We start from the raw sequence: 57,671 nt of genomic DNA on the forward strand, positions 1-57,671 counted from the left end.
TGTGGCGCTCTTGGGTGTGTTCACCCAAGCCGCCCATCGAAACGACACTACTACCGATCATCTGCGGTGTGCGCGAGGTCGACCCCCGGTGCCACCCGGGGTGGCGCGCCGGAGGTGCAAGTGCCCGCCTCTGTGCCATCCTGTTTCGGTGACCTACGACCCGGGGCGTCGCGGGCCCGGTCGTGCCCCGGCGCTGCGCAACGAATGGCGGGAGCCACTGCGCGCACAGCGTGATCCGCTGGCGGTCGACTCGGGGCGGGTCCGTTCCAACCGCGACGAACACCGGCGCTGGCGCAAGCAGACCTGGCTCGGCCGGTTCGTCTCCACCTACGGCTGGCGCGCCTACGCGCTACCGGTGCTGATGGTGCTCACCGCCGTGGTGATCTACCAGACCGTCACCGGCACCAGCGCTCCGCAGGCCGCCGACGACGAGCAGGGGCCGGTGCAGGGGCCGCCGACGCTCGGCGTGTCGAGCACGGCGATCGTCGGCGCACCGCCGAAGGGGCTGACGCAGTTCGACGCCAGCCTGCCCACCGGGATCCTGCCCCAGGGCGGTCCGTTCACCGAGGCCGGTGCGAGGACGTGGCACATCGTCCCCGGGACCGCGCCGCAGGCGGGTCAGGGCACCACCAAGGTGTTCACCTACACCGTCGAGGTCGAGGACGGGGTGGACACGACGACCATCGGCGGTGACGAGGGGTTCGCCCGCATGGTCAGCGAGACGCTGGCCAACCCCAAGAGCTGGACGCACAACCCGCAGTTCGCCTTCACCCGCGTCGACGCCACGTCGGGCGTCGAACCCGACTTCCGGGTGTCGCTGACCTCGCCGATGACGGTGCGCGAGGGCTGCGGCTACGACATCCAGCTCGAGGCGTCCTGCTACAACCCGGCCTACGCCGACGGACAGCCGCGGGTGTTCCTCAACGAGGCCCGCTGGGTGCGCGGCGCCGTGCCGTTCCAGGGCGACATCGGCTCCTACCGGCAGTACCTCATCAATCACGAGGTCGGCCACGCCATCGGCTATCAGCGGCACGAGCAGTGTGCGGAGAACGGCGCGCTCGCGCCGATAATGATGCAGCAGACGTTCTCGACCAACAACGACGACGCCGCCAAGTTCGACCCCGAGACCGTGCGGGCCGACGGCAGGACCTGCCGGTTCAATCCCTGGCCGTACCCCATCGCCTGATCCCCGCTCACCGCCCGAACGGGAAGCAATGCGGGGCGTTCGCGGTTGTGGAAAGTGCCTATTGTGATGGGGTACGCCCACGTCTGCAGCCCGCAGGAACTGAGGAGATATCGGTGTCGTCACCGTTGCCGCCGCTGGTCGAGCCAGCGGCCGAACTGACCCGCGAAGAGGTCGCGCGCTACAGCCGCCACCTGATCATCCCCGACCTGGGTGTCGACGGTCAGAAGCGCCTGAAGAACGCCAGGGTGCTGGTGATCGGCGCCGGCGGACTCGGCTCGCCCACGCTGCTCTACCTCGCCGCGGCCGGTGTCGGCACGATCGGCATCGTCGAGTTCGACGTCGTCGACGAGTCGAACCTGCAGCGCCAGATCATCCACGGCCAGTCCGACATCGGGCGGTCCAAGGCGCAGAGCGCCCGCGACTCCATCAAGGAGATCAACCCGCTGGTCGACGTCCGCCTGCACGAGGTGCGGCTGGAACCCGAGAACGCCGTCGAACTGTTCGAGCAGTACGACCTGATCCTCGACGGCACCGACAACTTCGCGACCCGCTACCTGGTCAACGACGCGGCCGTGCTGGCGGGCAAGCCATACGTGTGGGGCTCGATCTACCGCTTCGAAGGCCAGGTGTCGGTGTTCTGGGAGGACGCCCCGAACGGGTTGGGCCTCAACTACCGCGACCTCTACCCGGAGCCGCCGCCGCCCGGAATGGTGCCGTCCTGCGCCGAAGGCGGCGTGCTCGGCATCCTCTGCGCGTCCATCGCGTCGGTGATGGGTACCGAGGCGATCAAGCTGATCACCGGCATCGGCGACCCGCTGCTGGGCCGGTTGATGGTCTACGACGCCCTGGACATGACCTACCGGACGATCAAGATCCGTAAGGACCCGGAGACGCCGAAGATCACCGAGCTGATCGACTACGAGGCGTTCTGCGGCGTGGTGTCCGACGCGGCCGCCGAGGCCGCCGCCGACTCCACGATCACCCCGCGTGAGCTGCGCGAACTGCTCGACTCGGGCAAGCCGCTGGCGCTGATCGACGTGCGCGAACAGGTCGAGTGGGACATCAACCGCATCGAGGGCGCCGAGCTGATCCCCAAGGGCGCGTTCGAGTCGGGAGAGGCGCTGTCGAAGCTGCAGGTGGACCGCACGCCGGTGTTCTACTGCAAGACGGGCGTGCGTTCAGCCGAGGTGCTGGCCATCGCGAAGAAGGCCGGGTTCTCCGACGCGATGCACGTCCAGGGCGGCATCGTCGCCTGGGGCAGGCAGCTCGAACCCGACATGGTGATGTACTGACGCGACGGGTCACGGTCGCGACACGACGCTGACACAAGGCTGCACGGCGCACCGACCTGCGACTTGTCGCCGGTAGCCTGTGCCCTGTGACTGACCCTCGGCCGCCGGAGCACGTGCTGGCGGCGTTCGGGCTGACCGGCCAGCGGCCGGTGCCGCTCGGATCGACGTGGGAGGGTGGCTGGCGCTGCGGCGAGGTGGTGCTCTCGCTGATCGCCGACCACGCTCGAGCGGCGTGGTCGGCCAAGGTTCGCGAGACGCTGTTCGTCGACGGTGTCCGGCTGGCCCGGCCGGTCCGGTCGACCGACGGCCGCTACGTGGTGGCCGGGTGGCGCGCCGACACCTTCGTCGCCGGCACGCCGGAGCCCCGCCACGACGAGGTCGTCTCGGCCGCGGTGCGGCTGCACGAGGCCACCGCGAAACTCGAACGACCCCGCTTCCTGACCCAGCCGCCCGTCGCGCCATGGGCCGACGTGGACGTCTTCATCGCCGCCGACCGCGCGGCCTGGGAGGAACGGCCGCTGCAGAAGTTGCCGCCCGGCGCGCGGGTGTCGCCCGGATCGGCCGACGGGCAGCGCTCGGTCGAGCTCATCGGTCAGCTGGCCGGGCTGCGCAAGCCCACCAAGAGTCCCAGCCAGCTGGTGCACGGCGACCTCTACGGCACCGTGCTGTTCGCCGGGGCCGCCGCGCCGGGCATCACCGACATCACCCCGTACTGGCGGCCGGCGTCGTGGGCGGCCGGTGTGGTGGTCGTGGACGCCCTGGCCTGGGGGGAGTCCGACGACGGCCTCATCGAGCGGTGGGCGTCGCTGCCGGAGTGGCCGCAGATGTTGTTGCGGGCGTTGATGTTCCGGCTCGCCGTGCACGCGCTGCATCCGCGCTCGACCGCCGCGGCCTTTCCAGGGCTGGCCCGTACCGCCGCGCTGGTCCGGCTGGTCCTCTAGGCCGCGTCAGAACGAGTGCCGCACCTCGGTCAACCGGATGCGGCCGTCGTCGGCGAGCACGCCCTCGGCGCGCAGCAGTTCGAGTTGGCGGGTGGCCAGGTGGGCGGCCGGCCGGCCGGATGCGGTGATGACGCGGTGCCAGGGCAGATCCGACGAATCGGTGCGCATGATCCAGCCGACGATGCGCGGGCTGGAAAGCCCTGCGGCGTCGGCGATGTCACCGTAGGTCGACACCCGCCCCGCCGGGATCCTGGCGACCAGCGCACGGACGGCTTCCACCTGTTCGTCGGTGATGGGCGCCATGTCAGTGACGTTCGAGATGGGCTCGGATCAGAGCCGCCGTCTCGGCCGGACGGGCATGGGGCACCATGTGATCGCAATCCCACTGCAGCACCTCGAGATCCGTGCCGAGCGCCGCATCCAGGCCGGCGATCAGCTCGTCGGAGGCGTAGGGCGGCTGCGTGCGGGCGGCCCGCACCAGCGTGGTGGGGGTGCCGTCGCGGGGCAGCGCGACGGGCCGCGCCAGCTCGCTCCAGTAGGACATCATCGCCGGGATGCTGATCCGCCATCCGCTGCGCCCGTTCGGCAGGTCGACCAGATGCTCGTCGAGGTCGCGGTCCAGCTCGGCCGGATCGACCTCACCCCATGACCCGTTCGCCTTCTCGGCGCGCGCCTCGGCCCGGTCGGTGTAGTCGGGCGAGGCGAACATGTCGTCGGCGATCTCGCGCATCCATTCGCCGTCCAGGCCGACCGCGGGATCGAGCAGCACCAGGCCCGAGACCAGATCGGGGCGAGCGGCAGCGAGATCGAGGGCCACCGCGCCGCCGAACGAATGCCCCACCACCACGACGGGACCGCCGCCATCGTCGTCGAGCAGTGCCGCCAGCGCGGTGCCGTTCTCCGACAGCGTCCACGGCGCCGCCCACGACGACCGTCCGTGCCCGATCAGATCGGGTGCGGCCACCGCATATCCGGGCAGATGCCGGGTGGCCAGCGTCTGCCAGCGCTGACCGTGCCCGGTCAGACCGTGGACGGCGAGGATCTGCGCGGGCCGCGCGGGCCCGTACCGGTACACGTGCAGTCGCGAGGTCACGCGTCGATGGTAGGGCTCCATTCCGGCGGGCGGTCCGACGGACGGTCCCGGAGGGCGACGCGGACCCGACGTGTCGGACCCCCGTGGTGTCATGCCCTCATGACCGCGTCACGTATCGAGTCGGCACCGGCAGCGCTCACCGGACCCGGCCGCAGCGGCGTCGTGCGCGTCCTCGGCGGGCCGGGAACGGGCAAGACGGCCCTGCTGGTCGAGACCGCCGCTGCGCACATCGCCGCCGGAACCGATCCGGAATCCGTTCTGCTGCTGACGGGTTCGGCGCGGCTCGGTGCGCAGGCCCGCGCGGTGATCACCCGCCGTATGCTGCGTGACGGCAGCCGTACCGTGGTGCGTGAACCGCTGGTGCGCACCGTGCACTCGTATGCGTTCGCCGTCCTGCGGATGGCCGCGCAGCGCAACGGCGACCCGCCGCCGCGGCTGATCACCGGCGCCGAACAGGACGGCATCATCCGGGAGATGCTCGCCGGTGACCTCGAGGACGGGGACCGCTCGCCGACCGGCTGGCCCGCCGCCCTGCGCCCCGCCCTGACCACCGCCGGTTTCGCGGGCGAGATCCGCGACCTGATGGCGCGCTGCGCCGAGCGGGGTGTGGATCCGGTTGCGCTGCAACGCCTCGGCCGGTTGTCGGGCCGGCCCGAGTGGCTGGCGGCCGGTCGTTTCGCGCAGGCCTACGAGCAGATCATGCTGCTGCGCGCGGCGGTCGGTACCGCGGCGCCGCAGGCCACCGTCCCGGCGCTGGGCGCGGCCGAACTCGTCGGCGCCGCGCTGGAGGCCCTCGGCAGCGACCCCGATCTGCTGGCCGCCGAACGGGCCCGGCTGCGTGTGCTGCTCGTCGACGACGCCCAGCAGCTCGATCCGCAGGCCGCCCGGTTGGTGCGCGTGCTGGCCGCGGGCGCCGAATTGACGGTCATCGCGGGCGATCCCGACCAGGCGGTGTTCGGCTACCGCGGTGCGGATCCGCAACTGCTGCGCGGCGACGGCGACGGCGAGGTCGTGACGCTCACCGTCTCGCACCGCTGTGCGTCCGCCGTCACTGACGCCATCACCGGGCTCACCCGCCGGCTGCCTGCCGCGTCGGCGGTGCGTCACCTCACCGGCGATGCCACCCGCACCGGAACGGTCGGGGTGCGGGTGGCGGCGTCACCGCACGCCGAGGCCGCCGTCATCGCCGACGCGCTGCGCCGCGCCCATCTGGTCGACGGCGTGCCGTGGTCGCAGATGGCGGTCCTCGTCCGGTCGATGCCGCGCACGGGATCTGCTCTGGCGCGGGCGTTGTCGGCCGCCGGTGTACCGGTCGACGTGCCGCGGGCCGCCGCTCCGCTCGCCGATCTTCCTGCGGTGCGTGCGCTGTTGACCGTGCTCGACGCCACCGCCGACGGCCTCGACGGCGCGCAGGCGGCCGAGCTGCTCACCGGGCCGGTCGGCCGGGTCGACCCGGTGTCGCTGCGTCAGTTGCGCCGGGCGCTACGCCGGGCCGACGGCAGCCGCCCGCCGCGCGACTTCACCGACCTGCTCGTCGCGGCGATCGAGGACGTCCCGTCGGGTCTGTCCCCGGAACAGCAGCGCCCGCTGCGTCGCATCCACACCGTGCTGACGGCGGCGCGCCGCAGCGCTGCCGCCGGGCAGGACCCGCGGGACACGCTGTGGCAGGCGTGGCACCGCTCGGGTCTGCAGCGGCGCTGGTTGTCGGCGAGCGAACGCGGTGGCCCGGCCGGCGCGCAGGCCGACCGTGACCTCGATGCGGTCACCGCGCTGTTCGACGTCGCCGAGCAGTACGTGGGCCGCACGGCCGGAGCCTCCATACGCGGCCTGATCGACCATGTCGTCGCGCTCGGGCCGCCGCCACCGCCGCGCGACCAGCGCCCGGCCCCCGACGCGGTCGCGGTACTCAGCGCACACGCCGCACTCGATCGGGAGTGGGAGTTCGTGGTGATCGCGAGCCTGCAGGAAGGGTTGTGGCCCAACACGGTTCCGCGCGGTGGTGTGCTCGGCACCCAGCATCTCGTCGATGTACTGGACGGCGTGGCCGCCGCGACCGACCGTGAGCTGTCGAGCCGCGCGCCCCTGCTGGCCGAGGAACGCCGCCTCCTGATCGCCGCACTCGGCCGGGCGCGCACCAGGGTGCTGGTGACCGCCGTGGACAGTGAAGACGGCGACGAGGCCGCGCTGCCGTCGCCGTTCTGTCACGAACTGGCTGCACTGGCCACCGATCCCCGGCCGGAGCCGGACCTCCCCGCCCGGGCCCCGCGGGTGCTGGCGCCCGCCGTGCTGGTCGGCCGGTTGCGGGCGGTGGCCTGCGCCCCGGCCGACGGCCCCGAGGGCATCGCCCGGGAATGCGCGGCAACGCAATTGGCCAGGATGGCCGCGGCGGGTATCCCGGGCGCCGACCCCGCGCAGTGGTACGGCATGACGCCGGTGTCGAGCGACGAACCGCTGTGGTCGGGTGGCGACCACACCGTCACGCTGTCGCCGTCGACGCTGCAGACGCTGACCGACTGCCCGCTGCGCTGGCTGCTGGAGCGCCATGGCGGCAGCGACGCCCGCGACGTGCGCTCGGCCGTCGGGTCGCTGGTGCACGCCCTGCTCGCCGACCCGGGCCGCACGGAGAGCCAGTTGGTCAACGAGCTCCAGACCCTCTGGCAGCAGCTGCCTTTCGAAGCCGCGTGGCACGCCGACAACGAGCTCACGCGGCATCGCGCCATGCTCTCGGGGTTCGCGCAGTGGCGCGAGCAGACCCGCCGCGAACTCAACGAGGTGGGCACCGAGGTCGACGTCGACGGGCTGATCGGCGAGCCCGACGACGACGGTGCGCCGGGGGTGCGCGTCCGCGGACGGCTCGACCGGCTCGAACGCGACGACGCCGGCCGGCTGGTCGTGGTGGACCTGAAGACCGGCAAGAGCCCGGTCACCAAGGACGACGCGCAGCGGCACGCCCAGCTGGCCATGTACCAGCTGGCCGTGGCGGCCGGCCTGCTCCCGGACGGTGACCAGCCCGGCGGCGGTCGGCTGGTGTACCTGGGCAAGCCCACCGCAGGCGGCCCCGCCGAGCGCGCGCAGGACGCGCTCACCCCCGAAGCGCAGCAGCAGTGGCAACAACAGGTGAGCCGGGCCGCCGCGGCGACCCAGGGTCCCCGGTTCGTCGCCCGGATCAACGACAACTGCACGCACTGCCCGGTCCGCGGCAGCTGCCCCGCCCAGGCCGGAGAGGAGAGGGCATGACACCGCGCTACAGCCCCGCCGAACTCGCCTCGGCGCTCGGCGTTTTCGCACCCACCGACGAACAGGCCGCCGTCATCGCCGCACCGCCGGGACCGCTCGTGGTGATCGCCGGCGCGGGGGCAGGCAAGACCGAGACCATGGCCGCGCGGGTGGTGTGGCTGGTGGCCAACGGCTACGCCGCACCCGGCGAGGTGCTCGGCCTGACGTTCACCCGCAAGGCCGCCGGGCAGCTCCTGCGCCGGGTCCGCAGCCGGCTGGCCCGGCTGGCCGGGGTGGGCCTGCTACCCGGTGGCGACGACGCCGATCCGGCGACGGTCAGCACCTACCATGCGTTCGCGGGCGCGCTGTTGCGCGATCACGGCCTGCTGCTGCCCATCGAGCCGGACACCCGGCTGATCAGCGAGACCGAGTTGTGGCAGCTGGCCTTCCGGGTGGTGTGCGAGCACCCGGGCGAGCTGCACGTCGACAAGACCCCGGCCGCGGTGACGGCGATGGTGCTGCGGCTGGCCGGTCAGCTGGCCGAGCACCTGGTCGGCACCGATCAGCTGCGCGACACCCACAGCGAGCTGGAGCGGCTGGTGCACACCCTGCCCGCAGGCCCGTATCAGCGCGACCGCGGCCCCAGCCAGTGGCTGTTGCGGCTGCTGGCGACGCAGAACGAGCGGACCGAACTCGTGCCGCTGATCGACGCGCTGCACCGGCGGATGCGGGCCGACAAGGTGACGGACTTCGGCACGCAGATGGCCTCCGCCGCCCGGCTGGCCGCCGAGTTCCCGCAGGTCGGCGTACAGGTACGGCAGCGCTACCGGGTGGTGCTGCTCGACGAGTACCAGGACACCGGCCACGCGCAGCGGATCGCGCTGTCGTCGCTGTTCGGCGGCGGGGTGGACGACGGTCTCGCGCTCACCGCGGTCGGCGACCCGATCCAGTCGATCTACGGCTGGCGCGGCGCCTCGGCCACCAACCTGCCCCGGTTCGCCACCGACTTCCCGCGCGCGGACGGCAGCCCGGCGCCCACGCTGGAACTGCGCACCAGCTGGCGGAATCCGCCGCGGGCGCTGCGGCTGGCCAACGAGGTGTCGGCCGAGGCGCGCCGCCGGTCGGTGGCCGTGCGCGAGCTGCTTCCCCGCCCCGGGGCCGAGCCCGGGACGATCCGCTGCGCCCTGCTGAACGACCTGGCCGCCGAACGGGACTGGGTCGCCGACCAGATCGCCGCGCTCTACCACGGCGCAGGCGACGACGTCCCCACTGCCGCGGTGCTGCTGCGCCGCAACGCCGATGCCGCTCCGATGGCGGACGCACTCACCGCGCGCGGCGTCCCGGTGGAGGTGGTCGGCCTGGCCGGATTGCTCTCCATCCCCGAGGTGGCCGATGTGGTGGCGATGCTGCGGTTGCTCGCCGATCCCACCGCCGGCGCGGCCGCGATGCGGGTGCTGACCGGGCCGAGGTGGCGGCTCGGCGCCAAGGACATCGCCGCGTTGTGGCGGCGCGCCGTCGAACTAGACGACACCGCCGCGCCCGCCGGGTCGGCGTCCACCGAGGAGATCGTGGCCCGTACCGCACCCGACGCCGATGCCGCCTGCCTGGCCGACGCGATCTGCGATCCTGGTGCAGCGCAGAGGTATTCGGCCGAGGGCTACCGCCGGATCGTCGCGCTGGGCCGCGAGCTGACCGCCCTGCGCGCGCATCTGGGATTTCCGCTGCCCGAACTGGTGGCCGACGTGCGGCGGGTGCTGGGCATCGACGCCGAGGCCCGCGCGGCGCAACCCGTGGGGGCCGGCTGGGCCGGCGCCGAGCACTTGGACACGTTCGCCGATGTGGTCGCGGACTTCGCGGCCCGGCCGGGCGCCACGGTGAGCGGCCTGCTGGGCTACCTGGACGCCGCCATGGTGGTGGAGAACGGTCTCGCGCCGGCCGAGGTGTCGGTTTCGGCCAACCGGGTGCAGATCCTCACCGTGCACGCCGCCAAGGGGCTGGAGTGGCAGGTGGTCGCCGTGCCGCACCTGAGCGCGCGGGTCTTCCCGTCGACCGCGCAGCCGCGGACGTGGCTCACCGACCCCGCCGACCTCCCGCCGCTGCTGCGCGGCGACCGCGCGACGGCGGCCGACCACGGGGTTCCGGTGCTGGACACCTCGGACGTCAACAACCGCAAGATGCTGTCCGACCGGATCCACGACCACAAGAGCCGCCTCGAACAGCGCCGCGTCGACGAGGAGCGCCGGCTGCTGTACGTCGCGCTGACCCGTGCCGAGGACACGCTGTTGCTGTCGGGCCATCACTGGGGCGCCGCGGAGTCCAAGCCGCGTGGGCCGTCGGACTTCCTCTGCGAGCTCAAGGACATCATCGACCGGTCGGTGGCCGACGGCGATCCGTGCGGCGTCGTCGAACAGTGGGCGCCCGCGCCGGCCGACGGCGAGCCGAACCCGTTGCGCGAGAACGTTGTCGAAGCCGTGTGGCCGCCAGACTCGGCCGGTGGCCGGCGGGCCGACCTCGATCGCGGCGCCGCCCTGGTGACGCGGGCGATGGCCGGTGAACTCCGCCAGGACGCCGATGTCGACGGCTGGCGGGCCGACGTCGACGCGCTGCTGGCCGAGCGTGAACGCGCCGGGCGGGCTGCGCCGGTGGAATTGCCCGCACAGGTGTCGGTCAGCACACTCGTCGACCTCGGCCGGGATCCGGCGGCCGCCACGCAGCGGCTGGCCCGAAGGCTGCCGATGCGGCCGAACCCGGATGCGTTGCTGGGCACAGCGTTTCACGAGTGGGTGCAGCGCTTCTACGGCGCCGAGCGGCTCTTCGACCTCGACGACCTGCCCGGCGCGGTGGACAGCGAACTGCGTCGCAGCGAGGCCGAGGCGCTGGCCGAACTGCAGGCCGCGTTCATGGTGTCACCATGGGCGGCGCGCACCCCGGTCGACGTCGAGGTGCCGTTCGACATGGTGATCGGCGACACCGTGGTGCGCGGGCGGATCGACGCGGTGTTCGCCGACGACGACGGCGGCGTCACGGTGGTGGACTGGAAGACCGGCGGGCCGCCCGACACCGACCGGGCACGCACCCAGGCCGCCGTGCAGCTGGCGGTGTACCGCCTGGCCTGGGCCGCGCTGCACGACCGGCCCGCGTCGTCGGTGCGCGCAGCGTTCCACTACGTGCGCACCGGTGAGACCGTGCGACCGGCCGTGCTGCCCGGCATCGACGAACTGGCTGCACTGTTGACGCCCGAGGCGGCGTGACCGCTGGGGCGCCCTAGGCCTCGCGGTAGATCTTGAGTGCCTGGGTGATCATCGGGATCTGCAAGGGAAGGCGGGCGATCGCCGCGATCCGCATCGGCAACGGCTTGTCCCACCACAGCCGAACCATGTTGACGTTGCCGGGGAACACGGCCAGGAACAGCGCCACCGCCGCCAGCGCGCCCACCTTGCGGGTCTGCGGCGCGATCAGCAACCCGCCTGCGGCGAGTTCGGCGACCCCGGAGGCGTAGGTGTAAAACCGCGCGGTGCCCGGCAGTTCGACGGGAACGATGGTGTCGAACGGCTTGGGCGCCACGAAATGCAGCACCCCCATGCCGACCAGCAGCGTCCCCATGCGGGACGCGCGTGACGAGCCGACGATCTGCTGCAGTTCTGGTGGGGGAGAGGTCATGATTACATTGTGACGTGCGCATCGCTGGGCGATCGATGAACGGCCCTCGTGGCCAAAGGTAGATTGCGACGTCGGCTCGCTGCGATCGACCAGAATCTGACCAACCGGCCGGACGCCGACCTGGTCGATGTCCTCTCGATTCCGGAGCCGTTCGTCAGCCCGGCCCGGCGGATCGCCATGCGGGTGATCTACGCGTTGTCCGCGCTGTTTGCCGCGGTGCTGATCGTCTACCTCGACCGGCACGGCTACCGCGACATCGAGAGCAGTCCGGATGCCAGCGATCCGCTGTCGCTCTTGGACTGCCTGTACTACGCGACGGTCTCGCTCTCGACGACCGGCTACGGCGACATCACGCCGGTGACCGATTCGGCCCGCCTGATCAACGTCCTGGTGATCACCCCGCTGCGCGTTGCGTTCCTGATCGTGCTGATCGGCACGACGGTCGAAACCCTCACCACGCAGTCGCGCCAGGCGTTGAAGATCCAGCGATGGAGGAACAAAGTGCGCAACCACACCGTCGTCATCGGTTACGGCACGAAGGGCCGCACCGCCGTGGCGGCGATGATCGGCGACGACGTCGCCCCGGCCGACATCGTGGTCGTCGACGAGAATCCCGCCGTCCTCGAGCGGGCCAAGAGTGCGGGCCTGGTCACGGTGCGCGGCAGCGCGACCGATTCGGATGTGCTTCGGCTGGCCAGCGCCCAGCACGCGAAGTCGATCATCGTCGCCACCAACCGCGACGACACCGCCGTGCTGGTCACGCTGACCGCCCGCGAGCTGGCGCCCAATGCCAAGATCATCGCCGCGGTCCGCGAGGCCGAGAATCAGCACCTGCTGCAGCAATCCGGGGCCGACTCCACGGTGGTCACCTCGGAGACCGCAGGCCGGCTGCTCGGCATCGCGGTGCAGACCCCGAGCGTGGTGGAGATGATGGAGGACCTGCTGACCCCGGACGCCGGTTTCGCCATCGCGGAGCGGGAGGTCACGCCCAAGGAAGTCGCAGGCTCACCCCGGCATCTCTCCGACATCGTGCTGGGCGTCGTGCGCGGCGGGAAACTACTGCGCGTCGACGACCCGCAGGTCGACGCGCTCGAACCCGGGGACCGGCTGCTGCACATCCGCAGCGCGGACGCGGAGCGATGAGCCCCGGCGGGCAGGAGCGAAGCGACCAGGGGTTGACCTCCGGCGGGCCGGGGGGACGGGCGATCAACTTCAGACTGCGCAACATCCCGCTGCTGTCGCGGGTCGGCGCCGACCGCGCCGACACGCTGCGCACCGACGTCGACGCCGCCGTAGCGGGCTGGGCCGACGCCCTGCTGCTGCGGGTGGACCGGCGCAACCAGGTGCTGATCGGCGGCGGTCGGGTGGTGCTCGGCGCGGCCGCGGCGCTGGCCGACGCGCCGCCCGTCGACGCGGTCTTCCTGGGCCGCCTCCACGACGGCAGGCACGTCTGGGCGGTGCGCGGCGAGTTGGAGCCGCCCGAGGGCGACGAACCGGTGGAGGTGCTCGACCTACGTCGCGCGGGGCACATCTTCGACGACGTCAGCGCCCAGCTCGTCTCGACCGCCACGGCGCTGCTCAACTGGCACGACAGCGCCCGCTTCAGTCCGGTGGACGGCGCCCCGACGCAGCCCATCAAGGCCGGCTGGGGCCGGTCGAACCCGCTGACAGGCCACGAGGAGTTCCCGCGCATCGACCCGGCGGTGATCTGTCTGGTGCACGACGGCCACGACCGCGCGGTGCTGGCCCGCCAGACGGTGTGGCCGGAACGGTTGTTCTCGATCCTCGCGGGCTTCGTCGAGGCGGGCGAGTCGTTCGAGGCGTGCGTGGTCCGCGAAATCGCCGAGGAGGTCGGGCTGACGGTCACCGACGTCGAGTACCTGGGCAGCCAGCCGTGGCCGTTCCCGCGCTCGCTGATGGTCGGCTTCCACGCGATCGGCGACCCCGAGCAGGAGTTCTCCTACAACGACGGGGAGATCGCCGAGGCCGGCTGGTTCACCCGGGCCGAGATCCGCGACGCACTCGAGCACGGGGACTGGAACAGCCGCTCCCCGTCACGGCTGCTGCTGCCCGGCTCGATCTCGATCGCCAGGGAGATCATCGAGTCCTGGGCGGCCCAGGACTGACGTCCGCGAGCAGACGCACATTGCGCGTGTCGCCCCGCGTGTCGGGCGATTTTGCGTCTGCTCGCCGCCGGTTATCCGGCCAGTTTGGCCTTGACGTCCTTGATGCTCGGGTTCGTCAGCGTCGAACCGTCCGGGAACTTGACCGTCGGCACGACGTGGTTCCCGCCGTTCACCGACCCGACGAACTCCGCGGCGGCCGGATCGGCCTCGATGTCGACCTCGCTCCAGGAGATCCCCTCGGACCTCAGGGCGGTCTTGAGCCGCGAGCAGTACCCACACCACGTGGTGGTGTACATGGTCAACGTGGCGGTTTCGGAAGCAGTCATAACGGATTCAACCTAACCGATGCGCCGAACATGCCCGGCACTGCGCCGGGCTTTTGTCACACCGCCCTGTCAAGATGGACCGCATGTCGGTAGAGGCCCGCTCGTCGCTCGAGCCGCTGCTCACCGACCTCGACGACGAGCAGCGCGAAGCCGTGCTCGCTCCCCGCGGCCCGGTGTGCGTACTGGCGGGCGCCGGCACCGGGAAGACCAGGACCATCACCCGGCGCATCGCCTACCTGGTGGCCGCCGGCCACGTGGCGCCGGGCCAGGTGCTGGCCGTGACGTTCACCTCACGGGCGGCCGGGGAGATGCGCGCCCGGTTGCGCGCGCTGGATCAGGACTCCGACGCCAGCACCGCCCCGGTGCAGGCGATGACGTTCCACGCCGCGGCGCGCCGCCAGCTGCAGTACTTCTGGCCCCGGGTGGTCGGCGACACCGGCTGGCGGCTGCTGGACAGCAAGTTCTCGGTGGTGGCGCAGTCGGCGAACCGGGCCGGGATGCAATCCTCCACCGACGACGTGCGCGACCTCGCCGGTGAGATCGAATGGGCGAAGGCGTCCCTGATCAGCCCGGAGGGCTACGCCGCCGCCGTCGCCGAGATCGGCCGCGACATCCCGTTCGACGCCGCCCGCATCGCCGCGGTGTACGCCGGCTACGAGGCGCTCAAGGCACGCAACGACGACGCCGCGCTGCTCGACTTCGACGACCTGCTGCTGCACACCGCCGCCGCGATCGAGAACGACGCGGCCGTCGCCCAGGAGTTCCGGGACCGCTACCGCTGTTTCGTGGTCGACGAGTACCAGGACGTCACGCCGCTGCAGCAGCGGGTGCTCGACGCCTGGCTCGGTTCCCGCGACGACGTCACCGTGGTCGGTGACGCCAACCAGACCATCTACTCCTTCACCGGCGCCACCCCCCGCTACCTGCTCGACTTCTCCCGGCGGCACCCCGAGGCCGCGGTCGTGCGCCTCGAACGCGACTACCGGTCAACCCCGCAGGTGGTGTCGCTGGCCAACCGGGTGATCGCCGGTGCGCGCGGGCGCATCGCGGGCAGCAAGCTGCACCTGGTCGGGCAGCGGCCACCGGGTCCGGAGCCGACGTTCTCCGAGCATCCCGACGAGGTCGCCGAGGCGACGGCCGTCGCCAAGGCCATCGCCCGGCTCATCGACTCCGGCACCTCCCCGGCCGAGATCGCGGTGCTGTACCGCATCAACGCCCAGTCGGAGGTCTACGAGGAGGCGCTCACCGAGGCTGGTGTGGCCTTCCAGGTGCGCGGCGGTGAGGGCTTCTTCAGCCGCCAGGAGATTCGTCAGGCCCTGCTGGCACTGCAGCGCGCCGCGGAGCGGGCCGAGGACGACGGGGCCGGCGCCGGGCTCGGTGAGGTGGTGCGCGGCCTGCTCGAACCGCTCGGGCTGACGGCCGAGGCGCCCCTGGGCGTCCGGGCGCGCGAACGCTGGGAGGCGCTCGCCGCGCTGGCCGAACTGGTCGACGAAGAGGTGGCGCTGCGGCCGCATCTGGACCTGCGCGCCCTGGTCGTCGAGCTGCGTCAGCGCGCCGACTCCCGGCATCCGCCGGTGGTGCAGGGCGTCACGCTGGCGTCGCTGCACGCCGCCAAGGGGCTGGAGTGGGACGCGGTCTTCCTGGTCGGGCTCGCCGACGGCACGCTGCCGATCTCGCACGCCCTCACCCACGGCCCCGACAGTGAACCCGTCGAGGAGGAACGCCGCCTGCTCTACGTGGGCATCACCAGGGCGCGCGTGCACCTCGCCCTGAGCTGGGCGCTGGCCCGCGCACCGGGCGGCAGGCAGGGCAGGCGGCCGTCGCGGTTCCTCAACGGCCTCGCACCGCAGGCCTCGTCGGACACCGCCCTCGGTCGGCCCCGGCGCCAGAAGGGCGCAACGCCGCGATGCCGGGTCTGCAACGGCGCGCTGACCACTCCACCGGCGATCATGTTGCGCCGCTGCGAATCCTGCCCGTCCGACCTCGACGAGGAACTGCTCGGACGGCTCAAGGAGTGGCGGCTGCAGACGTCCAAGGAGCTGAAAGTCCCCGCCTACGTGGTCTTCACCGACAACACGTTGATCGCCATCGCCGAGACGCTGCCCACCGATGACGCCGCGCTGGTGGCGATTCCGGGCATCGGTGCACGCAAGTTGGAGCAGTACGGGCCCGACGTGCTGGCCCTGGTGCGCGAGAGGGGCTGAAGGCGGCCAGGAATCGCAAAGATTCCGCCAAAAGTGCAGGTAGAAAATAGGTTGTGCGGTTGCGCTGTTAGGCTTAGCCTCGAATCACACGTTGGGCGACGAGTCGGAAGGAGGGTGCCCGGATCATGATCAGCAACACGAACGCGTTTGTCGGTGTAGGCGTTGCCGGCATGTCGCGGACCCTCCATGTCGTCGCCGGCACCTGCGCCGGGGCGGCGTATCACCCGTCCGCGGCAGCCGCCGCCGCTATTGCGGCGTGGCCTGCCGCCGCCATTCCGGCGCCGCGCAAGCGCCGCGCCGCCACCGCGACTCGTCCGTCCGTGAATCGGGGCACCACTTAGGTACGCCTTCGACACGCCACATGGCCACGGACCCGCAGTCACCGGATCCGTGGCCAGAGTTTTATCGGAGATGATCCGAGCACCTGGTCCCAGATCCATCAGAAATCAGATGGCCGAGGAAACAACGACCAGGAAGCAGGAATCAACTGATGTCGCAGGGTATGTGCCTCGAGCGGAAGCTGCCGGCAGTGCCATGTCATCTCAACGACCCCGACATGTGGTTCGCCGAGAGTCCGGCCGACCTCGAACGGGCCAAGGCGCTGTGCGCCGACTGCCCGATCCGGCGTGAGTGCCTGAACGCCGCGCTGGAACGGCAGGAGCCGTGGGGCGTGTGGGGCGGGGAGATCCTCGACCGTGGCACCGTCGTCGCGCGCAAGCGGCCGCGTGGACGTCCGCGAAAGAACGCCGAGAGAAATCCGGCGGCGGCCTAGTGCCGCCGCCGGGTACCCCGAACCGTCATGCTGCGTCGGCGAATCCCGGAACCAGTTCCGTCGCAATGGCTTTGACGGGCACGTGGGCGTCGAGCTGACACGAGATCGCCACCGATGAGGCGATCACCCGCATCGGGATGGCGAGCTTGGCGGGGATGTCCATCTGCCTGGCCGTCTTGATCTGGGCGACCGACTTGTCCAGCTGCACGGCGGTCATCTTCTGCAGCCACCTGCGGGTGAAGTGGAAGGTCCCGGCCTGCAGCGGTTCCACGTACTGGCGCAGCATGTCGTCGATGTCCTGGACCGACACCTTCTCGCCGGGCTGGATGAAACCGATCTTCTCCATGGTGGCGATCAGGTTGTCGTAGTCGTCGTCCAACGCGAAACGCATGATCTGGCCCAATTCGACGGGCAGGCCGCCGGGCAGGGGAGCGACGGCGCCGAAGTCGATGACACCCATCCGTCCGTTCGGCAGCAGCATGAAGTTCCCGGGGTGGGCGTCGCCGTGCATCATGTCCAGCCGCTGCGGCGCGTCGTAGGTGAGCTCCGCCAGCCGGGTGCCCATCAGGTCGCGCTCTTCGGTGCTGCCCTCGCGGATGATCTGCGACATCGGGACGCCGTCGATCCATTCGGCGATCAGCACCTTCGGCGCGCTGGCGACGATCCGGGGGATGACGAACTTCGGGTCGTCTTCGTAGGCCTTGGCGAAGGCGCGCTGGTTGTCGGCTTCGAGCCGGTAGTCCAGTTCCATCTCGGTGCGCTCGATGAGCTCGTCGACCACACCGTCGACGTCGGCGCCGGGAGCGAGCTGCTTGAGCACGCCGGTCATCCGCTGCATTGTCTTCAGGTCGGCGCGCAGCGCCTCGTCGGCGCCGGGGTACTGGATCTTGACGGCCACCTGGCGGCCGTCGGCCCAGACGGCCTTGTGCACCTGGCCGATGCTGGCCGAGGCGACGGGCTGGTCGTCGAACGAGGTGAACCGCTGGCGCCACTTGGTGCCGAGCTGGCCGTCGAGCACCCGGTGCACCTTGGCCGCAGGCAGCGGAGGGGCCTCCCGTTGCAGCTTGGTCAGGGCCTCGCGGTAGGGCTTGCCGTACTGCTCGGGGATGGCGGCCTCCATCACCGACAGCGCCTGGCCGACCTTCATCGCTCCACCCTTGAGGTCACCGAGCACGGTGAACAGCTGCTGGGCGGCCTTGTCCATCAGTTCGGCGTTGACCTCATCGCGCGACTTGCCGGTCAGCCGCTTGCCGAAACCGAGTGCGGCCCGGCCCGCCATGCCGACGGGCAGGCTCGCGAGCTTCGCGTTACGGGCGGCGCGCCCGCGTTTGATGTCAGCCACCAGTCCATCATCCACGACTCAGCTGAACGGCCCGTCACCAACTGGCAACAATCGTTTTCAGCAGCTGCAGTGCGGATGACGCGACCACCGCCGGGCCACGATGGAGTGCCGCCGGACGTCGAATTCGATGGTGGTGTCGAGGGTCGGGGGCGGACCGGCGGGCCGCCGCGCGTCCCCGGATTCGCGGACCGCCCGGATCACCCGGTCCACCTGATCGAGGGCGAGTGCCGCGGTGGCCAGCAGCGTCGCCCGGTCCGCGCAGCCGACGGTGCCGCGCAGCTGCGCCGCCACGGCCGGCCAGGCCGAATCCCGGTCGCTGCGATGCAGGTCGGCACACCCGAGGCAGCTGGTGCGGCCGGGGATCACCAGCGGCCCGATCATGCCGGCGCCGTCGCGGATGTGCACCGGAAGATGGGGCATCGCCACGGCGTGCAACTGCTGCACGACGCGCGGTTCGGTCACCAGGTAGTCCGACAGCACCACCAGATCCGTCGAATCCGGCGTGACCTCGGCGTGGGACAACCTGCTTTGGAACACCCGGGCGCCGGAACACCGCAGGCCACTGCTCAGCAGGTCCGACAGCGGGCCGCGCCCGTGGATGCGGATCGAAGCGGTGCGGGTTCGGTGGCTGCGCGACACCGTGCGCGCCACCGTGACGACGCCGGCGTCGACCAGCGCGGCCAGCAGGTCGTCCAGTGCCGCGGCGTCGCGGAGGCCGGCCTCGGCGGCGGCGGCGCGCAGGTCGTCGGGCGTGATGCCGGCATGCATGCCGCGCAGCAGGCCGGTCAGCGCGGTGGGGGTGACGCCGTCGGGCGGGCGGACGAGCAGTGCGCGCCGCGGGTCCCACCCGATCTGCACGTCACCGTCGGGCCGCAGCAGCACCGGCATCGACGGATCCAGCGCATAGCGCGTCATGCGATGACTGTGCCACGGCCGGCAGGCGCCACCGTCGGTTATCCACAGGGCCCGGGCGCCGCGGAAGGGACGTTCTAGTCGGCCCCGTCCTTCTTGTCCCCGTCCTTCTCGCCCTCGTCCTTCTTGTCGTTCTTCTCGAACTCGGCGATGACGTCCTCGATACCGCTGGTGTCGCCGCCAAGGACGCGGTCGATGAAGCCGGCGGGCTCGTCGAGGTCGGCGGCGTCGGGCAGCAGGTCGGGGTGCTGCCACACGCCGTCGCGCGCGTCGGCGCCGACCGCGTCGGTGAGCCGCTCCCACAGCACGGCGGCCTCGCGCAGCTTGCGTGGCCGCAGTTCCAGCCCGACCAGGGTGGCGAAGGTCTGCTCGGCGGGTCCTCCGGTGGCGCGGCGGCGGCGCAGCGTCTCCGACAGCGCCGAGGTGCCGGGGATGCGGTCGCCGAGCGCGGCGATGACGACGGTCTGCACCCAGCCCTCGACCAGGGCCAGCAGCGTCTCCAGCCGTTCCAGCGCGGCGACCTGTTCCGGGGTGGCCTTCGGCTCGAAGATGCCTTGGTTGAGCAGCTGTTCCATCTCCGAGGGATCGCTCAGCGAGGCGGGATTGAAGCCGCGCGCCAGGTCCTCGATGCCGCTCATGTCGACCTTCATGCCGCGGGCGAACGCCTCGACGGCGCCGAGCAGCTGCGACGACAGCCACGGCACGTGGCTGAACAGCCGGTGATGCGCCGCCTCGCGCGCGGCGAGGAACGTCAGGATCTCGCTGCGGGGCAGTTCGAGCCCCTCCGACAGCGCCTCGACCGCCTCCGGCATCAGCGCGGCCACTCCCTTGGGACCGAGCGGAAGCCCGATGTCGGTGGAGGTCAACACTTCTCGCGACAGCTTGCCGAGTGCCTGGCCGAGCTGCGAGCCGAAGGCCATGCCGCCCATCTGCGACATCATCGCCAGCAGCGGGCCGGCCATGCTCTTGGCCTCTTCGGGCAGCGCCGACGCCCACACGGTGGAGATCTGCTCGGCCACCGGGTCGCACAGCCGCTTCCACGTCTGCAGGGTGTTGTCCAGCCAGTCCGAGGGCGTCCAGGCCACGGCCCTGGTGGTGCCTGCAGGCAACGGGGTGGCGCCGTCGAGCCACGTCTCGGCCAACCGGACCGCGTCGGCGATCGCCGAACTGGTCTTCTCCGGCACCGGTGCGACGAAGCCGATCGAATTCGACGCGATCTGGCGGGCCAGGTCGTAGTTGACCGGACCGGTCTGCCCGCCGGGCGTCATGGCGCCGGCGCCGCTGAACATCTCACCGAGCTTGCTGAAGATCTGTCCGAGCTCGGACATGTCGAAGCCGGCTCCGCCCTGCCCGAAACCGGGGCCGAACGGATTCGACGGCCCGCCCGCGCCGGATCCCGGGTCGGGGTCCTTCTTGCGGTCACGTTCGGGGTCGTCTCCAGAGTTGAACCCGAAGGGCAGGTCAGCCATGCCGTCAACGGTACTCACCATGGGCGGCCCGTGCGGGTGCGCGGGTCACGCTGTGAGTGAACCGCGCACCGGGCCTCTACTGTGGGCGGCGTGAACAGGCGGGTATTGACGCTGCTGGTCGCGCTCGTGCCGATCCTTGCGTTCGGGGTGCTGCTGTCGGTGACGACGGTGCCGTACGTATCGCTGGGCCCGGGACCGACGTTCGACACCCTCGGCGAGGTCGACGGCAAGCAGGTCGTGGACATCGAGGGCCCCGGCGCCGACGTGCACCCCACTTCCGGGCATCTCAACATGACCACCGTGTCGCAGCGCGACGGCCTGACCCTCGGCCAGGCGCTGGCGCTGTGGACGTCGGGCCGCGAGCAGTTGGTGCCCCGCGACCTGGTGTATCCGCCCGAGAAGTCCAAAGACGAGATCGACGAGGCGAACAGCACCGACTTCCGGCGCTCGGAGGACAACGCCGAGTACGCCGCACTTGCCTACCTGAAGTACCCGAAGGCGGTCACCGTCGAGTCGGTCACCGACCCCGGGCCGTCCGCGGGCAAGCTGCAGCCGGGTGACGCCATCGACGCGGTCAACGGCAAACCCGTCGCCACCCTCGACGAGTTCCAGGGCATCGTGAAGGCCACCCGGCCCGGTGACGCGATCACGGTCGACTTCCGCCGCAAGAACGCCGACGACGGCGAAACCACGATCACGCTGGGCAAGCACCCCGACGGCGGGCAGGGCTTCCTGGGCGTCGGCGTGCTCGACGCGCCGTGGGCGGACTTCTCCATCGACTTCAACCTGGCGAACATCGGCGGTCCGTCGGCGGGCCTGATGTTCAGTCTGGCCGTGGTCGACAAGTTGACCACCGGTGACCTCAACGACGGCAGGTTCGTCGCGGGCACCGGCACCATCACCGCGGACGGCGAGGTCGGCGGTATCGGGGGCATCACGCACAAGATGCTGGCGGCCAGGGAGGCGGGCGCCACGGTGTTCCTGGTGCCCGCCGACAACTGCGCCGAGGCCAAGACCGATCCGCAGGACGGCCTCGAGTTGGTCAAGGCGGAGAATCTCACGCAGACGGTCGACGCGCTGAAGACGCTTTCCGCTGGTGGCGAACCGCCCCGCTGCTAGGTCACCGCACCCCGGGGGGTGCGTAGAGTTGGTGCCACGTCGACAGACGTGCCTTCGATGGACTTCCCAGAACTGGAGTGGCGAGTGGGTATGCGGCCCGCGGCGAGGATGCCGAAGCTGACGCGACGTAGCCGTTTTCTGATCGGGATCGCACTCGCGGTCGTCGTGCTGTTGCTGATCGGGCCCCGCCTGGTCGACGGCTATGTCAACTGGCTGTGGTTCGGCGAACTCGGCTACCGCTCGGTGTTCACCACCGTGCTACTGACGCGTCTGCTGATCTTCGTGGTGGTGACGCTGGTGATCGGCGCCATCGTCTTCGCAGGCCTGGCGCTGGCATACCGCAGCCGCCCGGTGTTCGTGCCGACGATCGGGCCCAACGATCCGGTCGCGCGTTACCGCACCACCGTGATGAGCCGGTTGCGGTTGTTCGGCCTCGGGATCCCGGCGTTCATCGGCATCCTGTCCGGCTTCGTCGCGCAGAGCTACTGGGTGCGCATCCAGCTGTTCCTGCACGGCGGCAGTTTCGGTGTCACCGACCCGCAGTTCGGCCTGGACCTGGGCTTCTACGCCTTCGATCTGCCGTTCTACCGCCTGGTGCTGAGCTTCCTTTTCGTCGCCGTCTTCCTGGCGTTCGTCGCCAACCTGCTGGGTCACTACCTGTTCGGCGGCATCCGGCTGGCCGGGCGCAGCGGTGCGCTGACCCGGTCGGCACGCATCCAGCTCGTGGCCCTGGTGGGTGTGCTGATCCTGCTCAAGGCGGCGGCGTACTGGCTGGACCGTTACGAGCTGCTGGTGCACACCCGCGGCGGCAAGCCGTTCACCGGCGCCGGCTACACCGACATCAACGCGGTGCTGCCTGCCAAGCTGATCCTGCTGGCGATCGCGCTGATCTGCGCGGCCGCGGTGTTCTCCGCGATCGTCCTGCGCGACCTGCGCATCCCGGCGATCGGTGTGGTGCTGCTGCTGCTGTCGTCACTGGTGGTGGGGGCGGGCTGGCCGCTGGTGGTCGAGCAGTTCAGCGTCAAACCGAATGCGGCGCAGAAGGAAAGCGAGTACATCAGCCGGAGTATCGCCGCCACCCGGCAGGCCTATGGGCTGGAAGACGACGTGGTCACCTACCGCGACTATCCGGGTAACGCGCCGGCCACTGCCCAGCAGGTGGCCGCGGACCGCTCCACCACGTCGAACATCCGGCTGCTCGACCCGAACATCGTCGCCCCGGCGTTCACGCAGTTCCAGCAGGGCAAGAACTTCTACTACTTCTCCGATCAGCTCAACGTGGACCGCTACCGCGACGAGGACGGAAACCTGCGCGACTACGTGGTCGCCGCTCGTGAGCTCAATCCGGACCGGCTGATCGACAACCAGCGGGACTGGATCAACCGGCACACCGTCTTCACCCATGGCAACGGTTTCATCGCCTCGCCGGCGAACACCGTGCGCGGCGTCGCCAACGACCCCAATCAGAACGGCGGCTATCCGGAGTTCCTGGCCAGCGTTGTCGGCGCCAACGGCAGTGTCGATTCGCCCGGTCCGGCGCCGCTCGATCAGCCGCGCATCTACTACGGTCCCGTTATATCCAACACCGCGGCGGACTACGCGATCGTCGGCAGCAACGGTACTGATCGCGAGTACGACTACGAGAACAACGTCGAGACCCGCAATTACACCTACACGGGTTCCGGTGGCGTACCGGTCGGAAACTGGGTGGCGCGAAGCCTGTTCGCCGCCAAGTACGCAGAGCGGAATTTCTTGTTCTCCAACGTGATCGGCGAGAACAGCAAGATCCTGTTCAATCGTGACCCGGCCGACCGGGTCGAGGCGGTGGCGCCGTGGCTGACCACCGACACGACCACCTATCCGGCGATCGTCAACAACCGGATCGTGTGGATCATCGACGGCTACACCACGCTGGACAACTACCCGTATTCGGAGCTGACGTCGCTCTCCTCGGCGACTGCCGATTCCAACGAGGTGGCGGTCAACCGGCTGGCATTGAACAAGCAGGTGTCCTACATCCGTAACTCGGTGAAGGCCACGGTCGACGCCTACGACGGCACCGTCACCCTGTACGCGCAGGACGAACAGGATCCGGTGCTGCAGGCGTGGATGAAGGTCTTCCCCGACACGGTCAAGCCCAAGAGCGACATCAGTGAAGAGTTGCAGGATCATCTGCGCTACCCCGAGGACCTCTTCAAGGTGCAGCGCGCCCTGCTGGCCAAGTACCACGTCGACGACCCGGTCACCTTCTTCTCGACGTCGGACTTCTGGGACGTGCCACTCGACCCGAACCCGACCGCGAGCAGCTTCCAGCCGCCGTACTACATCGTCGCCAAGAACCTGGCGGAAGAGGACGACTCGTCCTCATTCCAGTTGACGAGCGCGATGAACCGGTTCCGGCGTGACTTCCTTGCGGCCTATATCAGCGCCAGTTCGGATCCCGAAACCTACGGACGCCTGACGGTGCTGACGATCCCGGGCCAGGTCAACGGTCCCAAGCTGGCATTCAACGCCATCAGCACCGACACCGCGGTGTCACAGGATCTCGGTGTGATCGGCCGCGACAATCAGAACCGGATCCGGTGGGGCAACCTGTTGACGCTACCGGTCGGCCCGGGGGGCCTGCTGTATGTGGCACCGGTGTACGCCTCGCCCGGGGCCAGCGATGCGGCGTCGTCGTATCCGCGCTTGATCCGCGTGGCGATGTTCTACAACGACAAGGTCGGCTATGGGCCGACGGTGCGCGACGCGCTCACCGACCTGTTCGGTCCTGGCGCGGACGCGACCGCGCAGGGACCGGCACCCACGGCCCCGCCCAATGGGCGTCCGGCGGCCGCGACACCCGACGGGCAGCCTGCGACGCCGCCGCCGGCCAACCAGGCCGGCCGCGCCCCGCGGGCACCGGCGCCCGCCGGTGCGGTACCGCCGGGTCCTGTTGGACCGCAGCAGTTGTCGGCAGCCAAGGCGCAGGCCCTGCAGGAGGTCGAGACCGCGCTCACGGCGGCCCGCGAGGCGCAGCGCAGCGGTGACTTCGCCCAGTACGGCGAGGCATTGCAGCGCCTCAACGACGCGATGACCGAGTACGACAACGCGCGCTGACCCGCGCGGACGGCCCACTCGAGGTGACCGAGCAGGCGCGACGGCTGGTGATGCGCGCGGTCGCCGAGGCGGCCGACCGGCTGGCCTGATCGCGATATTGGTGCGTCCGACCCCCGGGTGCAGCACCCACAATGGAGACACTGGCCACGCAGACAGGGGTTCGGCACGGTGTCTCCGGGAATCGCAGCGGTCCTCGGCTCGAAGCCCGAGGCGCTGATCACCGCTGCCGGTCAGGTCGTCGAGTCGGTGGCGAACGTCGATGTCCAGATCGCCGGCGGGCGCACCCAGTTCGCTGATCTGGACACCAAGTGGACCGGCACCGCCGCCGAGGCGGCTCAGGTCAGCGGTGCGGAGATGATCGGCGACCAGGTGATCTACCGCGACAAGCTGTCGGCCCTGGAGAAGCAGCTGAACCACTACGGGGCGAGCCTGCGCGACATCCGCAAGGAGCTGTCCGACCTCGTCACCAGCGGCGAGGCGGGGTATTTCGACATCTCCGACGACGGGACCGTGACGCCCGGCTGGCGGCTTTTGGCGTGGGGCGCGCTGTCGCCGCGAAACGCCATGGAGGTCAACATCAGGCGGCTGCAGTTGCAGACGAAGATCCAGACGGCGCTCGACAAGTTCGACGCCGCGGACAAGGCCGCCGCAGGCGCGATCCGCACGGCGAACCGGGGCTGACGTGGCGCCGGAGGCCCTGGACGTCAGCGTCGACGGGATGCGCGACAGCGCGAGCGGGCTTGCCACGATCGCGAAGTGGCTCTGGTTCGACCATGCCGGCGGGGAGGTGTCGGCGGCGGCGGGAGGGATGTCGGGCTTCGCGACCGCGTCTGCGCTCACCGAGGTCGGCGAATCGCTGACCGGTCAGGCGAAATCGCTGGGCAACGACGTCTCCGACTTCTCCGACAAGCTTTATCTGGCGGCGAGCAAGTACCAGGACGGCGACATCGAAGCGGCGGAGAACATCGACTTCGCCGGGCCGGAGGAACCCCCGGCCGAGGACCCCAACGCGACACCCGAACAGAAGCTTCCGGCCTACGAGCAGGCGCTGCGTGACGCCGGCCTGCTCACCGGTCCGGTGGAGAAGGGGTCCAAGTACGAACAGTGGCTGCGCAACGCCGCCGAGAACGGGGTGCCACCCGAGATCATCGTCGACATCGCCCGGACCCACGACATCGACCCGCAGGACTTCGACGTCTTCAACGGCATGCAGGAGGTCAAGGATGCCGACGGCAAGTCGTTCTTCATCATCCCGCCAGGCACCAGCCCGGCGGACATCAAGAAGGCGACCATGATGACCTACGTGCTCAATGCCGGTACCGACTACGGCAAGGCGGCGGCCGGTGACGACGGGATCGCGGGCACCTCGGACGACGTCCAGAACGATTTCGAGGAAGTGCCGTACTCGGCCGACGAGATCCAGCGGATCATCGACCGGCAGAACGAGAACGACAGGAGTTATCTCGTCGCCGCCGGACTGCCCTACACCGGCGCGGCGGTCGCGACGACACCGAACGGGATGCTGATGTCGATGGGCGGCAAGCCGACCGACTACGCAGCCTTCCAAGCAGGGACCACCTACGGTGACATCTTCGCGGTCAACATCAACGACCTGAAGAATCCGCAGGAAACGATGCGCGACATGATCGAGTCAGGACATGAGTGGGGAGCCGGTGCCACACCGGGCTCGGCCAGAGAGGGGACCCTCGATCTTGACCGGATCCTGCATCACGAGGAGCGGCACTCCCAGCAGTGGGCGGACAAGGGAACGCTGCTGATGGGCATCGACTACGGCACCGGTTACTACATGGATCAGCACGGCATGACGAATCCCCTCGAGGAGGACGCCGGCCTGCACGACGGGGGATACACGCGGTGATTCGTCGTCGATTCGCCGTCGCGGTGGCCGTGGCGGCGCTCGTTGCCTCGAGCGCGTGCGACAGCGAGAAGGGCTACCGCCCGCCGCCGGGCGCACCTTCGCTGCTGCCCTCGTGGGGCGCGAGGGAGACCGACGGGAAGCTGCAAATTTGGACCGGCACGCCATGCGTGGGTATCACCAAGCTCACCCTGGGGCACGACATGGGCGGGCCTGACCTGGTCTTGACGGCCGCCGCTTCCGAGGGGGCGAACGTCGAACACCTGACGCTGGGCGGGCCGTACCCGGGTTTCCGCGTGACCGAGTCATGGCCGGCCGGAATGGACTGGCGCACCGCCGACCAATTGGTACTGCAGGTCGACGGCAAGGACGTGACTTTCGGTGCCACGACCGAGGTATCCGACATCGTGAACGGTTCGCCGGATCATCCCGCCGACACCTTCTGGTTCGACGGGGTCGGCTGGCTGAACCCGGCCGACGTCGCGGCCAAGGATGGCAAGGACTTCGCCGCCGTCTGCACCCCGAACCCTCCGGCCACGGCCGATTGAATCCTTGGCGGGCGCTTGGTGTGCGCGCCAAGCCGACGCCAAGCGCGGTCCCCGATGCTGGTCGCACACCAGACTGAAGGGATTTCGATGACCGTGACCGATGTCGCCCGCGACGGACTCGACGATGCGCTGCTCGCCCTGCGAAGCGAGGTGTCCGCGCCGGTGGCCCTGCCCGGCGAGGCCGGCTATGAGCGCTGCATGCCATGGAACGCCGCCGCGGCGGTGACGCCGGGCGCGGTGGTGCTCGCCAGCGCACCGCACCACGTCGCCGAGACCGTGCGCTTCGCCGCGAACCGCGGCCTTCAGGTGACGTGCAGGCCACCGGCCACGGCGCGCTGGGCGTCACGCCCGACACCATCCTGGTCTCGACCACCGGAATGGCCGCGGTGACTGTCGATCCGATGAGCCGCTCGGCGCGGGTGGGCGCGGGTGCAACCTGGCATCGGGTGCTCGACGCCGCCGCGCCGTTCGGGCTGGCGCCGCTGTGCGGCTCGGCCCCCAGCGTGGGGGTGGTCGGCTTTTTGACCGGCGGCGGCATCGGTCCGCTGGTGCGCACCTTCGGGGCGTCCTCCGACCACGTGCGGTCCTTCGAGCTCGTGACGGGGGAGGGTGAGCTGCTGACGGTGACGCCGCAGGACCACGCCGACCTGTTCTGGGGGCTGCGTGGTGGCAAGGCCACACTGGGCATCGTCACCGCGGTCGAGATCGATCTCAAACCGGTGGCCGAATTCTATGGTGGCGCTGTCTTTTTCGACGGGGCCGACGCGGCGGCGGTGCTGCACACGTGGCAGCGGTGGTGCGCCGGACTTCCCGAGACGGTGAACACCTCGCTGGCGCTGCAGCAGTTGCCGCCGTTGCCCGGTGTCCCCGAACTGCTGGCAGGCCGGCTGACGGTGGCCGTGCGGTACACGACACTGGGTGATTTGGCCGAGGCCGAACGGCTGCTGGCGCCGATGCGTGCGGCCGCCGTCCCGCTGATGGACACCGTCGGGGTGCTCCCGTACGCCGCGATCGGCGCGGTGCACGCCGATCCGGTGGGCCCGATGCCGGTGCACGAGGAGCACACCCTGCTGGGATCGTTCACGCCCGAGGCGGCCGATGCGCTGCTGTCAGTGGCGGGCCCCGGTTCGGGCTCGTTGCAGGCGATCGTGGAGCTGCGGATGCTCGGCGGTGCGTTCGCCCGCGAGCCACGGCACCGCAGCGCGCTGGGCCACCGCGACGCCGCCTTCACGCTGGCGACCATCGGCGCGCTGATCCCCGAACTCGCCGGGGCGGTGCCCGCGCACGCGGCTGCCGTGCTCGCCGCGCTGGCGCCGTGGTCGACCGGTGGTCAGCTGCCCAACTTCGCGCCGTCGGCCGATCCTGGGCGCGCTGCGCGGGTGTACGGCGAGGACACCAGGCACTGGCTGGCTGCGCTCGCCGACCGCTACGACCCGGCCGGCGTCTTCCGCAACGGTCAGGTGGTGCGGGCGTGACCAGCATTACACCCGCGGCTCTTCTCCGCGAGCGTGCGTGTCTGCCGGCGACACGCCGGGGACGACCAGCACTTTGTGCACGGTGGACGCGCCGTGAGGGTGCGGCGAAGGTCGGCGACCACGCGATTTGGAGCTGCGCCCCCGGCATAGGTAACCTTGCGTTCACCCAACGCGGGGTGGAGCAGCTCGGTAGCTCGCTGGGCTCATAACCCAGAGGTCGCAGGTTCGAATCCTGTCCCCGCTACCAGGTAAAACGGCCCCCGGAGATTGCTCCGGGGGCCGTTTTCATGGGCTGTGGGAACAAAGTTGGGAACCATCGCGAATGGGAACCATCGCGATAGGCGCTAAGTCTCGACCTCCGGCGCGGCCCTCCAAGCGTCGCCGAGCAAGAACTCCGCCGCCTGCTCTGCAGCGTCACGGTCGTCGGTCGCGAGAACATGCGCGTACGTCTCGAGGAAGAAGCCAACGTTGGCGTGGCCGATCCGCTCACTCACGACCTTCGGGCTGACACCGGCTCGCAGCGCTCCCGTCGCATAGGAATGCCGCAGGTCATGGAAAGTGATCCGAGACAGACCTGCCGCGGCTGCTAGGCGGTCGAAGCGTTGCCGAATCGAGTCGGGGTGTGGGGGCCGCCCGTCCTGGTAGGTGAAGACGAAGTCGCCGGAGTGGTAAGCGTCGCCGAAGAACTCGCGCTCGCTTAGCTGCAGAGTCCGCCATTCACGAAGGGCTGCCGCCGTCGACCGATCGATCGAGATGGTCTGATCCGCGTTGCGGGTCTTTCCGCCGGCCTTCTCTACAGCCTGGCCGCCGACGACGACACGATTGTCGTGCACCGTGATCTGACCGGCATCCAGGTCGACGGCGGACCACTTCAGACCGCAGAGCTGCCCGCGCCGGACGCCGGTGGTCAGTTCGAGCAGGAAGAGGGCGGACGGCGTCGGTCGGCGGGGCCGCCAAGATGCAGAAGCTGAGACTAGGAGCTTCTGCTGGGCGCTGCAGTTGCACCAGTCCTCGGGAGGCGCGTCGCTGGGCACCTTCTTCATCGGCCAGTGCCTCTAGCAGTTCGCCAACATCTATCGCAGCGCACTGCGGGCTGAGCAAGCGCGCATCGAGCAGGCCACCACGCCGATGGCTGAGCTGCCCGAAGACCGGTTCGACGTCACCAAGGGCATCGAGGAGACCATCGTCGCCAACGACACGGTCGCCGAGGGGATGGCGCTGCTGAGCACCGACCGGGCACGCTGAGCACTGTTCCTGCAGGAGCACGGCTTCTCCCAGCGCGAGATCGCCGACGAGCTGGGCCTGCCCGACGCCAAGAGCGTGGAAAACCTCATCGGCTATCACTTCCGCCAACTCCGAAAGAGGACGTCGTGACCACCATCCAGCACATCACCGCACTCATCAACGCCAGCTCGTTGGGCACCCGCACCGCGCGAGCAGCACGCAAATCGGTGATCGCCGCCGAAAGCGACGCACCGGCCCGGCGCGGCCGGGGGCGTCTATGGGCTAGACAGCTCTAAGGAATTCACGGGGTCGAGCCGACAAGCGTACTTATAGAACGGTATCCGGCTCAATACCCGGGCCGGAAAGCACGAAAGGTCAAAAGCAATGGCCAAGGAACATCACCGCAGCGCGACCACCGGTCGCTATGTCAAGGCGTCCACCGCGGCGCGCAACTCCAAAACCACGGTCACCGATCGGGATGCCAACCACAGCAGTAACCCATCACCGCAGCGCCATCGCCGGCAAGTTCGGGAAGGGCTCCACGGCCACCCGTCACCCCAACACCACGGTCACCGACGTGGTTGAGCAACAACCGGATCGATGGCGACTTGGACACCGAGGAACGTGAGCAACGCAGACACCTTGTCGTCGAGTCCAAGTCCGACGCGCGAGATCTCGGCGACGCCCAAGCTCCCGAATGCGGTGCTCGGCTGGTCGAGGCTGAATACAGCGTCGCCGTGGCCGTCGCTGTAGAGAAGCACCCGCAGCGGTGCGTAGAGCAGGGCGTGCGGATCGTGGCGGAACATGCTTTCGGCGATGAAGTGATTGCCGAGCAGGTATTCGACTGCCTGCGTGCGGTTACCTGCCAGGGACATGACTGCAGTGGTATCTATCGTGACGTAACGAATCAACTCATGCGGCGCCATTTTCTCCATTGCAGCCCGCATGTCGGCCCACGGAGCTTGACGCTCGACTAGGTCTCGAACGACTTCGTCGTCGAACGCGGGCGCAGCGCGCTCGAAACGCGTCCGGAAATCACCGAAGGGCATCGCGGTGTGGATGTCGAGTCGAGTCATCTCGTGGTGGGTCACTTCGACTTTCGCATCGCTCACGACGTGCTCCTCGATTTCTTATCGTCTGCTGCGGCGTGGTGCCGGTCCTTAAGGCCACGCGGCCATTTCGGGAAAGAGATCCGTGGGACCGCACCGCTATCAGAAGCGGCTTGACGCACTGCGCGCTCGGCCAGCCCGAACTCGAATCCCGTTGGCTCCGTTCTATGCGTCGCCTCTCCACGCGGGGTGCATGACCGTCCTCATCCACAGCCGCTGTCCGTGGCACATCATGCTGCACGAGACAGACCGCGAACGGGTGCATCACGACATCACATGCTAACTGGCGCTCGGCGGCGTCAACATCCGTAGTTTTACCGGATGTTGGATGAAGGCCTTGAACGTTGACTAACGAGTAAGTCCGCCTCAGCTTGGTCGAGCCGCCGCGACGCAGGCTCCCCTTATGGGGCCGGGGCTGGCCAGTACACCGCGGTGGCAAAGGAGAACTCGATCAAACTATGAGCGTCACAATCACGGTTGCGACAACCGGTCCGATTGCATCCAAGGGGGATAACCCTTGGCTGCCCACTCAGCCCGACGAGATCGCCGACCAGGTGCTCGAAGCGTACAACGCCGGTGCGTCGGTAGCACACGTTCATGTCAGAGATGCCGAAGACCGGCCGACCGCGGACATCGGGATCGCCCGCACCACCATGGACAAGATCGCCGAACGCTGCCCGATCCTCGTTCAGCTGTCCACCGGAGTGGGACTCGCGGTCCCCTTCGAGGAACGTGAGCGGCTAGTCGAGCTGCGACCGCAGATGGCGACACTGAATCCCTGCAGTATGAGTTTCGGTGCAGGGGAATTCCGCAACCCGCCGGCAGATGTGGAGCGGCTGGCCCGCCGCATGGAAGAGCTCGGGGTCAAACCGGAACTGGAGATCTACGACACCGGCCATCTCGAGGCGGCCTTACGGCTACGTGACGCGGGCGTGTTGTCCAGTGAACCAATGCAGTTCTCGATCGTTCTAGGCATACGCGGTGGGATGGCCGCCACTGCGACCAATCTCATCACCATGGTTCAGCGTCTGCCCCATGACTGCGTCTGGCAGGTGATCGCCATTGGGCGCGCGAACCTCGAATTGACCGCGATGGGACTTGCGTTGGGCGGCAACGCGCGCGCCGGCTTGGAGGACACCCTCTATCTGCGTAAGGGTGAACTCAGCCAAGGGAATCTTCCTCTGGTCGAGCGCGCCGTCGAACTGGCCAAGGTGCTGGATCGTCCGATCGCGACTTCGGAAATGACTGCCGAAAGGCTCCGACTTCAGTCGGTAGCGGTCTGATGAAGCCAGAGCCGACAACGACAAACCACACACGGACAGGATCAGGGACTATGTCAGTAACACAGGACAACACCGAAGTCGACACACGCCACAGCACTCGCGCGATACACGCATCTATGGACGGAGCGGTCGCCGTCGTGACCCTGGCATTGGCCCCGTACAACTTGATGGATCGAGCCATGAACGAGGAATTGATGGCAGCGCTGGCGTGGGCACGGGAGCAGCAAGCGCGCGCGGTCGTGCTGCGAAGCTCGTTGCGGCACTTCTCCGCCGGCGCGAACCTCGACGACATGCTGGCGGAAGTCGAGCAGTCCAATTTCCTCGACTGGGGATTCGTCCAAACCCTTAAGGCCTTCACCGAGTTCCCTGCGCCCATCGTGGCGAGCGTCAACGGCGTTTGCGTCGGTGGTGGATTCGAACTCGCCCTGGCATGCGACCTGATCATTGCTGCTGAATCCGCAAAGATTGGTTCGGTGGAGGTGACGGTAGGACTGCAGCCGCTGATGGGGGCAGTTCAGAGATTGACCCATCGGGCGGGCGCCGCGCGCGCCAAAGAGATGGTCTTGTTGGGCCGTCGATACCCCACCAGCACCCTCGAGCGTTGGAATGTCATCAACTGGACTGTCCAAGACGAAAAATTGGACGACGCAACGATGGTCATCGCCCAGGAGCTCGCACATGGACCGACTGTGGCCAACGCAGCGTCCAAGAAGCTCGTGGCCATCGCCGTCGACCAAGGTGTCGCGGCCGCTGACGAGGCCATGATCGATATCCAGCAAGCCGTTCTGCGCTCCGCTGATTTCCGCACAGGCGTCAAGTCCTACCGCGAGAACGGCATCGGTGTGGCCCAGTTCGAGGGTGCGTGACAAGATGACAACAAATCTTCCGCTGGCGGGTATCAAGGTCGTTGACTTCTCGCGCGTGCTTGCCGGACCCCATTGCGGTAAGACGCTCCTCGACCTCGGCGCCGACGTGGTCAAGTTAGAACCCCCGGGCGGCGACCTCTCGCGGCGCGCCTTTCCGAATGACGACGGCGTGTCCGGCTACTACGCCCAGCAGAACGCCGGAAAGCGCAATCTCAGTGTCGACTTGACCGTTCCCGGTGCCACAGAAATCGCTCTTCGCCTGTGTCAAGAGGCCGACGTCATCGTGGAGAACTTTCGTCCTGGTGCGCTCGCGGCTTTCGGCCTCGACTACGAGTCTGTATCGGCCCTCAATCCCCGTGTGGTCTACGCGTCGATCAGTGGCTATGGTCAGCACGGCCCGTGGCGGTCCAGGATGGCGTACGCACCGACGGTGCAGGCCGAAACAGGGCTGACGGCCACCACTGCAGCGCATTTCGGTAAAGACGACTTGCGTAGTGACTCGTTGTCACATGCCGACGTCTACTCGGGTCTGCACGCCGCGATCGCTATCTTGGCGTGTCTGGCCCAGCGGGAGCGCACCGGCCGCGGCCAGTACATTGACGTCGCTATGGCGGCAGTGATGCTGTCCATAAACGAGCGGGTTCACGTCGAACTCGCCGACGACGACCTCGGGGACGAAAGGCCAATCCTGGGTGCAGTCGACGGACCTTCCTTAACCGGCCCGGGCGGCGAGCGTTTCGTCAGTCCGATGAGTTTGGTTGGCAGCATGTCGTTCCCGTCTTACCTGGCGGCGATGCGGCGTGGAGACTTGGCCGACGATCCCCGCTTCCTGACGCCGGAACTACGCTTACAACACCTCGACGAGCTACTCGAGATCGTCCAAGACTGGATTCTGACCTTCGGTGACATGGCGACGCTGGACGCGCAGATGGACGAGGCGAAGATCGCCACCGGCCAGGTGCGCTCTGTGCGTGAGTTTGCCGAGAGTGACTGGTCGAGCGCGTGGGGTGCCGTCCGCACAGTGGCGGCGAGTTCTGGGACGAAGTACCGAATTCCCGGCCGACCGTGGCATTTCGCGGACTCCACCGCACCCTTGGACGACCAGTTCGTGCCACGACAAGGCGAGAACAACATGGAGATCCTGGCCGATCTTGGTTTCAGCCGTGAGGAAATCGCCGATTTGACCCGCACAGGGGCAATTGTGGCATCGCCAACCGCGGGGGCCGCAGAAGAGCCGGTGGAGTCGTAATGCTCTCCTCCAGTGTGGAATAGCCCTGCTGTCACACGGCGAGCTTTTGATGACCATCGACGCCGACGGCGTCGTAACAACTTGTTATCGATCCGTGTTCGCTGTGGTAGGACGGCCTGGGTCGAGTCGTCCATCGCCAGGCTCCGTGATGAACTGCTGAATTCCTGGCGCTTCGACTCGGTGAGCGAAGCCCGCGGAATCATCGAGGACTGGTGCTGCGAATAGAGCGCCAACCGGCCCCACTCGCTCTACAGTGGACCGCAACCCACCAATTCGAAGCCGCGTAGCGACTGGACCACCGAACGGGTCCCCCAAGGTTCCATTGATGCCATGAATCAGCGTCGCGCGATCGCTCGCCTCCGAGATCAAGACTTCGCTGCGATCAGTCCGAAGCCAGTCCGTTCATGTTCTCCAACAGTTCCTCGCGTTACCGTATGCTGTCCAACCTCCCTGACGGCCGACAGGGACGACGGGGGAGAGGAACGATCTGAACGAGGGTCGACATGACCAATGGTCTCGCGCGGTACGGGGGATTGAGCGCCCATACGTGACACAGCAATACCATGCACAGGGCCAGTCGTCCGAGTAGCGCTTGATCGCTGCGGGTTCGTGAAGCACCTACGCATCTGAGGGCTGACAGTTGCCTCGTCCTATCCTGCGATCGAGATACCGAACGCGAAAGAGGCCACTACTTGCGTAGCATCAGAACTCCTTCAACGGCGGGGAATCGAAAGGGTCACTGGTTGTCGCTGCGGGCGCCGCCGCGAGCATTTGATTTGCGGCCTGCCCGACAGGTACGCGCAGTGGTGTTTTTCGGTTGCCTAACGCATCCGCGACTGCGGAGGCAACCTCGGCGGCGGCAATGACGCCGGCGGCCGCGAGATAGTTTGTGACGCTTGACTCCGTCGTATACTCAGATGGGCTGTCATATCTCGCGGCACTGCTTGGTCCGTCGGTGGCGACTGGGCCAGGTTCGATTATGTTCACGCGCAGTCCGAAAGTTGCAGTCTCCATCGCCAGCGCTTCGGCGGTCGCCTCGAGCGCGAACTTGCTCGCGGCATAGGCTGATCCCCCTGGTATCGCGATCCGACCCGCGATTGAGGACACGAAGACGACATGGCCGGACCCTCGGGCACGCATGGCCGGCAAGACGGCTTTGATGACACGCAGTGCCCCATAAAAGTTCAGATCCATCATGCGGTGGAACTCACTCATTGGGATTGCTTCGACGACCCCGCGAACGGTCGCGCCGGCGTTGGAGACGACGGCGTCGACTTCGCCTGCCGCGGCGATCGCCGCATCGACGGAGGATTGGTCCGTCACGTCGAGTTGGAGTGCCGACGATACTGGCAGGCCGGCCAACGCCTGGGGGTTACGTGCGGTTGCGATGACGTCATGACCGCGGCTGGCCAGCGCGATCACCGTTGCACGGCCGATCCCGCGTGACGCACCAGTGATCAGTACTCGAGCCATGCGTTTACCTCTTTCGAACAGGGCCCCAGCCGACCGATGCCAACGGGCTTACGGATCAGGCTTGCCTCAAGTCGATTGGGAACCTCAAATGGGCGCTCGCTCCATTCTCTGCCGCCGTAGGATCAACATGCCGGGACGGACGAGGCTCTAGTGGCCCCTGCGGCCACGGAGGTCGAGTGCAACGTCGGCGATCATGTCTTCCTGCCCGCCAACCAAGCCTCGGCGGCCAACCTCGATGAGGATGTCCCGTGTATCCAAACCGTATGTCCAGGCGGCGTTTTCGGCGTGACGGAGAAAGCTTGAGTACACGCCGGCATAACCGAGCGTCAGGGTCTCCCTGTCGACCTGCACCGGCCGGTCGTGCAACGGTCGTACCAGGTCGTCGGCCGCATCCTGTAGCGCGAACAGGTCGCACGTGTGCTTCCACCCGGACAGATCTGCCACGGCGGTGAACGGTTCGATCGGACAGTTGCCCGCACCGGCACCGTGTCCGGCGAGCGATGCATCGACGCGAATCGCGCCTTCCTCCACTGCGGCCACCGAGTTCGCCACTGCCAACGACAGGTTCTGATGCGCATGGATGCCGATTTGCGTTTCCGGCTTGAGTACCCTGGTGTAGGCGCTTACCCGCTCGCGGACTCCATCCATGGTCAATCGACCACCCGAATCGGTCACGTAAACGCAGTCGGCGCCATAGGACTCCATCAGGCTGGCCTGCTGGGCCAGCTCTTCGGCCGGAGCCATATGCGACATCATCAAGAACCCGGACACGTCCATGCCAAGTTCTTTCGCCTTCTCGATGTGCTGAGCGGCAACATCCGCCTCGGTGCAATGGGTGGCCACCCGCACCGACGCGACCCCCAACTCGTGGGCACGCATCAACTCGTGAATCGTGCCGACTCCCGGCAGTATCAGCGTCGTCAGCTTCGCCCGGTGAACGGACGATGTCGCGGCCTCGAGCCACTCCCAGTCGGTATGACTGCCCGGCCCGTAAGTCAGTGAATGCCCGGCCAGGCCGTCGCCGTGGGAAACCTCGATCGCATCAACTCCTGCGCGATCCAACGCTTCGGCGATGGTGGCCACCTGCTGCGGGGTGATCCGGTGCCGAATCGCGTGCATACCATCTCGCAACGTCACATCCTGGATGTACAGTGCCGCACCGTCATTGGCCATTGGACGTGTCGTCGCCGCGGTGTTCAAATCGGTTGAACTCATGGCACTGCCACCTCCGGTGTCATGTGCGCGGCGATCTCTCGGGCGACGCCCAGTGCCGCGGATGTCATGATGTCGAGATTTCCCGCGTACGCGGGCAGGTAATGTGCGGCGCCCTCGACCTCAAGCAATACCGATACCTTCCACAGCGGCCCTTTGGCATCGGTCAGTGTTGTCATCGATTCCTCGATCTTGGTGAACTGCACTGGCTGCTTGAGTCGATAGCCCGGCACGTAGGTCGCTACCTTCGCCACCATCGCTTCGACAGCGGCTTCGATCTCATCCTTGCGTTCTTCGCCTATCAGGGCGAGCACTGTGTCGCGCATGATCAACGGCGGCTCCGCCGGGTTCAAGATGATGATGGCCTTCCCGTGTGCAGCGCCGCCGACCTGCTCGATCGCGCGCGAGGTCGTCTCGGTGAATTCGTCGATGTTGGCGCGAGTTCCTGGGCCGGCCGATTTGGACGCGATCGAGGCGACGATCTCCGCCCAGTGCACGGGTGTGACCTGGCTGATCGCGGCCACGATGGGAATCGTCGCCTGCCCACCGCAGGTGACCATGTTCACGTTGGGCGCATCGAGGTGCTCGTCGAGGTTGACCGCCGGGACCACGTATGGGCCGATCGCCGCGGGAGTTAAATCGATCAGTCGCTTTCCGAACGGGCGGAGCATCTTTTCGTTGTATTCGTGTGCTTTCGCCGATGTCGCATCGAAGACGATGTCGACGTCGTCGAACATCGGATGTCCGATCAGCCCCTCCACCCCGGTGGCGATGGCAGCGATTCCGAGTCGCCTCGCGCGGGCCAGGCCGTCGGATTCGGGATCAATGCCGACCAGAGCAACTGTTTCGAGTTCGTCCGCGGCGAGCCGCTTGATTTTGATCAATAGATCGGTGCCGATATTGCCCGGACCGATGATGGCTACTTTGGTGCTCATTGCTGCGCTCCTGTGGTGAAAGTGGATTCGATAACACCGATTCCGCTGATTGTGGCCGTGTACGTGCTGCCCGGCTGAACCGCGACCATTGGGCCGAGAGCACCTGAGAGGACGACTTCTCCTGCCGTCAGTCTCGCGCCGACCGCGCGGCAAGTATTGGCCAACCACGCCAACGCTTCCCACGGGCTACCAAGGCAGGCTGAGCCGACGCCCTGGGAGACGGCCTCGCCGTTCTCGGTCAACGACATCGTGACTTCGGTCAGATCCGGCAGATCGGCCACCATGACGACGTCGCCCACGGCGTATAGCCCAGAGGATCCATTGTCGGCAACGGTGTCGCCAAGCGTGATGTCCCAGCGCTCGATTCGCGAGTCCACGATCTCCAGTGCTCCCGCCGCACACTCGACGTAGTGCCGTACCGATTGTGCGGTGACTGCTACGTCAATGTCGCTGGAGAGGACGAATGCGATCTCGGCCTCCACTTTCGGCTGCAGCAATCGCTCCATATCGATAGGCGATCCCGGGGGACAGTTCATGTCGTCGAACAGCACCCCGAAATCGGGCTGGTCAACACCCAACTGCTTCTGGACGGCGGGCGACGTCAGGCCAATCTTGCGACCCGCGACGCGACGGCCTTGTGTGACGAAGTGGTCCACGATCTGCCTCTGGACGGCGTAGGCAGCCGTGATGTCATTGCTACCGATGAGATCGCGCACTGGGCGGCAGGGAACCGACTGCTCTTGTGCGGCGAGCAGTCGTGCGGCCGCCTGGGCGATCGCAGAAGTGCCGACCCCGGCGGTGGTTGTAGTCATAGGTGGCCTTCCATTGATGAGAAGCGCGGGAAGGGGAGCCCGAAATCCGGCGGGACCAGTTTTCGGAGCCAGACATCATGCTCTATTGGCAACGGCATAGTCACCGCCGCGGCCGACATCGCTTCTAATGACGACGATCACTGTGCAACCTTCGAGCTGTACTGTTCCGGTCTACTCACCAAACTCAACATGCGAGTCTCGTAGAACGGAACACTTCCCGTTCTAGTCAGACGGCCACCTCGGCTGTGCGGCGGCACCCGCTGCGCCTTCCCGCGAAAAGCATGTGCATTAATCGCAACTCAAGTCAATGCCGTCGAACGCTCCGGCAGCATCCGGGGAAACTACGGATTGACACCGACGGTGCTACGCCGCACGATTCATCCCGTCGAGCTGAACCAGAACTCTTTGTTTAACGTGCGCGCGATGTCTGCTCGTTGGTCGGGTGTCAGCAGCGAGCTTTGGCCAGACGGACTCGGGGCGCTCCAGCGACGGTAGGCATCGACTGGGATGCGGCGCTTTGAAGGGCAGTTGCCGAGGCGCGCCTATCCTGCGCCGGCTTCCATGTCAGGATCGAGCTGATGCTACTAGCGAAGACGTCAGTGATCTGCGGAAGACGCTACGCCACGACAGCATCCAACGTTCGGCGCATGCGCTGGACTCATGGCTGGAGGTTTTTTGATGATGGACACGCTGATTGTGGGAGCAGGCGCCACCGGTGGTTACTTTGGGGCCCGCTTGCACCAAAGCGATCGGGCGCCGACCTTTCTTGTCCGCCCACGACGCGCCCAGACCCTGCGACAACGGGGCCTGCGATTACACAGCCCATCCGGTACGCAAGTCGTGCAACCCCGTCTACTCACCACAGATGCCATTGATCGGCACTATGACCTGATCCTGCTGGCAGTCAAAGCGACAGACCTGGACACGGCGATTGACACCACGCGGCCGGCAGTTGGACCGGACACCCTCCTCGTTCCAATCCTCAACGGGATGAGCCACTTTGCCGTCTTGGATGAATTGTTTGGTCGAAACGCGGTGCTCGGTGGCATCGCGAAGGTGGTGACCTCACTGACAGACGATGGCGATATCCACCAATTCGCTGAAGGCGCGAGTCTGACCATAGGGAAGCGCGCCGAGGGGACGGATCCGGTCCGCTTTGATCGCGCTGCCGTGACGCTGGATGTCGAAGGTGTCGGGTTCGCACTGAGCGAGGACATCGATCGTGATCTCTGGCATAAGTGGGTCTTCATTGCCAGCATCGGAGCAGCGAACTGCCTGCTCGGCGGTACCGCTGGCGAGATCGCGGCTGTCGCTGGTGGCACGGATGTCGCTACCGGCCTGATTGAGGAGGCGGCATCGATCAGCGCCGCTGCCGGCTTCCCTTTGGATCCGAGTTCGATCGCGGAGCTGTTTCATGACCCGACGTCGAACTTGACCTCGTCCATGTATCGCGACGTGCGCAGCGCACGCAGGGCGGAGGCTGAACCCATCCTCGGCGACTTGGTGCGGCGCGGTCGGGCGCTGGGTGTCGACGTCCCACTACTGAACGCCGCGGCTGTCGCGCTGCGAGTCTGGTCGAATCGTCGAGACACGGCTGAGCAGTAAACCTTTTCGGAAATGATCGCACCAGCTGTCGAGCAGTCTTCATGCTGGACACTACTTCTGACTTCTACGCCGAGCGCGACCCGACCGTCGTCCACAGTGTGGCCGGGCTGTTACGTCCACGCGGCGTGTGCAATGTCGGACATATCGCCGAATGGCATACGACGGAGCGACAATTCAGCACGCGTGTTGCGACCGATAGTGAGGCGTACTGACCCGCTCGCCGTCGGGACCGCGCTGTGTCGCCGTGTGTGTAACACCGATTTGTCTGTACCCCGCCGGTGCGCTCGCCCATACTCAACCCATGGGTCCCGGAGAACGGAACACATCTCGATTCAGTGGCGAGCCGACATCCGTCGTGCGACGCGTGTCGGCGTTGCTTGGAGCATTCGAGTTACGCGACACCCATCTAGGGGTGAACGAGCTGGCCCGCCGCACTGGAATACCGAAGGCGAGCGTTTCTCGGCTGGTCCAGGAGATGGAGGCGATCGGCTTCTTGGAACGCAGCGGAACCAAGGTCGGCCTTGGTTTGCGGCTATTCGAGTTGGGAGAGTGTGCGTCTCGCGGTCGTTCGCTCCGCGAGGTGGCGCTGCCCTTCATGGCGGATCTGCGAGAAGCTACTCGGCAGACGATCCATCTGGCGATCTTGGACAACACCGACGTGGTGTACGTGGAAATACTGCGGGCACGTGGCGCTCCCCGATTTCCCTCGGCGGTCGGCCGGCGTCTTCCTGCGCACGCAACAGGCGTCGGTAAGGCGCTGCTGGCGGGATCTCCGAACGACGTCATCGAGGCCGTAGTCGCCGCGGGACTACGCCGGATCGGCCCAAGGACCATTACCGCGCCCGGCTCGTTGCTGAATCAGCTGAGACGGATCTCGACGACCGGTCTTGCGTACGAGCACGAGGAGTCGGCTGCGGGAGTGGCCTGCGTCGCCAGCGCAATCCGTGTCGGCAACGGGCCTCCGGTGGCCGCAGTTTCGGCGTCGGGGTGGATAGGCAAGGTCGACATACGGCGAGTGGGACCGGCGGTACACACCGCGGCATTGAGCATCGCCAGAGTCCTGGCGGCTGATGCTGGACAGACGCCTTTCGGATCCCGGTAGCGACCACACGAACGCACTGGGAGCACCGACTGGCAATGCCGATGAGGCTCGCCCACTTATTTGCGACGGTTTCGGTGGACTCGAGGTGCACCGTTGGTGACACCGTTGCATCGCACCTGAACTCGTCGCGGGTGCGACACGCTCATCCGAGACGCCCATGCCTGCACGGTGCGGTCGCGGTTGCGGTTCGCGCCAAGTGACACGGGACAAGCGTGTGCTGAGGATTGCCCAAGGTGGCCACCCACACCAGCCGGGGCGATCGTCATGTCGCCTCTGCGCCGGCGCTGCCGAAACGCTCAGATCAGGGCCGCTGACCGGTCCTTTTGCGGTTTCAGTAGTTTTCCCGGATGCCTCGATAGTGGCACACACCACACGATGGACCCAGTCAGTGACGAGGGACACGGATCGCCGCCTTTCTCCGTCCACGAAGCGGATCCTCTGACTCCACGCTTGATTGACGATCGAAACGAATATCCATTGCCGACGGGAAGGGTAACCCGATGACTGACTTGAAAAATGGATCTACGCCACCAGGAAAAAGTGGGTGGGCCGACAGCGACATCGCGGCACTCGTAGACGAGACCAACGGGCGTATCGATCCTCGAATCTTCACCGACGAGGCAATCTACGAGCAGGAACTGGAGCGCGTCTTCGCTCGCTCGTGGCTGCTGATGGGACACGAGACCCAGATCCCGAAAGCCGGCGACTTCATGACGAACTACATGGGTGAAGACCCCGTGATCGTCGCCCGTCAAAAAGACGGAAACATCCGCGTCTTCCTCAACCAGTGCCGCCACCGGGGAATGCGGATCTGCCGCGCGGACGGGGGCAACGCGAAGTCGCTTACCTGCAGCTATCACGGCTGGGCGTATGACATGGCCGGCAACCTGGTGAGCGTGCCAATGCAGAAGGAGGCCTTCCCCAACCTCCGGAAGGAAGAGTGGGGTCCACTTCAAGCGCGCGTGGAAACCTATAAGGGGCTCATCTTTGCGAACTGGGACGCCGACGCCCCTGACCTCGACACCTATTTGGGCGAGGCGAAGTTCTACATGGACCATATGTTGGACAGGACAGAAGCGGGTACTGAAGCCATCCCAGGCGTTCAGAAGTGGGTTATTCCATGTAACTGGAAACTAGCCGCCGAACAGTTCGCCAGCGATATGTATCACGCGGCGACCACCGCGCATCTCTCGGGCATTCTGGCGGGCCTACCCGAAGGCGTGGAGATCACCGACGTCGCGCCCCCGACCACCGGCATTCAGTTCCGCGCTCCGTGGGGCGGCCATGGCACAGGGTTCTACATCAACGATCCCGCACTACTTCTTGCCATCACCGGACCGAAGATCGCGCAGTACAACACCCAGGGGCCCGCCGCCGAAAAGGCATCCGAGCGGCTGGGAAGCGTCGAGCGTGGCGCCCAGGTGACCGCCGAGCACATGACCATCTTCCCGAATTGTTCCTTCCTGCCGGGCTTGAACACCGTGAGGGCATGGCACCCCCGCGGGCCGCACGAAATCGAAGTGTGGGCGTTCACCATCGTGGATGCCGACGCGCCCCACGAAATCAAGGAAGAGTTCCGCCGACAGTCCATGCGAAGCTTCTCGGCCGGTGGCGTCTTCGAACAAGATGACGGCGAGAATTGGGTCGAGATCCAGCACGTGCTGCGCGGGCACATGGCTCGTAGCCGCCCCTTCAATGCGGAGATGGGGCTGGGTGAGACGAAATTGCACCCCGATTATCCGGGAACCATCAGCAACGTCTACAGCGAAGAAGCGGCCCGCGGGCTGTATTCGCACTGGGTGCGGATGATGACGTCTCCTGACTGGTCCGCCCTCAACGCCACTCGCCCCCCGCAGGTCGAAGCAGCGCTCACGTAACCACAACTGGGAACTCGAACGGTCTCGTACTCAACGGATCTCCAGCTGACAAATAGGACCACCATGATGGAAACAAAGTCACCAACCACTCCGTTTCTTGCCAAACCACGGCCTATCGACGTGGCGTTACAGCAGGAGATCGAGCAGTTCTACTACTGGGAGGCGAAGCTCCTCAACGATCGTCGATACCCAGAATGGTTCGCGCTCTTGTCCGACGACATCCACTACTCGATGCCGATACGGACCACGCGCATCATGCGGGAAGCCGACCAGGAGTACACCGGGCCGAACGATTACGCGCATTTCGATGAAGATGCAGTGATGATGCGTCAGCGTCTGCGCAAGATCACGTCCGACGTCAGCTGGTCGGAAAATCCTGCCTCGCGCACGCGGCACATCATCTCGAATGTCATGGTCGTCAAGGGGGATCGCCCCGACGAGTACGAGACTTCGAACGTCTTCGTGGTCTACCGAAACCGCCTGGAGCGTCAGGTCGACATCTTCGCCGGCGAGCGGAAGGACCTTCTGCGGAGAACGGGCAGCGACAGCGGATTCGAGATCGTGCGGCGAACGATCTTGCTGGATCAGAGCACCCTTCTCTCAAACAACCTCAGCTTCTTCTTCTAGGAGCCAGATGCCTCTCACACGGATATGTAGCTCTAGCGAAATTGCACCAGGTGACATGCTGCGCTTCGAAGGTGGCCCTGAGCCGATCTTGGTGTGCAACGTCGGCGGAGAGTACTACGCGGTCCAGGACACCTGCTCGCATGACGAGTGGTCGCTTGCCGAAGGCGATCTCGAGGGCGACGTGGTCGAGTGCACACTGCACTGGGCGAAATTCTGCGTACGAACAGGCAAGGTGAAAGCCCTGCCCGGGACAGTGCCGCTCCGTACCTTTGCGACCGAAGTCGAGGGAGACGATGTCCTCGTCGACCTGGGCGGCGAAGCGACAACCTGATGATCTCGGATATCGCGGTCGTCGGCAGTGGCGTGGCGGGTGTCGCTGCGGTGCAGGCGCTGCGGTCGGAGGGTTTTGACGGGCGTCTCTACCTGGTGGGTAAAGAGGCGGATCAGCCCTACGACCGCACCGCGCTCTCGAAATCGGTCCTGAGCGGAGAAAAGCAACACCCTCCGCATTTGTTGTCGAGGGAATGCATCGCTGATCTGCGGGTCGAGATGGTGCTGGACAAGACGGTGGTGCGGTTGGACGCCGGTCAAGGCGAACTCGAGTTCGCTGACGGCACTTCGCTCACAGCCGATCGCGTCTTGCTGGCCACCGGAGCGCGTGCGCGCGCGGCTGCCATTCCCGGTGCGCAACTGCCCGGCGTTGCCACCTTGCGGAACGTCAACGACGTCTACGACCTCCGTCGGCAGTGGCGTCCCGGGCAACACCTCGTCGTAGTAGGAGGGGGTCTGATCGGGTGCGAGGTTGCCACCACCGCCCGCAAGCTCGGCCTTGACGTCACCATCCTGGAAGCATCGGAAGAGTTGCTCCAACGTGTGCTCGGCCGACGTGTCGGTCGATGGTGCCGACAGCGGTTGGAAGAACTCGGTGTCGCGGTTCAGTTGAACGCGGGAGCCGCCGAGTTCACGGGCTCCAGCCGGCTTACCGGGGTTGTCGACACTGCAGGAAGAAAATCGTCCGCGGACTCGGCGATCGTGTGCGTGGGCGCCGAGCCCGAGACCACGATCGCCGAGCAGGCTGGGCTCCGTTGCAGCCGCGGCGTCGTCGTCAACGACTTCGGTGGTACCGACGCCGAGGGAGTCTTCGCCGCCGGCGACGCTGCGTCGTGGCCGCTCCGCACGGGCGGTCGCCGATCGCTCGAGACGTACATCAACAGCCAGAAGGAAGCCGCCACAGCTGCGTCGGCGATGCTTGGCAGCGTCGTACATTCACCTCAAATGCCTTTGTCCTGGACCGAGATAGCTGGCCATTACATTCAGATGGCCGGGGATGTTGAGGGCTCAGGAAATGTCGTTGCGCGAGGCGATCTCGACGACGGGTCAGCTTTGTTGTTCCGAGTCGACGACGGCTGCGTAATGGGAGCGGTCGCAGTAGGTGCGCAACGTGACTTCGCCGTTGCGACCCGCCTGGTCGACGCTGGCGTTCAGGTGAACCAGGAAGCTCTCGCCGATACCGGCGTGGAACTCCGTCAGCTTTATAAATCGGCTCGCCGCGAAGCGGCCGTGACGTGAGGGAGGGTGACCGTGCGACTCAAGGGTGAAGTTGCGCTGGTGACCGGCGGTTGCGCCGGCTTGGGGCGGGCGATCGTCGATCGCTTCGTATCAGAAGGCGCGTACGTCGCGGTCCTAGACCGATCCCCGGACGGGTTGGCAGCGCTCAAAGAGGCTCATGGTGACGCGGTGGCAGTCATTGAGGGCGACGTACGTTTTCCCGACAGCCATCGTGAAGCAGCTGCGAAAAGCGTTGAGCGCTTTGGGAAACTCGACTGCCTCATCGCCAACGCGGGCGTCTGGGACTATTCGACCGCGTTAGTCGACATTCCAGACGATCGGATCGAAGAGGCATTCGACGAGATGTTCTCCATCAACGTCAAGGGGTACGTGCTTGCGGCGAAGGCCTGCCTTTCTGCGTTGTACGACAGCAAGGGCAGGATGATCTTCACCGTCTCCAACGCGGGCTTCTATCCTGCCGGCGGTGGCGCGCTGTACACAGGCGCCAAGCACGCGATCGTGGGGATAGTCAAACAGCTCGCATACGAGCTGGGTCCGCATATCCGAGTCAACGGCATCGCGCCGGGCGGCCTAGGCGGAACTGACCTTCGCGGCCTCAAGTCGCTAGATCTTCAGGACACCAGCATCTCGACTGTTCCGCTAGCGGACATGCTCGCCGGGGTACTGCCGACAGGCCGGATGGCCACCGCGACAGAAAGTACAGGAGCCTACGTCTTCTTTGCCACGCGGGCAGAAACCGTACCGCTGACCGGGAGCATCTTGAATTACGACGGCGGCATGGGCGTTCGCGGCTTCACCGAGGCCAACCGGGGCTCGTTGCTCGACGAACACTTCGCTCCGAAAGAAACCGTCGGTTGTGTTTCCCATCGTCGCCACACGGCGACTGGTGCCCCTGTCGACGGCGAAAGCCGCACCCAGAAAGGTTAGACATGAGCGTTCAACGACTCGGTTACTTGGGCTTCGAAGTGTCGGATGTGCAGGCATGGCGGTCCTTCATGACAGAAAAGCTGGGCGCAATGGAGGCGGGCGGAGATGAGTACTCCGCTCGCTTCAGGACTGACAGCCGCAGCTGGCGACTACTGGTCGAAAAGGGGCCGGCGGATGACATCTCGTTCGCGGGCTTCGAAGTCGACAGTGAGGAGGCGCTCTTCGCGATCGGCGAGCGTCTCGAATCGCACGGCGTCAAGGTGACCTCGGAGAGCAGCGAATTGGCGGCGGAGCGGGGTGTCCTCGGGCTGATCTCGTGTGTGGATCCGATGGACACCCGAGTCGAGATCTACTTCGGTGCGACCGAGCTGTTCGAGAAGCCGTTCGTCTCACCCACCGGCGTCAGTTCGTTCCTCACCGGCGACCAGGGGCTGGGTCACTACGTGATGGCCGTGCCGGACATCGATGCTGCCATGGAGTTCTATGTCCAGGGTCTGGGCTTGAATCTGTCCGACATCATCGACTGGACGCTTCGCGAGGACCTGACGGCAAAACTTCACTTCCTGCACTGCAATGGTCGCCACCACAGCTTGGCGATCGTCGGTCTTCCGGAGACCAAGAAGATGCATCACTTCATGCTCGAGACAGAACTGATGGATGACGTCGGTTTCGCCTATGACAAGTTCGACGTGGACCAGTCGGTGGTCATGACGCTCGGTCGCCACACCAACGACCACATGCTTTCGTTCTACGGCGCGACCCCATCAGGATTTGCTGTCGAATACGGCTGGGGAGCTCGCCAAGTTGAACCGGGATGGTCGGTGGTGCGCTACGACAGGATCAGCATGTGGGGTCACAAATTCGTAGGGAGTCACTAGGCCTGCGCCACAGGTTGTCGCATGTCGTGGCGGTGAAGGTCCGTCGTAGGAGACAATGACCTGGGTGGCGACGATGCCACCGATGTGGAGTACGGCATGCGATTCGACACCGTCAGGGTCCTCCGTGACAGTCCTGGCATCGCGACCACACTCGCCCTGGCGGACGACGCTCACGACCGGTTCGTGGTGAGGCGCCTCGACCTGTCGATGGAGCGGCCGTGGAGTGCGCAGTGGTTGGAGGGCGAGCTCGAGGCCACCTGCAGGGCTCGGCTACCGCACATCATCTCCACCCGGATCGTCCGCAAGGGCCCCGATTACGTCGAGCTGGTCCGGCCGTTTGTCGCCGGTCTCGACATTCGGGAATGGCACGCCCAAGAGCCGCGTATGTCGAGCGAGGCCGAGCTCGAGCTGATGTGCAACCTGTTCTATGCGCTGGCACGCCTGCACCGTATGGGCATCGCCCACGGCGGTGTCAGGCCAGCCAACATCATGCTCACCGAGGGCAGCAACGAACTCGTGCTCCTCGACGCCAGCGTGACGCGCAGTCAACTCGGTGGCCTGACCCATCCGGCCGATCTGACCGAAAGCCGATATCTTCTTCCAGAAGAACATGGACTGGCACACCCGACGGCGGGCTTTGCTGCCGACATCTATGCCGCGGGCTGGGTTCTGCTCGAGGCGCTCGCAGAAACCAATAGGACGGCCAGCGCCCTCCGCAGGGTGAAACCGCAGGACGATGCGTTCACCGAGCCGTCCCACCTCGTGGACATCGTCGGCGTCCCAGCCCCGCTGCGCCCGATATTCCTGAAGCTGCTCGATCCGCGGGCAGACCAGCGATTCGAAACCGCCGAGGATGTGCTCGCGGCCGCCGAAGCGGTCGTGGCGACCGGCAGCAGAAGTACGAGGCCAAGATCCGCCGGCGCGCCGCCCGGCCACCACGGCTCGCTCGCTTACATGGAGCCGCCGCTGGTAGGCAGGAGTGACGAACTGGCCGCACTCACCGCAAGCATCGACGACGCAGCCCGGTCGCAGGGAGCGGTGACGTGCTTGAGTGGTGATTCGGGGGTCGGCAAGAGCCGCCTGCTGGACGCGGTGGTCGCTCACGCCGCGGAGGCCGGGGTGACCCTGATGCGGGCGGGTGCGTTCGACCACGCGCCGGCACGTCCACTCGGACTCTTCGCCGGTCCTTTACGCGACGTGGTTGCCTACTTGACGGCCAACCATCTCGCAGCACAGCGAGTGCGCGAACACATGGCTGACCTTCTTCCCGCGGCACTTGAACAAGTACCGGAACTAGCCGAAGCGTTGGGAGAAGGTCGGCCCGCCGCGCATGGCGCGCAGCGGTCGTTCACCAAGAACACGGCGCCCGCCGGTCCGACGTCGATCGCCCGACTACTTCTGTCCGTCTTTGACGAAGAGCGCCCGGGAGTGATCGTGCTCGACGACTGCCAGTGGGCAGACGATCTCAGCTGGCAAGTGCTCGCCAGGCTGGCCGCGACGATATCGAGGGACAGGACGCGGTCCGAAGCGAATGTCTCGCTGATCTGTTCTTGCCGAGCGGAAGCGGTCCCGCAGGTGTTGGCCTGGGGCGTCACCGACATCAGGTTTCTCGGGCTGAAGAGCCTGTCGGACGAGGACACAGAGACACTGATCCGGTCCATCAGTGATGGCATCCCCGACGAGGTGATCCCCTACGTCACCAGGTACTCCGAGGGCAATCCGCTCGAAACACTGCTGGCCGTCCAGGCGCTGGAAGATTCGTCCGCGCTGACCAGCAAGTCCGACCGCTGGGTCCGGGTCGAGAGCGCGATGGCAGCACTGGCGTTGCAGTCCCACACCCGAGATTCGCAGACTGCGCCGGGAAACGGCGGCGCACGAACCGATGCGCTCATCTCGCCGCGGTTGGGCCTGCTGTCGCCAGAAACTGAGTGGGCCGTTCGTCAAGGCTCGGTGCTGGGCCGCCGGTTTTCCTCGCGGCTTTTACAGATGTGCCTGCCGACCGGCCCGACGGACGTCGAACAGCTCATGATGGAAGCAGCGCAGCTCGGAATCCTGCGCCGCGTCGCCGATGGCGACCCCAACGATTTCGAGTTCGCACACGATCGGGTCCGGGAAGCCGTACTGGGAAATCTGACAGACGCCACCCGTCGGGAGCTGCATCTGCGCGCGGCGCATGCACTACAAGGCCACTTCGAAGTTCGACCCGACTACGACATCGCCTATCACTTCGACAGAGCCGGGCGCGCCGCCTCTGCCGTGCCCTTTGCTCTGCGCGCGGGCGAGGCGGGGCTGAGGCGCAACGCACTCGACGTAGCCGAGCGCAATTTCAAGATCGCCGAGACGGGACTCGCCCTGTGCGAATCGGCCGACGACATCGCGAGGTTTCGCCTGTACGAAGGCCTGGGTACGGTCCACATGTTGATCGGGAGCTACGACCTGGCCGCGCACGAATTGGCCCGCGCACATGAATTGACCAGCACGCATTCGGGAGTTGACGCTGCTCGAATTGCCGCTCTGCTCGGTGAACTCGCCTTCAAGACAGGCCGATTCGACGACGCCACGGATTGGATGCAGCGGGGTATGCAAGGCCTCGACCTGAGGATGCCCCGAAGTTCGGCCCATGCCGGTCTATTGGCCGTTGGCGAGGTCAGTCTCCTCGCATGGGGTTGGTTGTCTCGCCGACTGCGTTTGGGCCGGGCGACCGTCGACACGGAGCGCTGCCGTCTGGCCGCTCTGATTCATGACCGGCTGATATACCAATTGTGGTTCATCAAGTCGCCGATTTGGGTGGCGTTGGCGATTCTGCGTTGCGCGCGCTTCGCGAATACCGCGGGCGGCACTCGTGAGCGGGCGCACGCATACTGCGGCGCCGCCGTGATTTCCGGGATCGCTCCCATCCTCGCGCCGCTCGCGTTGCGGCTAGCCGACCACTCATTGCGACTCAGCCAGACCGCCGGCGACGACTGGGGGATCGCCCACGCGCACCATTTTCGAGGATTCGCCCTCTACGCCGCGAACCGGTATGACGCCGCGATCGCAGCTTTCGACACCGCGAACTCCGGCTTCGACGTACTTGGTGATCGTTGGGAACAGGTAGCCGCGATGTGGCAGAAATCGCTGTGTCTGGCACGGCAGGGAAAGCTACACGAAGCGGGAATGCTGGCGCGGGACACGTACTGGGAGGGCAAGCGCAGAGGCGATCGAATCGGCGCGGGAACTGCCCTTGCCATCTGGGTTCAGTGTCTACCCGGTGACGTCAATGTCGAGACGATTGCCCGCGAAATACGGTTGACGAACCCTGGCGATCATCACACCCTGGCAATGTTGCACGCGGCGCGGGCGTGGCGACTGTTCCACACCAAGCAGTACGCACCGGCCCTCGACGCGTTTCGGCAGGCGGACGAGATCATCCGTGCCGCTGGCTTGCGGAACCACTTCCTGGTTCCGATCCTCACCTCGCATCTCCAGGTTCTCCGGCTCACGCTCGCAGCAGGACCCGACCCGTGGACCGAGGAACACCGTGATCAGGCGAGGACCGCCCGCCGCCTGCTTCGCCGCGCTCGTCGCCTGGCGGTCGTCTTCGGCAGTGAGCGGCCCGCGGTATTGCGGGAATGGGCACTGGGATCGTTCTCTCTGCGACACAACTGGCGTGGGCGCATCCTGCTGGGCGCCGCCTGCCGCAGCGCACATCGCCAGGAAGCGCAGGGCGAACTCGCGGCATGTGCCCTGGTGGCGGCTTTGGTGGGACTCGAGCCCCGACGGGGGCCGCTGCGCGCCCTGCCGCCGCTGGCCGAACAATGCCGATCGCTCGGCATACGAGTGGACGGTGCAATCGTCGAATCGGCGCACGCGCGTGACCCATTCGTCGGCGGGGGCCCGGCCCGTCACCGTGCCTTACTCGACGCCGTTAACTCCATCGTTGCCTCCGATGATCCCGATGAGGTTCTTGACAAGCTCCGAGACGCCACCTTCGCGACGACGACCGCGCGGCGGGTGGAAATCGCAGATGGGCCAGCGCCAAGCGACCTGGTCGGGGTTCACGAGCCACTGCCGACGCCAATGTTCGGAACCTCGAGGACGCTAGGGGAAGGCCCGGAGATGCGGGTGACCGACCGCATCACTGAGTTGATCCCCGTAGACGGACACGCCGAAAGGTCGATCATCGCCGCCTTCCCGCTCGGGGAAGGGGAGTACCACCGGCCGACTGTGGAGGTTCTGACCGCGCTCGCCGGCGCCGTGATCGAGCGGGAGGGACTTCGGCGGCAGGCCGTGGAACAGATGGTTGCCGTGCAGGAAGCCGAGCGCGGGAGGATCGCACGGGATCTGCACGACGAATTCGGTCACCTGTTCGCCACGGTGATCGACAGACTGAGCACGCTACAGAACTCCGAAAGCCCGACAGCGCGCCAGACTGCCGCCGACGTCCGGAAGATCGTTCGAAAAGGAATTCAGGTTGCACGATCCGTCGCATGGTCATTGAGGCCTTCAGGGCTCGACGACCTCGGGCTCACCGGGTGCGTCGAACAATATGTGGAGGACTGCCGTCAGATCTACCCGATCCGGATCGAACTCATCACGCCGACCCGGCCGCCGGCAGTCTCGGCTGCAGTCGCTACCTCCATCTTCCGGATCGTGCAGGAGGCACTCACCAACGTCGGCCGACACAGCGGCGCCAGCGAGGCCAGCGTCACGATCGTGAACTCCGGTGATGCCCTGCGTGTCGTGGTCGAAGACAACGGCACCGGTTTCGATCTCGAGATCGCCGGCGAGCGTCGTTCGCTCGGATTGATCGGAATGCGCGAGCGGGCTCGGCTTGCCGGAGGACGCCTGAGCGTCGAATCCCTTCCAGGGCAGGGCGTGACGATCATGGTGGAGGTGCCGATCGGCCGATGACCAGTGTCATAGTCTGCGACGACCACGGCATCATCCGCTCTGGGATCGCGCGCATCCTCGAGACAACCCCGGACTTCCAACTGATGGCGTCTGCATCAACGGGGGCGCGTCTATTGGAAACGTTGCAGAACCTCAAGCCGGACCTACTCGTCCTCGACATTCGACTAACCGACTGCAGTGGTCTCGACTTGTTGGGGCAGATTGCCATCGTCGCACCGGAAACCCGGGTCGTGATGCTCAGCATGTACGGCGCTAAGGGGTACGTCGACAAGGCCAAGTCGCGGGGTGCACGTGGGTACATCACCAAGGAATGCCTTGACGAGGAACTCGTGTCGGTCCTTCATGCGGTGATGAGGGATGAAGGTTTCGTCTCCTTCCCTGCACCGCCGCCCGCCACGGGAAGTCACGGAAAACCCTTCGAGGCCAACATCGACGCACTGTCTTCGCGAGAACTCGAGGTTATGAAATTCATCGCCTCCGGCCTCACCAATACGGAGATCGGCGAGGAACTTTCCGTCTCACCACGGACTGTGGAGAGCCATCGGGCGAGCATCCAACGTAAGCTGTTGATTCGGACGCGTGCCGAACTTGCCCGAGTCGCCCGAGACGCGGGCCTGTTGGACTAGATCGCCGCAGGAGCAGTCGCGGTGCGGTGCGGTGCCAATATTATTGACGCGTAACTGCCGTTCGCGTCAATAATATTGCCTATCAACATATTCGAGAGTCTTGGCTCGCAACATTCGCGTGCCTGTCGGGACATACGGCGTCAAGGTGGTGCCGAACATCCGTAGTTTTCACGGATGCTCGACGAGCGCCCTAACCAGTTAACTGGATCACAGACGCACATGAATGTGACCGACCGAAGGGACCGCCGATGACTGTGGCGACAGAACAGCCAGGCTCCACGATCGAGGTGAACGGCATCGCCACGAACTACCACGAGGCAGGTTCGGGCGACCCCGTTTTGCTCCTGCACGGCTCCGGACCCGGGGTGTCGGCGTGGGCAAACTGGCAGCACACCATCGCGGTGCTCGCCAAGCATCACCGTGTGGTGGCGCCCGACATGGTCGGCTTCGGCGACACCCAGCGCCCCGCCGACATTCGCTATTCCTCGCAGGCGTGGTTCGATCACGTCCTGGGGTTCCTCGATGCGATGAAGATCGAGCGCACCTCGATCGTCGGCAACTCGCTGGGCGGATTTATTGCTCTGGCCTTGGCTATCAAGTGCCCCGAGCGTCTGAACCGCATGGTGCTACTGGGAACTCCCAGCCCTGGAATGAAACCCACGGAGGGCTTGGCCGCGCTGCGAAAGTATGAGCCTTCGTATGAGGCGATGGAGCAATTGCTCATCGAGTACTTCGCCGTCGATCCGGCCATCATCACCCCCGAACTCGTCCAACTTCGGCACGAAGCCAGCGTCGCCCCTGGGGCTTTCGAGACATATCGCAAAATGGAGATCAATCCGAAGACCGGGGCCAGCGAACTCGGAATCGAGGCAGGGGACTACGCCTGTATTTCCACCCCGACCCTGATCGTCCACGGCCGGGAAGACCGCGTGATTCCGGTCGAGGCGGGAATCGAACTGATGACCACGTTGCCCAACGCCGATCTGCACGTCTTCAGTCGTTGCGGTCATTGGACGCAGGTCGAGCGGGCAAGCGAGTTCTCGGCGGTCGTTGATCAGTTCTTGTCGAACCAGGCGATCGTATAAAGGCCTGATCGCCTGGTTCGACAAGACGGCCATCCGTGGCGGTCGCGACCCCGTGTACCCCTGCTCCCTCTGCCCCAGCGAGCGGACGGCCTGACTGACGGCCCCGAAGGAAGTGCACGACAACTGATTAAAGCGCTACAGAACTTTTGTCCGAAAGACCCGAGAAGAGGCGATGATGCCCGCACCCAGCGTTGAGCGCGCAACTCAACGAAGATCGCGATGCGATGGGTCATCGAGCGCAGCGGCCGGTCCAACGATTTATTGTCCGAACTCGACGTCACGGCGAACGGCCTCATGAGCGCCTACGTCCAGGTATTGACGAAACCGCTGAACGGCCTCGGCGGGTTTTTCGCCATGGCGCTGGACACGTTCGTCATGATGTTCAAGCGACCGTTCGCATGGCACGAATACGTCGTCCAAACGTGGTTCGTCGCACGAGTTTCGGTGCTGCCGGCCCTCACGCTCACCGTGCCCTATGCGGTTCTGATCACCTTTACGTTTAACGTCCTGCTCAACGAATTCGGCGCCGCCGACTTCTCGGGGGCCGGTGCGGCCGTCTCGACGGTGAACCAAATCGGACCTATTGTCACGGTATTGGTCGTCGCGGGGGCGGGCGCCACGGCCATCTGCGCCGACCTGGGATCTAGGACCATCCGTGACGAGATCGACGCTTTGCGTGTCATGGGGATCAACCCGATTCAAACCCTCGTTCTACCGCGGGTGCTCGCGGCCACCACTGTTGCGCTGGCTCTGTCGGCGACAGTCATCAGCATCGGGCTAGCGGGGGCGTTCCTGTTCTGCGTCTATGTTCAGAACGTTTCAGCTGGCGCGTTCACCTCGCAGATAACGCTGCTGACAGGCGGCGGCGACGTCATCGTCGCGATGGTCAAGGCAACCCTTTTCGGCATGGCCGCTGGGCTCATCGCCTGCTACAAGGGCATCTCGGTCAAGGGTGGTCCCGCTGGGGTCGGCAACGCCGTCAACGAGACGGTGGTGTTCGCGTTCATCGCGCTGTTCGCCATCAACATCATCGTGACCGCCGTTGGCATTCAGTTCACGGTGAAGTGAGGGCGACGCGATGAGCACCAGTACCCCCAGTCGTCAGTTCGCCAGAATGCGCAGCACTGGCACACAGGTCACCAGTCGGTGGAACGAATTCGGCAGCCGCGCGCGCTTCTACGCCGCCACACTGTCGAACATTGCCGATGCCGTGGTGCACTACCGCAGCGAAGTATTGCGCTTGATCGCCCAAATGGGATTGGGCGTCGGTGCCTTGGCCGTCGTCGGCGGAACGGTAGTCATCATCGGCTTCTTGACGATGACCACCGGGGCGATCATCGCCGTGCAGGGTTACAACCAACTGGGGTCGCTCGGCTTCGAGGCACTGACGGGGTTCGCCTCGGCGTTCTTCAACACGCGTTTCATCATTCCCTCCACCATCGGGGTTGCGCTTGCGGCGACGATCGGAGCCGGCGCCACAGCCCAATTGGGCGCCATGCGGATCAACGAGGAAATCGACGCTCTAGAGGTGATCGGGATCCGCAGCGTGACCTATCTATGCTCCACTCGGGTCGTGGCTGGTCTGGTGGTGGTCGTGCCGCTGTACTGCGTAGCAATGATCATGGGTTTCGTGTCAGCCAGGTTGGGCACGACGCTCATCTACGGGCAGGGCGCCGGCGTGTATGACCACTACTTCAACACGTTCCTCAATCCGACCGACCTTCTATGGTCCTTGGCGCTCACCATGGTGATGACCCTTGAGATCATGGTGATCCACACTCATTACGGCTATTTCGCCTCCGGCGGTCCAGCAGGGGTCGGCGAGGCAGTGGGACGTGCTGTGCGCACCTCGATGATCACCACAGCAGTGGTCGAGGTCATGTTTTCTCTGGCGGTGTACGGCCAGACCGGCGATTTCCATCTGGCGGGTTAGTCATGGACAACAGACCTGGTGAGCAGCGACTGCACAACGCATGGTGGGCAGCGATCCTGCTCGTCATCATCGTGGGATTCGTCTCTGGTACGGCGGCCATCTTTGGCGGTGTCTTCCAGTCCTACATACCGGTGAAGTTGACCGCCGAGCGCGCCGGGCTGGTGATGGAGACCAACGCCAGAGTCAAGCTTCGAGGCGTCGAGGTCGGCAGAGTCAAGGCCGTCACCGCACGGCAGGGCGCTGCAGAGCTACAACTGGATATCTACCCAGACCAGATCCAATTCATTCCGTCCAACGTCGAGGCGCGGATTCAGGCCACGACTGTCTTCGGAGCGAAGTTCGTCGAATTCGACTACCCCCCGGACCCAAGCCCGCAGCCGCTGGCTGCAGGTGCGGTACTGCGTTCACAGAACGTCAGCACCGAGGTCAACACGATCTTTCAGAACGTGTCGGATCTTCTGAAGATGATCGATCCGGCCAAACTCAACGCGATCCTGACGGCAGTAGCCGACGGTGTCCGCGGACAGGGACCAAAGCTGGGCGAGGCTACTACGGACCTCAAAGAGGTGCTGGCCGTGCTCAATTCACGCAAGGACACCATCGGTCAGGACTGGCGGTCATTGAGGAATTTCGGCGATACCTACGCCGCAGCGGCCTCCGACATCGTCAGTATTCTCAACAACGCCGCTACCACTGCGACCACTGTCGTCGACCACTCGGCTCAGCTCGACCAGCTGCTGGCGAGCGTCACTGGGTTGTCCACTTCGGGCACCGACCTGCTCGGCGCAAGCAGTAGGAACCTGGTCGGACTGGTCGACACGTTGGAACCCACCACCCAATTGCTACGTGAGTACAGTCCCACCTACGCCTGCACGCTGGAGGGAGCCACCTACTACCTCAACCACGGTGGGTTCGACGCGTGGGGTGGACACGATGGGCGTTCAATTCAATTCGATGCCGGACTGCTGCTGGGCAACGACCCTTATCAATACCCCGACAATCTGCCGATCGTGGCCGCCAAGGGGGGACCCGGCGGAGCGCCCAGCTGCGGATCACTGCCGGACGTCTCCAAGAATTTCCCACTGCGACAGATGATTACGAATACCGGCTGGGGCACTGGACTGGACATCAGGCCGAATCCCGGCCTCGGGCAACCCTGTTACGCCAACTATCTCCCGGTCACCCGCGCCGTGCCGCAGCCGCCGAGCATCCGCCAGTGTCTGCCTGGACCAGCGCCGGGACCCATCCCGTATCCGGGCGCGCCGCCCTACGGAGCCGCGCTCTACGGCCCCGGCGGCGTTCCGCTGTGGCCCGGAGTCCCGCCGGCCGAGCCAAATTCTGTACACACGGACGGCGCTGCACTGCCACCGGCCGCACCGCCAACATTGCCAGCGGAGGCACCGCCGGTATTGCCAGCCGAGGCAGCGACATTGCCCGCCGCGCCACCACCGCCGCCAGGTGTGCTGGCGCCAACACCATGACCGCCACAGAGCTAGGAAAGGAGCGAGCGTGAGGGATGACTTCAAGACGGTTGCATGGCGGCTCGGTATCCTCCTGACGCTGTGCTCGGTCGTCGCATTCGGTTTGTTCAGCGTGTTCGCGGACCTCCGCTTCGGGAAAGGCGAGGACTACTACGCCGAGTTCACGAACGTGTCCGGACTCGAGAACGGTGACGTAGTCCGTATCGCCGGGGTCGAAGTGGGCAAGGTGGAAGACATCGCATTCAAGTC

General features: G+C 66.5%; 46 protein-coding genes, 1 tRNA gene and 2 pseudogenes (1 of these 49 running past the window's edge). 36 read left to right on the top strand and 13 right to left on the bottom strand.

Annotation, left to right across the window (positions count from 1 at the left end; all coding sequences use genetic code 11):
• Positions 1 to 148 precede the first annotated feature (148 nt).
• The 3 genes from O6P37_RS11095 (at position 149) to O6P37_RS11105 (ending at position 3,419) form a co-directional block, all read left to right on the top strand.
• A complete protein-coding gene (locus O6P37_RS11095) occupies positions 149 to 1,186 on the top strand; it encodes a DUF3152 domain-containing protein (protein WP_264010869.1) in 1,038 nt (345 codons plus the stop codon).
• 113 nt (positions 1,187 to 1,299) lie between these two features.
• Complete coding sequence (moeZ, locus tag O6P37_RS11100; protein WP_269894094.1) at positions 1,300 to 2,478, top strand: adenylyltransferase/sulfurtransferase MoeZ; 1,179 nt, start codon at positions 1,300 to 1,302, stop codon at positions 2,476 to 2,478.
• Positions 2,479 to 2,564: 86 nt separating this feature from the next.
• The gene (locus O6P37_RS11105) at positions 2,565 to 3,419 is read left to right on the top strand and encodes a TIGR02569 family protein (RefSeq protein ID WP_269894095.1); all 855 of its coding nucleotides are present in this window, start codon (positions 2,565 to 2,567) and stop codon (positions 3,417 to 3,419) included.
• A gap of 6 nt (positions 3,420 to 3,425) precedes the next feature.
• On the opposite strand, the gene O6P37_RS11110 is transcribed toward O6P37_RS11105, so the two are convergent.
• Positions 3,426 to 3,722 carry an MGMT family protein gene (locus tag O6P37_RS11110; protein ID WP_269894096.1) on the bottom strand — a complete coding sequence of 99 codons (297 nt, stop codon included), beginning with the start codon at positions 3,720 to 3,722 and terminating at the stop codon, positions 3,426 to 3,428.
• A gap of 1 nt (position 3,723) precedes the next feature.
• The gene (locus O6P37_RS11115; protein ID WP_269894097.1) at positions 3,724 to 4,533 is read right to left on the bottom strand and encodes an alpha/beta fold hydrolase; all 810 of its coding nucleotides are present in this window, start codon (positions 4,531 to 4,533) and stop codon (positions 3,724 to 3,726) included.
• A 78-nt stretch (positions 4,534 to 4,611) separates the two neighbouring features.
• Here O6P37_RS11115 and O6P37_RS11120 point away from each other — a divergent pair, with 78 nt between their 5' ends.
• A complete protein-coding gene (locus O6P37_RS11120) occupies positions 4,612 to 7,749 on the top strand; it encodes an ATP-dependent helicase (protein ID WP_269894098.1) in 3,138 nt (1,045 codons plus the stop codon).
• A complete protein-coding gene (locus tag O6P37_RS11125; protein WP_269894099.1) occupies positions 7,746 to 10,979 on the top strand; it encodes an ATP-dependent helicase in 3,234 nt (1,077 codons plus the stop codon). Before O6P37_RS11120 ends, O6P37_RS11125 begins: the two co-directional genes overlap by 4 nt.
• A 13-nt stretch (positions 10,980 to 10,992) precedes the next feature.
• Here the strand turns inward: O6P37_RS11125 and O6P37_RS11130 are convergent, their stop codons facing one another.
• Complete coding sequence (locus O6P37_RS11130) at positions 10,993 to 11,388, bottom strand: DoxX family protein (protein WP_269894100.1); 396 nt, start codon at positions 11,386 to 11,388, stop codon at positions 10,993 to 10,995.
• 48 nt (positions 11,389 to 11,436) lie between these two features.
• On the opposite strand from O6P37_RS11130, the gene O6P37_RS11135 reads away from it, so the two are divergent.
• Entirely contained in the window at positions 11,437 to 12,531 is a 1,095-nt protein-coding gene (locus tag O6P37_RS11135; RefSeq protein WP_269894101.1) for a potassium channel family protein, read from the top strand.
• The gene (gene nudC / locus O6P37_RS11140) at positions 12,528 to 13,514 is read left to right on the top strand and encodes an NAD(+) diphosphatase (RefSeq protein ID WP_269894102.1); all 987 of its coding nucleotides are present in this window, start codon (positions 12,528 to 12,530) and stop codon (positions 13,512 to 13,514) included. Before O6P37_RS11135 ends, nudC begins: the two co-directional genes overlap by 4 nt.
• Positions 13,515 to 13,585: 71 nt before the next feature.
• Here the strand turns inward: nudC and mrx1 are convergent, their stop codons facing one another.
• Positions 13,586 to 13,840, bottom strand: a complete 255-nt coding sequence (mrx1, locus tag O6P37_RS11145; protein WP_269894103.1) for a mycoredoxin Mrx1 — start codon at positions 13,838 to 13,840, stop codon at positions 13,586 to 13,588.
• 83 nt (positions 13,841 to 13,923) lie between these two features.
• Between mrx1 and O6P37_RS11150 the strand changes: the two genes are divergently transcribed.
• Both O6P37_RS11150 and O6P37_RS11155 read left to right on the top strand, forming a co-directional pair.
• Positions 13,924 to 16,044 (top strand): ATP-dependent DNA helicase UvrD2, encoded by a 2,121-nt coding sequence (locus O6P37_RS11150; protein WP_269894104.1) that lies wholly within the window; start codon positions 13,924 to 13,926, stop codon positions 16,042 to 16,044.
• Between the two features lie 490 nt (positions 16,045 to 16,534).
• Positions 16,535 to 16,816 (top strand): WhiB family transcriptional regulator, encoded by a 282-nt coding sequence (locus tag O6P37_RS11155; RefSeq protein WP_269894105.1) that lies wholly within the window; start codon positions 16,535 to 16,537, stop codon positions 16,814 to 16,816.
• A 25-nt stretch (positions 16,817 to 16,841) separates the two neighbouring features.
• On the opposite strand, the gene O6P37_RS11160 is transcribed toward O6P37_RS11155, so the two are convergent.
• From O6P37_RS11160 to O6P37_RS11170, 3 genes are all read right to left on the bottom strand, one after another.
• Positions 16,842 to 18,173, bottom strand: a complete 1,332-nt coding sequence (locus O6P37_RS11160; RefSeq protein WP_269894106.1) for a macrolide-binding ATPase MABP-1 — start codon at positions 18,171 to 18,173, stop codon at positions 16,842 to 16,844.
• 42 nt (positions 18,174 to 18,215) lie between these two features.
• A complete protein-coding gene (locus O6P37_RS11165; RefSeq protein ID WP_269894107.1) occupies positions 18,216 to 19,073 on the bottom strand; it encodes a cyclodehydratase in 858 nt (285 codons plus the stop codon).
• Between the two features lie 74 nt (positions 19,074 to 19,147).
• Positions 19,148 to 20,539, bottom strand: a complete 1,392-nt coding sequence (locus tag O6P37_RS11170; protein WP_269894108.1) for a zinc-dependent metalloprotease — start codon at positions 20,537 to 20,539, stop codon at positions 19,148 to 19,150.
• A 90-nt stretch (positions 20,540 to 20,629) separates the two neighbouring features.
• On the opposite strand from O6P37_RS11170, the gene O6P37_RS11175 reads away from it, so the two are divergent.
• The 7 genes and pseudogenes from O6P37_RS11175 to O6P37_RS11205 all read left to right on the top strand — a co-directional run bounded on the left by O6P37_RS11175 (position 20,630) and on the right by O6P37_RS11205 (position 28,903).
• Positions 20,630 to 21,658, top strand: coding sequence for a YlbL family protein (locus O6P37_RS11175; RefSeq protein WP_269894109.1), 1,029 nt, complete (start codon positions 20,630 to 20,632; stop codon positions 21,656 to 21,658).
• 84 nt (positions 21,659 to 21,742) lie between these two features.
• A complete protein-coding gene (locus tag O6P37_RS11180) occupies positions 21,743 to 24,757 on the top strand; it encodes a UPF0182 family protein (protein WP_269894176.1) in 3,015 nt (1,004 codons plus the stop codon).
• Positions 24,758 to 24,925: 168 nt separating this feature from the next.
• Complete coding sequence (locus tag O6P37_RS11185) at positions 24,926 to 25,438, top strand: WXG100 family type VII secretion target (RefSeq protein WP_269894110.1); 513 nt, start codon at positions 24,926 to 24,928, stop codon at positions 25,436 to 25,438.
• Between the two features lies 1 nt (position 25,439).
• On the top strand, positions 25,440 to 26,636 hold the full coding sequence (locus O6P37_RS11190) for a type VII secretion target (RefSeq protein WP_269894111.1): 1,197 nt from the start codon (positions 25,440 to 25,442) through the stop codon (positions 26,634 to 26,636).
• 23 nt (positions 26,637 to 26,659) lie between these two features.
• The gene (locus O6P37_RS11195; protein WP_269894112.1) at positions 26,660 to 27,181 is read left to right on the top strand and encodes a hypothetical protein; all 522 of its coding nucleotides are present in this window, start codon (positions 26,660 to 26,662) and stop codon (positions 27,179 to 27,181) included.
• A gap of 87 nt (positions 27,182 to 27,268) precedes the next feature.
• Positions 27,269 to 28,656: pseudogene (locus O6P37_RS11200) on the top strand (FAD-binding oxidoreductase).
• 170 nt (positions 28,657 to 28,826) lie between these two features.
• Positions 28,827 to 28,903 (top strand) — tRNA-Met (locus tag O6P37_RS11205).
• A 97-nt stretch (positions 28,904 to 29,000) separates the two neighbouring features.
• Here the strand turns inward: O6P37_RS11205 and O6P37_RS11210 are convergent.
• Positions 29,001 to 29,699 (bottom strand): tyrosine-type recombinase/integrase, encoded by a 699-nt coding sequence (locus O6P37_RS11210; protein WP_269894113.1) that lies wholly within the window; start codon positions 29,697 to 29,699, stop codon positions 29,001 to 29,003.
• A gap of 327 nt (positions 29,700 to 30,026) precedes the next feature.
• Here O6P37_RS11210 and O6P37_RS11215 point away from each other — a divergent pair, with 327 nt between their 5' ends.
• Complete coding sequence (locus O6P37_RS11215; protein ID WP_269894114.1) at positions 30,027 to 30,176, top strand: hypothetical protein; 150 nt, start codon at positions 30,027 to 30,029, stop codon at positions 30,174 to 30,176.
• A 273-nt stretch (positions 30,177 to 30,449) separates the two neighbouring features.
• Here the strand turns inward: O6P37_RS11215 and O6P37_RS11220 are convergent, their stop codons facing one another.
• A complete protein-coding gene (locus O6P37_RS11220) occupies positions 30,450 to 30,992 on the bottom strand; it encodes a DUF302 domain-containing protein (RefSeq protein WP_269894115.1) in 543 nt (180 codons plus the stop codon).
• Between the two features lie 455 nt (positions 30,993 to 31,447).
• Between O6P37_RS11220 and O6P37_RS11225 the strand changes: the two genes are divergently transcribed.
• The 4 genes and pseudogenes from O6P37_RS11225 to O6P37_RS11240 form a co-directional block, all read left to right on the top strand.
• The gene (locus O6P37_RS11225) at positions 31,448 to 32,272 is read left to right on the top strand and encodes a BKACE family enzyme (RefSeq protein ID WP_269894116.1); all 825 of its coding nucleotides are present in this window, start codon (positions 31,448 to 31,450) and stop codon (positions 32,270 to 32,272) included.
• Between the two features lie 116 nt (positions 32,273 to 32,388).
• On the top strand, positions 32,389 to 33,138 hold the full coding sequence (locus O6P37_RS11230) for an enoyl-CoA hydratase/isomerase family protein (RefSeq protein WP_269894117.1): 750 nt from the start codon (positions 32,389 to 32,391) through the stop codon (positions 33,136 to 33,138).
• On the top strand, positions 33,131 to 34,387 hold the full coding sequence (locus O6P37_RS11235) for a CaiB/BaiF CoA transferase family protein (protein WP_269894118.1): 1,257 nt from the start codon (positions 33,131 to 33,133) through the stop codon (positions 34,385 to 34,387). The genes O6P37_RS11230 and O6P37_RS11235 overlap by 8 nt, the downstream gene beginning before the upstream one ends.
• Before the next feature lie 80 nt (positions 34,388 to 34,467).
• Positions 34,468 to 34,674 (top strand): annotated as a pseudogene (locus O6P37_RS11240) (integrase core domain-containing protein); the annotation flags it as partial.
• A gap of 415 nt (positions 34,675 to 35,089) precedes the next feature.
• Here O6P37_RS11240 and O6P37_RS11245 read toward each other — a convergent pair.
• The 4 genes from O6P37_RS11245 to O6P37_RS11260 all read right to left on the bottom strand — a co-directional run bounded on the left by O6P37_RS11245 (position 35,090) and on the right by O6P37_RS11260 (position 38,819).
• Positions 35,090 to 35,860 (bottom strand): SDR family NAD(P)-dependent oxidoreductase, encoded by a 771-nt coding sequence (locus O6P37_RS11245; protein ID WP_269894119.1) that lies wholly within the window; start codon positions 35,858 to 35,860, stop codon positions 35,090 to 35,092.
• A gap of 147 nt (positions 35,861 to 36,007) precedes the next feature.
• Complete coding sequence (dmpG, locus tag O6P37_RS11250; RefSeq protein WP_269894120.1) at positions 36,008 to 37,075, bottom strand: 4-hydroxy-2-oxovalerate aldolase; 1,068 nt, start codon at positions 37,073 to 37,075, stop codon at positions 36,008 to 36,010.
• A complete protein-coding gene (locus O6P37_RS11255) occupies positions 37,072 to 38,007 on the bottom strand; it encodes an acetaldehyde dehydrogenase (acetylating) (protein WP_269894121.1) in 936 nt (311 codons plus the stop codon). Before O6P37_RS11255 ends, dmpG begins: the two co-directional genes overlap by 4 nt.
• Positions 38,004 to 38,819 (bottom strand): 2-keto-4-pentenoate hydratase, encoded by an 816-nt coding sequence (locus O6P37_RS11260; protein WP_269894122.1) that lies wholly within the window; start codon positions 38,817 to 38,819, stop codon positions 38,004 to 38,006. The genes O6P37_RS11255 and O6P37_RS11260 overlap by 4 nt, the downstream gene beginning before the upstream one ends.
• Positions 38,820 to 39,497: 678 nt before the next feature.
• Here O6P37_RS11260 and O6P37_RS11265 point away from each other — a divergent pair.
• From O6P37_RS11265 to O6P37_RS11335, 15 genes are all read left to right on the top strand, one after another.
• Complete coding sequence (locus O6P37_RS11265; protein ID WP_269894123.1) at positions 39,498 to 40,424, top strand: ketopantoate reductase family protein; 927 nt, start codon at positions 39,498 to 39,500, stop codon at positions 40,422 to 40,424.
• Between the two features lie 301 nt (positions 40,425 to 40,725).
• Positions 40,726 to 41,526, top strand: a complete 801-nt coding sequence (locus tag O6P37_RS11270; protein WP_269894124.1) for an IclR family transcriptional regulator — start codon at positions 40,726 to 40,728, stop codon at positions 41,524 to 41,526.
• A gap of 500 nt (positions 41,527 to 42,026) precedes the next feature.
• Positions 42,027 to 43,403, top strand: a complete 1,377-nt coding sequence (locus O6P37_RS11275) for an aromatic ring-hydroxylating dioxygenase subunit alpha (RefSeq protein WP_269894125.1) — start codon at positions 42,027 to 42,029, stop codon at positions 43,401 to 43,403.
• A gap of 63 nt (positions 43,404 to 43,466) precedes the next feature.
• Positions 43,467 to 44,030 (top strand): aromatic-ring-hydroxylating dioxygenase subunit beta, encoded by a 564-nt coding sequence (locus O6P37_RS11280; RefSeq protein ID WP_269894126.1) that lies wholly within the window; start codon positions 43,467 to 43,469, stop codon positions 44,028 to 44,030.
• Positions 44,031 to 44,037: 7 nt separating this feature from the next.
• Entirely contained in the window at positions 44,038 to 44,361 is a 324-nt protein-coding gene (locus tag O6P37_RS11285) for a non-heme iron oxygenase ferredoxin subunit (protein WP_269894127.1), read from the top strand.
• Positions 44,361 to 45,599: an NAD(P)/FAD-dependent oxidoreductase gene (locus O6P37_RS11290; protein WP_269894128.1), complete on the top strand. Its 1,239-nt coding sequence runs from the start codon at positions 44,361 to 44,363 to the stop codon at positions 45,597 to 45,599. The genes O6P37_RS11285 and O6P37_RS11290 overlap by 1 nt, the downstream gene beginning before the upstream one ends.
• 12 nt (positions 45,600 to 45,611) lie before the next feature.
• Positions 45,612 to 46,526, top strand: a complete 915-nt coding sequence (bphB, locus tag O6P37_RS11295) for a cis-2,3-dihydrobiphenyl-2,3-diol dehydrogenase (RefSeq protein ID WP_269894129.1) — start codon at positions 45,612 to 45,614, stop codon at positions 46,524 to 46,526.
• Between the two features lie 2 nt (positions 46,527 to 46,528).
• A complete protein-coding gene (gene bphC, locus O6P37_RS11300) occupies positions 46,529 to 47,404 on the top strand; it encodes a biphenyl-2,3-diol 1,2-dioxygenase (RefSeq protein WP_269894130.1) in 876 nt (291 codons plus the stop codon).
• Positions 47,405 to 47,500: 96 nt separating this feature from the next.
• Positions 47,501 to 52,297, top strand: a complete 4,797-nt coding sequence (locus O6P37_RS11305; RefSeq protein WP_269894131.1) for an AAA family ATPase — start codon at positions 47,501 to 47,503, stop codon at positions 52,295 to 52,297.
• On the top strand, positions 52,294 to 52,923 hold the full coding sequence (locus O6P37_RS11310) for a response regulator (protein WP_269894132.1): 630 nt from the start codon (positions 52,294 to 52,296) through the stop codon (positions 52,921 to 52,923). The genes O6P37_RS11305 and O6P37_RS11310 overlap by 4 nt, the downstream gene beginning before the upstream one ends.
• A 248-nt stretch (positions 52,924 to 53,171) precedes the next feature.
• A complete protein-coding gene (locus O6P37_RS11315) occupies positions 53,172 to 54,008 on the top strand; it encodes an alpha/beta fold hydrolase (protein WP_269894133.1) in 837 nt (278 codons plus the stop codon).
• Between the two features lie 294 nt (positions 54,009 to 54,302).
• Positions 54,303 to 55,076: an MlaE family ABC transporter permease gene (locus O6P37_RS11320; protein ID WP_269894177.1), complete on the top strand. Its 774-nt coding sequence runs from the start codon at positions 54,303 to 54,305 to the stop codon at positions 55,074 to 55,076.
• A 10-nt stretch (positions 55,077 to 55,086) separates the two neighbouring features.
• On the top strand, positions 55,087 to 55,941 hold the full coding sequence (locus O6P37_RS11325) for an ABC transporter permease (protein WP_269894134.1): 855 nt from the start codon (positions 55,087 to 55,089) through the stop codon (positions 55,939 to 55,941).
• Positions 55,942 to 55,943: 2 nt separating this feature from the next.
• On the top strand, positions 55,944 to 57,422 hold the full coding sequence (locus O6P37_RS11330; protein ID WP_269894135.1) for an MCE family protein: 1,479 nt from the start codon (positions 55,944 to 55,946) through the stop codon (positions 57,420 to 57,422).
• A 28-nt stretch (positions 57,423 to 57,450) separates the two neighbouring features.
• Positions 57,451 to 57,671, top strand: partial view of an MCE family protein gene (locus O6P37_RS11335; protein ID WP_269894136.1) — the 5' end (the start) only. 808 nt of this gene lie beyond the right edge of the window; only the first 221 of its 1,029 coding nucleotides appear in the window; it begins with the start codon at positions 57,451 to 57,453; its stop codon lies beyond the right edge, outside the window.

Origin of the sequence: Mycobacterium hippophais (assembly GCF_027529605.1) — a bacterium.
Taxonomy (GTDB): Bacteria; Actinomycetota; Actinomycetes; order Mycobacteriales; family Mycobacteriaceae; genus Mycobacterium; species Mycobacterium arseniciresistens.

Excerpts from the sequence above, each read along its gene's own strand:
- O6P37_RS11150 (WP_269894104.1), top strand. The coding sequence starts at position 13,924 with ATGTCGGTAGAGGCCCGCTCGTCGCTCGAGCCGCTGCTCACCGACCTC.
- O6P37_RS11265 (WP_269894123.1), top strand. The coding sequence starts at position 39,498 with ATGATGGACACGCTGATTGTGGGAGCAGGCGCCACCGGTGGTTACTTT.
- O6P37_RS11230 (WP_269894117.1), top strand. The coding sequence starts at position 32,389 with ATGGACGGAGCGGTCGCCGTCGTGACCCTGGCATTGGCCCCGTACAAC.
- O6P37_RS11155 (WP_269894105.1), top strand. The coding sequence starts at position 16,535 with ATGTCGCAGGGTATGTGCCTCGAGCGGAAGCTGCCGGCAGTGCCATGT.
- O6P37_RS11260 (WP_269894122.1), bottom strand. The coding sequence starts at position 38,819 with ATGACTACAACCACCGCCGGGGTCGGCACTTCTGCGATCGCCCAGGCG.
- nudC (WP_269894102.1), top strand. The coding sequence starts at position 12,528 with ATGAGCCCCGGCGGGCAGGAGCGAAGCGACCAGGGGTTGACCTCCGGC.
- O6P37_RS11170 (WP_269894108.1), bottom strand. The coding sequence starts at position 20,539 with ATGGCTGACCTGCCCTTCGGGTTCAACTCTGGAGACGACCCCGAACGT.
- O6P37_RS11330 (WP_269894135.1), top strand. The coding sequence starts at position 55,944 with ATGGACAACAGACCTGGTGAGCAGCGACTGCACAACGCATGGTGGGCA.
- O6P37_RS11255 (WP_269894121.1), bottom strand. The coding sequence starts at position 38,007 with ATGAGCACCAAAGTAGCCATCATCGGTCCGGGCAATATCGGCACCGAT.
- O6P37_RS11270 (WP_269894124.1), top strand. The coding sequence starts at position 40,726 with ATGGGTCCCGGAGAACGGAACACATCTCGATTCAGTGGCGAGCCGACA.
- O6P37_RS11310 (WP_269894132.1), top strand. The coding sequence starts at position 52,294 with ATGACCAGTGTCATAGTCTGCGACGACCACGGCATCATCCGCTCTGGG.
- bphC (WP_269894130.1), top strand. The coding sequence starts at position 46,529 with ATGAGCGTTCAACGACTCGGTTACTTGGGCTTCGAAGTGTCGGATGTG.
- O6P37_RS11115 (WP_269894097.1), bottom strand. The coding sequence starts at position 4,533 with ATGGAGCCCTACCATCGACGCGTGACCTCGCGACTGCACGTGTACCGG.
- O6P37_RS11210 (WP_269894113.1), bottom strand. The coding sequence starts at position 29,699 with ATGAAGAAGGTGCCCAGCGACGCGCCTCCCGAGGACTGGTGCAACTGC.
- O6P37_RS11280 (WP_269894126.1), top strand. The coding sequence starts at position 43,467 with ATGATGGAAACAAAGTCACCAACCACTCCGTTTCTTGCCAAACCACGG.
- O6P37_RS11285 (WP_269894127.1), top strand. The coding sequence starts at position 44,038 with ATGCCTCTCACACGGATATGTAGCTCTAGCGAAATTGCACCAGGTGAC.
- O6P37_RS11245 (WP_269894119.1), bottom strand. The coding sequence starts at position 35,860 with ATGGCTCGAGTACTGATCACTGGTGCGTCACGCGGGATCGGCCGTGCA.
- O6P37_RS11120 (WP_269894098.1), top strand. The coding sequence starts at position 4,612 with ATGACCGCGTCACGTATCGAGTCGGCACCGGCAGCGCTCACCGGACCC.
- O6P37_RS11110 (WP_269894096.1), bottom strand. The coding sequence starts at position 3,722 with ATGGCGCCCATCACCGACGAACAGGTGGAAGCCGTCCGTGCGCTGGTC.
- O6P37_RS11130 (WP_269894100.1), bottom strand. The coding sequence starts at position 11,388 with ATGACCTCTCCCCCACCAGAACTGCAGCAGATCGTCGGCTCGTCACGC.
- dmpG (WP_269894120.1), bottom strand. The coding sequence starts at position 37,075 with ATGAGTTCAACCGATTTGAACACCGCGGCGACGACACGTCCAATGGCC.
- O6P37_RS11125 (WP_269894099.1), top strand. The coding sequence starts at position 7,746 with ATGACACCGCGCTACAGCCCCGCCGAACTCGCCTCGGCGCTCGGCGTT.
- O6P37_RS11305 (WP_269894131.1), top strand. The coding sequence starts at position 47,501 with ATGCGATTCGACACCGTCAGGGTCCTCCGTGACAGTCCTGGCATCGCG.
- O6P37_RS11320 (WP_269894177.1), top strand. The coding sequence starts at position 54,303 with ATGAGCGCCTACGTCCAGGTATTGACGAAACCGCTGAACGGCCTCGGC.
- O6P37_RS11290 (WP_269894128.1), top strand. The coding sequence starts at position 44,361 with ATGATCTCGGATATCGCGGTCGTCGGCAGTGGCGTGGCGGGTGTCGCT.
- O6P37_RS11315 (WP_269894133.1), top strand. The coding sequence starts at position 53,172 with ATGACTGTGGCGACAGAACAGCCAGGCTCCACGATCGAGGTGAACGGC.
- O6P37_RS11275 (WP_269894125.1), top strand. The coding sequence starts at position 42,027 with ATGACTGACTTGAAAAATGGATCTACGCCACCAGGAAAAAGTGGGTGG.
- O6P37_RS11165 (WP_269894107.1), bottom strand. The coding sequence starts at position 19,073 with ATGACGCGCTATGCGCTGGATCCGTCGATGCCGGTGCTGCTGCGGCCC.
- O6P37_RS11225 (WP_269894116.1), top strand. The coding sequence starts at position 31,448 with ATGAGCGTCACAATCACGGTTGCGACAACCGGTCCGATTGCATCCAAG.
- O6P37_RS11325 (WP_269894134.1), top strand. The coding sequence starts at position 55,087 with ATGAGCACCAGTACCCCCAGTCGTCAGTTCGCCAGAATGCGCAGCACT.
- mrx1 (WP_269894103.1), bottom strand. The coding sequence starts at position 13,840 with ATGACTGCTTCCGAAACCGCCACGTTGACCATGTACACCACCACGTGG.